Origin of the sequence: Pseudomonas sp. BP8 (genome assembly GCF_017875955.1) — a bacterium.
In the GTDB taxonomy this organism is placed as follows: domain Bacteria; phylum Pseudomonadota; class Gammaproteobacteria; order Pseudomonadales; family Pseudomonadaceae; genus Aquipseudomonas.
In genome coordinates this window covers 1,272,080-1,329,750 of sequence record NZ_JAGINK010000001.1, presented here as the reverse complement: position 1 = coordinate 1,329,750, position 57,671 = coordinate 1,272,080, and the positions used below count along the sequence as shown (strand labels likewise).

Below are 57,671 nucleotides of genomic sequence, written 5' to 3'. Positions count from 1 at the left end.
CGGTCAGCGCTTCGGAGCCGCCACCGAGAATGACGCCACCACCGGAGTAGACCACTGGACGCTTGGCGGCGAGGATCATCTCGGCTGCCTTGCGGATCTGCCCCGAATGGCCACGTACGGCCGGGCTGTAGGAGCGCAGCTTGACCTTCTTCGGATAGACGTACTCGAACTTCTCGGCCGGGTTGGTCATATCTTTTGGAATGTCGACCACGACCGGGCCAGGACGACCGGATTGCGCCAGGTAGAAGGCTTTTTTCAGGACTTCCGGGATTTCCGAGGCATGTTTGATCATGAAGCTGTGCTTCACGATCGGCCGCGAGATACCGATCATGTCGGTTTCCTGGAAGGCATCGGTGCCGACCATGGTGCTAGGCACCTGGCCCGACAGGATGACCATCGGAATCGAATCCATGTAGGCGGTGGCAATGCCGGTGATGGCATTGGTTGCACCCGGGCCGGACGTTACCAGCACTACGCCGGCCTTGCCGGTAGCGCGAGCATAGCCATCGGCCATGTGGGTCGCAGCCTGCTCGTGACGAACCAGGATGTGCTCGACTTCCGGCTCTTTGAACAGCGCGTCGTATACATGAAGGAGAGCACCGCCAGGGTACCCGTAGATGTGCTTAACGCCTTCGTCACGCAAGAAGCGGACGACCATCTCAGCGCCAGATAAAAGCTCCACGTTGTTCACCTCTAAAACGCCAGAATACCGTCCCTAGTGGACGGGTCTTAATAGGTTTACTGCCAAGCAGAGCACGAGCGAACGTCAGCACTGACTGAGCAAGTATTGGGAGTACCCCAGAGTGTTGCGGGGTTTTCCCACCCAGCGCGAGGTAACGCGTTGCGGGGTGTTACAAGTCGGCGCGGGTGTGCGCCTCATGATCTGCTTAGCGGGTCTGCTTCTGGCAGTCCCTCTAAAGCGGAAACTGGATTCTTGTGATTCGCCGCCATTAAGTCAAGAAAAATTATTGCCAATTTTTCCTCAGGATGAATTCGTTCCACCACGAATCAATCAGACAGCAGCAGAAAAACAAACAAAAGACAAAAAAAGAGCCGCAATCTGCGGCTCTTCAAAGAAAAACAGAAGAAATCAGGCGGAACGGCTTATCACTTGATCGAATTCAGCCAGTAGTCGGCGAAGCACGCGACTCTGCTCCGGACGATCGACGAAAACCGTTTCAGCCATTACAAGAATGCCGGAAGCGCTTGGCAATGGCTGACCATGCTCGAGAATGAGCTTCATTCGCGGCAGGAAAATCCACTGTAGCCACAGCTCGAAGCTCATCGAATCCACCGCAAACGGCACCACACTGGCGAGCGCTTCGGCACTCGGTGGCTGATCGCTCCACCAGCCTTGGCTGCGCAATTCGTGCTCGATCAGCAGCAGGTGATCGGCGATGTCGAGGATACGTTGCTCGGCCATCACAGATTGACCCGCGCTTTCTGTCGCGCAAGTGCGGCGCCGGCGCTGTCACCTTGCTTCTCGCGAGCCTGGGCAATGGTGTTCCACAGCTCTGCCTGCAGGTCAGGGCGACCATTGGCGTAGGTCAGGGCACGCCGTGCCAGTTGCTCGGCCTGGGCCGCATCGCCCTGCGACAGACGCACCTGGGCCAGGCGGAACAGCACCTGCGGCTCGCGTGGGGCAATGCGCTGGGCACGCTCCAGGCTCGACGAAGCGCCGTTGAAGTCGCCGCTGCCCTGCTGCGTCTGGGCGGTGGTCAGCAATGCCAGCACCGGGCCATCGAGCTGCTCGTCGGCCGACAGGCTGCCGCTGGTGGTGTTGCTGCGCGGGATCCCGGTAGGGGCGTTGCTGGTAGCCGGTGCGCTGTTCATCGAGGCGATGTCGAACGGCTCATCGGCAATCGGATTGGGATTGGTGGTCATCGGCCCGGTGCTGATCGGCGCCGTACTGATCGGCGCCGCGCCATTGGCGGCCGGGAAGGTCTGGATCGAGGATGCGCCCGCGCCCTGCGGGATCATCACGGTCACCCCGGAATCTTCAGGCAGCGATTGCGCCTGGCGGGTACCGCCGCTGCCGGCATTGACCGCCGTGCGGTTGGCGGAGATCCGCTCACTGTTGGACACCCGAGAGCTGGAGTCGACCACCGGGATATTGCCGCGTGGAACGCTGGCGCAGCCATGGAGCATGGCCAGCGCGGTCAAGGCAGGAAACCACCACTTGTTCACTTCACACCCTCTTCAAATGCGGCTGATGGCCTGTGGGGCTGATCCGCCCAGGCCACCAGTAGCTTAATTCATCCAGCCCTTGACCCAGTCCATGACCGAATCTGCCGGATTCTGCTCACCGCCACAGGCGACGCCAGCGGCCGGTTCGCTGCCGCGAATATACGGCATCTGCACCGCTCCCGGACAGGTGCTGTCGGAACCGTTGCCGCTGTACGGATCGATCCACGACTGCACGACGTTGTCCGGCTGCGGCATGTCCAGTGGCAGCGGGTCGGCCTTGCGCATGAAACTGGTCCAGACCTGCAGTGCACCGGTGGCACCGGTGAACGGCGTCTTGCCATTGTCATCGCGGCCGAGCCAGACCACCGCCAGCAGATCCTGGCTGAAGCCGGAGAACCAGCTGTCGCGTGAGTCGTTACTGGTGCCGGTCTTGCCGGCCAGGGTCAGCGAGTTCGGCAACACACTGTAGACCGAACGACCGGTACCCTCACGCATCACCCGCTGCATGGCGTTCTGCACCAGATAAATGGCACCTGGGTCAAAGGTCTGCTGGATCTGGAACGGATAACGCTTGAGCGGCTCGCCCTCGGCAGTGAGCACACTGCGGATACCGCGCATTGGCGTGTTGAAGCCACCGTTGGCGATGGTCTGGTACATGGTCGCGACCTGCATCGGCGACATCCCGCCCGCACCCAGCAGCATCGACGGGAAGGCCGGCCAGTCGACGTTGACGCCCAGTCGACCGATGGTCTTGATCACGTTCGGCACGCCGACTTCCAGGCCCAGCTTGGCTGTGGACAGGTTGTACGAGTTGGCCAGGCCCTGATACAGGTAGATGGTGCCGTGCGGGCGCCGGTCGTAGTTTTGCGGACGCCAGACCTGGCCGTCGGCGCCCTTGACCGAGAAGGGTTCGTCCTGCACCCAACTGGTGAGGGTGTACTTGCTCGGTTTTTCCAGCGCGGTCAGGTACACCGCCGGCTTGACCAGCGAGCCGATTGGCCGCACCGCGTCGATGGCCCGGTTGAAGCCAGCGAAGCCCGACTGGCGACCGCCGATCAGCGCCTGCACTTCACCGGTCTCCGGGTTGGTCACGACCATCGCCGACTCGACCGCATCTGAGCCCTTGCGTCCGGTCAGACGCTTGAAGGTTTCGCTCATCGCCGTTTCGGCCTTCATCTGCAGGATCGGGTCGAAACTGGTGAAGATGCGCAGGCCTTCTTCGGTCAAGTCTTCGTCACGGTAGTCCTGGCGCAGCTGGCGCTTGACCAGGTCGAGGAAAGCCGGGAATGAGCTGTCGGCGAGGCTGCCACGCTTGGTCACACCCAGTGGCATCTTTTTCGCCGCTTCAATCACTTCCTTGCTCGCCACGCCCTGCTCTGCGAGCAGGTCCAGCACCAGGTTGCGGCGCGTCAGAGCACGCTCCGGGTAACGCCGCGGGTTGTAATAGGACGGGCCTTTGACCATACCCACCAACAAGGCGATCTGGTGCAACTTGAGCTCCTGCAGCGGCTGACTGAAGAAGAACTGGCTAGCCAGGCCGAAGCCGTGCACGGCGCGCTGGCCGTCTTGGCCGACGAACACCTCGTTGAGGTACGCCTCAAGGATCTCGCGCTTGTCGTAGTGCAGCTCGAGCAGGACCGCCATCATCGCCTCGGTCAGCTTGCGGCTGAGGCTGCGTTCGTTGGTCAGGTAGAAGTTCTTCACCAACTGCTGGGTCAGGGTACTGCCGCCCTGGCGCATGGCGCCGGACGAAGTGTTGACCCACACCGCACGGGCAATCGACTTCGGCGAAACGCCGAAATGGCTGTAGAAATCGCGGTCTTCGGTCGCGATCAGAGTTTCCAGCAGGTAAGGCGGCACCTGGTCGATCTTGATCAGGATGCGGTCTTCGAGGTTCTTCGGGTAGATACCGCCGATCATCAGCGGTTCCAGACGCACCACGTCGAGCTTGCCGCCGTTGGCGCCGCTCATCCCTGCGACATAGTCGCCGGAGAAGCGTACACGCACGAACTGCGCGGGTTCCATGCCTTCATAGAACTGGAAGCCACGGGTATTGAGGTCGACGTTGTTACCGTTGACCGACGCTGCACCCGGGCCGTTGGCCGCGCTTTCGCGGCGATAGCCGAGGGCATCGAGCTCGGTAAGGAAGTCGTTCTTGCTCAGCTTCTGGCCGACGAACAGCTCCAACGGCCGGGCATACACCTTGGCCGGGATAGTCCAGCGCTTGCCGGAGAACTTCTCCTGGACGATGGCATCGAGGTAGATCGCAAAGCCGGCGACGATCACCAGGCCGACCAGGCTGAGCTTCAGGGCCCAACCCAGCCAGGCACGGGAGCGGCCGGGCGAGCGTTTCTGCGGAGTACGGGGATTTCGGGATCGAGTCATGGCGGCGGATTATACGCACTTTAGTCAAGGCAGGCCCGGCGGTATGCAGGGACGGCACCATTGACCATAATGGCGCATTCGAATTCCCTTACTCCGAAGGATTGCCCGTGAGCCAAGCCCTCATCAGTGCCCTGCAGAACCCTGCCCTCTACCCTCACCCCGTGGATGGCTTCCAGCTCATCGAGACGCACATCTCCTGGGTCCTGCTCACCGGTGAGTACGCCTACAAGATCAAGAAGCCGATGAACTTCGGCTTTCTCGACTTCACCGGCCTGGACCAGCGTGGGCATTTCTGTAACGAAGAGTTGCGCCTTAACCAACGCCTGACCGACGGTCTCTACCTGGACGTCCTGCCAATCACCGGCAGTGTCGAAGCACCTCAGCTGGGCGGCGAAGGTGAGCCGATCGAGTTTGCCCTGAAGATGCGTCAGTTCCCTCAGAGCCAGTTGCTCAGCACCCTGCAGGCCAATGGTGAACTGACCGCCAGCCATATCGACCAGATGGCCCGGCAGATCGCCGAGTTCCACCTGCAGACCCCCAAGGTCGCGGCCGAGGAGCCGTTCGGCTCGCCTGAGAGCGTAATGGCACCGGTCGAGCAGAACTTCGAGCAGATTCGCCCGTTCCTCAGCGACAAGGCCGACCTGCAGCAACTGGACAACCTGCAGGCCTGGGCGCGGAGCAGTTTCGACCGCCTGCAAGGCCTGTTCGAGGCGCGCAAGGCCAACGGTTTCATTCGCGAATGCCACGGTGATATCCACCTCGGCAACGCCACGGTGATCAATGGCCAGGTAGTCATCTTCGACTGCATCGAATTCAACGAGCCGTTCCGCAAGACCGATGTCTGGGCCGATACCGGCTTCCTCGCCATGGACCTCGAAGACCGCGGCCTGAAATGCCTGGCACGGCGTTTCATCAGTCAGTACCTCGAGCTGACCGGCGATTACCAAGGGCTTGAACTGCTCAACTTCTACAAAGCCTACCGCGCCCTGGTCCGCGCCAAGGTCGCACTGTTCAGCATGCCGGCCGATGCCGATGGCGTGCAGCGTGCCACTACCCTGCGCACCTACCGCAACTATGCCAACCTGGCCGAAAGCTACAGCGCGATCCCCTCGCGTATGCTGGCCATCACCCACGGTGTCTCGGCAGTGGGCAAGAGCCATGTGTCGATGCGCTTGGTCGAGGCGCTGGGGGCAATCCGCGTGCGCTCCGACGTCGAGCGCAAGCGCTTGTTCGGTGAGCAGGTCGAGCACAATGCCGGCCAGTTGCAGGCCGGTATCTATCAACAAGAGGCTAGCGCCGCCACCTACCAGCGTCTGCATCAATTGGCCGAGGTGATTCTGCGCGCGGGCTTCCCGGTGGTACTGGATGCGACCTATCTCAAGCGCGAGCAACGCCAGGCCGCGGCAGACGTCGCCAGCGGGACCGGCGTACCGCTGTTGATCCTCGACTGCCATGCTCCCGAGGCCGTCATCGAAAGCTGGCTGGCCCAGCGTCAGGCGGACAACGACGATCCCTCGGACGCGACCCTCGACGTGGTCAAGGCGCAACAGGCCAGCCGCGAACCGTTGACCGAGCAGGAGCTGCGCGACAGCAAGCGCGTCGACACTCAGGAAAGCGCCAGCATGGACCAGCTGATCGAGCAGATTCGCCAGCGCCTGCCAGGGCTGTAAGCCTTCCTTCAGCCGGATATTGATCGTATTTGTGCAGGCGACTTTGCGGGGCAAGCCCGCGAAGTCGCCTGCACTGCCCCACCCCTCCAGCAGCATCCCGTCGGCTCCGATGGCAAAACGCCGCGTATCTCCCAGCCCCCGCTACACTCCTGTCTGACCTGCTCGCGATTTTCCACATGACCCGTTCAGCCATCGCAAGGAGGCTCGATGAACGATGAACTGCAACACCTGAAGAACCTTGGCAAGACCTCCGCTCAGTGGTTGCATGCGGCCGGTATCCATAACGCATCGGACCTTCGTCGGCTGGGCGCGGTTGGCGCTTATCAGGCGGTGCGAACCCGAGGCTTCCGGGCGTCGAAAGTGTTGCTGTACGCAATCGAGGGCGCGCTGCTGGACATGCACTGGAACGATTTGCCTGCCGAACGCAAGCAAGCGCTCAATCAGCAGCTGGACGCCAAGAACCCTCCGCAAAAAAATCAGAAATAAATCAGGAAAGGGATTGACGTAGAAATGAGAATCGTTATGATTATCACAACTGGTCGCGAGACTGGTTGGGTAACCTGAAAGCCCCTGGTTCGGACTCTCAGATTATCTCCTCATCAGGCTAATCACGGTTATTGACCCGGCTTTTTGCCGGGTCTTTTTTTGCCTGCGATTTAGCGCGGTGGGCTGTCAGGCCTGTTCGCGGGGCAAGCCCGCTACAGGGACCGCGTCGCGCCAGATGCTCAATGGGTTTTGCGCAACTGAGCACAATAATCCTGCTCAGGCAGCGCGGCGGTGAACCACACGTAATCGGCCATCCCCGGTTCCACCGTCTCGCCAACCTCGGCCAGCAGCACCACCTTGGTCTCGCCCTTGGCGCCAAGGTCGGCCAGATGCAGCGGTACGCCCAGATCCTTGCGCACGTGATAACTGCCGGCAAACAGCAAGGCGGGCTGTGGTGCCGCCAGCAACCGCTCGGCAATGCGTCGATCTCGCTGCTGCTGGACAGCCAGCATCGCCGGCAGTTGGCTGTCCGGGAGCAATCCGCAGTGCCCCTCGCGCACCTGCTGCAACAGCGCCGCCTTGACTGCAGGCGCATTCGACTGCGGTCCCTCGATTGCGGTCGGCTGACGATAGGCCTGACGCAGCTCGTCGGTAGAAAGATTGGCCGCCAGCAACGCTACCTGCTGCTGCAGCGCCTCGCGCACGATCGGCCCGTAGAATGCCCAGTCCCAGCCCTCTTGCCAGGCCAAGGCCTGGGCCAGGTCATCCGGCAAGGGCGACTTGCCGACCAGTGCGTCAACCCGCGCCTGCTGCTCGGGCTGGAGCATTTCCAGCAGCAGGCTGCCCTGCGCACGCTGCCCCTGCAGGGCGCGCAGCAGCCACAGTTGCAGGGCATGATGGTCGGGGTTGTCATGCTTTTCTCCCACCAGCACCCGAGGCGTATCGGCCAACTGCGCGAGCAATTGCTGCGGGCTGAGCAGACGACCGCTGGCAAGCTCGCGAATCTGCCCCAACTCGGCGCTGTCACGACCTTCACTGCTTGGCCAGGCCGGCAATGCCGGCACGCGGGATGAGTGCGCCTGGCAACCACTCAAGGCCAGGGCAAGGCAAAGCGACAGCAACGGATAACGCATGGCGAGCCTCCTAACGAGTGATGATCAGCGGATGGCCACGCTCCGGATGATCCTGGACCAGCACATCGATACCGAACACGGCTTTCAACGCCTTTGGCGTGAGCACCTGGCGTGGCGTATCCAAGGCATGGCAGCGCCCCTGTTCGAGGAGCAGCACCTGGGCACAGTAACGCGCCGCCAGGTTCAGATCATGCAGGATGACCAGTACGGCGCCGCCGCGGTCGGCGAAGCTACGGACCGCCTGCAGGGTGGTGTGCTGATGCAACGGGTCAAGCATTGAAGTGGGTTCGTCAAGCAGCAGCGTGGCCCCAGCCTCGCCTGGCCACAGTTGCGCCAGCACCCGCGCCAGGTGCACGCGCTGGCGTTCACCGCCAGACAGCGCCAGGTAGCTGCGTTGCAGCAGGTGCCAGGCATCCGCTGCACGCAGCGCGGCCTCGATGATCTCTTGGTCACGTTGCTTGCCGCTACCATGGGGTAAGCGACCCATGCCAACCACTTCTTCGACTCGGAAGGCAAAACCGAGGCTGGACACCTGTGGTAACACTGCCAGATGGCGCGCCCGCGCCTGGCCGCCCCACTGCGCCAATTCACGGCCCAGCAGGCGCACCCGACCCTGGTCAGGCGTCAGCTCACCACACAGCGCGCCGAGCAGGCTGCTCTTGCCAGCACCATTGGGCCCGAGCACGCCAAGGATCTGGCCCGGCTGCAGGGTCAGGTGAAGATCGTGCAGGACCTCGACGCTACCCCGGCGCAGATGCAGCCCTTCGACTTCGAGCATCAGCTGCGCCCCCGGATCAGTAACAACAGAAAGAACGGCGCGCCGATAAACGCCGTGACGATGCCGATCGGCAGTTCTGCAGGCGCCAAGGCAAGGCGCGCAATCAGATCGGCAAACAGCAGCAGCGACCCGCCCGCCAGCAATGATGCCGGCAGCAGCACCCGATGATCAGGCCCTGCTACCAGCCGCACCAGGTGCGGCACCACCAGACCGATGAAGCCGATCAACCCCGCCGCCGCCACCGCTGCCCCTACCCCGAGTGCCGTACAGAACACCAGCTCACGCTTGAGCGCCTCCACGTCGACACCCAGATGACGCGCTTCCGATTCGCCCAACAACAAGGCATTGAGCGCCTGGGCCCGACGTGGCAGCCACAGGGCCACAGCCACAGTCACCACAATCAACGGCCACAGCCGCTGGTAACTGGCGCCGTTGAGGCTGCCCAGGTTCCAGAAGGTCAGGCTGCGCAAGGTGGCATCGTCGGCCAGGTAAGTGAACAGACCGACCGCCGAGCCCGCCAACGCGGTCAGGGCGATACCCGCCAGCAACATGGTGGCAACATTGGTCTGGCCGTCACGCTTGCCCAGGCGATAAACCAGTGCCGTCACCCCTAAACCACCGGCAAAGGCACACACCGACAACAGGTACGGCGCAAACCACTCCGGGATGCCTCCCAGCCAACTGCCCCCGACGATCGCGATCGCGGCGCCCAACGCTGCACCGCTCGCCACCCCGACCAGGCCGGGGTCAGCCAGCGGGTTGCGAAACAAGCCCTGCATGGCCACCCCGGACAATGCGAGGACAGCGCCAACGGCAAGCCCGAGCATGGTCCGCGGCAGGCGGATCTGACCGAGGATCATCTCGGCCTGCTCCAGGCCATCAGCGGCCACCGGCAGTCCGAGCAGGCGCACGCCCGCGCGCAAGGTATCGAGCAGCGGCAGGCTGACCGGGCCCAGCGCCAGCGACAACCACACCGCCAACAAGCACAGCAGGCTCAGGCCAATGAACAGCGTACGTGGCTTGATCCTTTGTCTCATTGGGCGAGGCTGGCCTTGGCCGCCGGATAGAAGGCAGCGGCCAATTGCTCAAGGGTGGCCGGCAGGCGGGGGCCAAGGCCACCGACCAGCAGCGTCGGGTCAAGTGAGACCAAGCGCTTGTCGCGGATCGCGCGCGAGGCGGCCAGCGCCGGATTCTCCTTGACCAGCGCCTGCAACGCCTGCTCGCCGCTGAGGCTGCGGTCGGAGAACACCAGGACATCCGGGTCCAGCGCGGCCAGGGTTTCGACCGAAAAGTTCTTGTAGCCTTGATGATCCGCCAGGTTACGTGCGCCCGCCTGGCGCAACAGCCAGTCACCCGCAGTGCCCTGCCCGGCGATCATCGGCTTGGCGCCGGCATGGCCGACCAGCAACAGCACGCCTGGCGCCTTCTGGCTGGCCTGGGCCTGCGTGACCTTGGCCTGCAACCGATCGAGTTGCTGGCGGTAGCCGCTCGCCAGTTCGCTGGCTTTCTGCTCAGCGCCGAGCAGGCTGCCCAGGTGCTTGAGGTTTTCGTCCACGGCGGCCAGCTCGGCCTTGCTCGAGAACAGTTCGACCCGCACCCCGGCGCTACGGATCTGCGCCAGCACGGGCGGCGGGCCCATCTCCTCGGTACCGACCAATACATCGGGGCGCAGGCTGAGGATCCCCTCGGCCGACAACTGGCGCTGATAACCAATGCTCGGCAGGGCCTTGAGCGACTGCGGGTGCTGGCTGGTGGTGTCGACCCCGACCAGGCGCTGCTCGCCGCCCAGTGCGCTGACCCACTCGCTCAAGGCGCCACCCGCACTCACCCAGCGCTGTGGCAGATCAGCGGCCAGCGTCTGGGTGGAAACAACAAGACCAGCGCACAAGGCGACCAGGGCAGCAGGAAGGCGCATCATCGGATTCCTTTGCAGAAGACAAGCCGCGCGCCTTGTGGCGGGCGGCGGAACTGCGCACCATAGACAGCGCAAGCAGCAGGCGGGCAATTTGATAATTATTCGCATTGAAGCGTCAAGCCTATCCCTATTCCATCTCTTTACAGCACGAGTCTTTCCATTCGATGCATTTTCTTTGCACTGGCGACCAACTCGCCGAAGGTCAAAGCCGCGCGTTCAGCGTAGCCGGCCAGGCACTGTTCGGCGTGCGCCGCCAAGGTCAGGTGTTCCTCTACCGCAACCGCTGCCCGCACAAGGGCATCCCGTTGAACTGGGCGCAGGATGACTTTCTCGACGACAGCGCCAGCCTTATCCACTGCGCCCAGCATGGTGCGCTGTTTCTGATCGAGAGTGGCGAATGCGTGGCGGGCCCCTGTGAGGGCGAACAACTGCAGGCCCTGGACGGTCATGAAGACAGCCAGGGCATCTGGCTCAAAGGCTGAGCAACACCGGTAACGGACGGTCGATGACGATCTGTTCGGCATCCAGCCGGGTACCATAGGCCAGCACCTCGACGCCATCGGCCACAGCCGCGCGCAGGGCTGCGGCATAGGCCGCATCGATCTCGTCAGCAGGACGCACGGCTTCGACCCCGGTGAGGTTGACGCAGTACAGCTGCACGGCGCGGATACCTTGCCGCGCCAGGGCCGCCAGCTCGCGCAGGTGTTTGGCGCCGCGCTGAGTCACCGCATCGGGAAAGGCCGCCACGGCGCTGTCCGGGAAGCCCAGCGTGACGCTCTTGACCTCGACGTAGGCCGGCCCGCTGGCGAACTCCAGGCGAAAGTCGATCCGACTGTTCTCCTCGCCATAGGCCACCTCACGCCTGAGCGCAGTAAAGCCAGCCAGCTCACTGATCAGCCCGGCGCGCAAGGCTTCCTCGACCAGGGCATTGGCCCGGCCAGTATTTACACAGGCCAGCCGCCCTTGCGGGGTCTCGCTGATCTCCCAGGTGCCTGGCAGCTTGCGCTTGGGATCATTGGAGCGGCTGAACCAGACCTGGCCACCTTCGCGCATGCAGTTGAGCATGGAGCCGGTGTTCGGGCAGTGGATGGTCAATTGCTCGCCATTGGCCAGTTCGATGTCGGCGAGAAAGCGCTTGTAACGGCGCAGCAGACGGCCTTGTTCGAGTAGTGGAAAGAACGCCATCAGCCTTGCCAGATCTTCAGGCCACGGGCGATACGCTGCACGGCCTGCTCCAGGCGCGGCAGGCTCTGGGTATAGGCAAAGCGCACATGGTGGCCGGCCTGATGGCGACCGAAGTCCAGCCCGGGGGTGAAGGCCACATGCTCGGTTTCCAGGAAGTGCCGGCAGAAAGCGAAGGCATCGCCACCGAATGCACTGATGTCGGCATATAGATAGAAAGCCCCCTGCGGCTCCACGGCGATGCCGAAGCCCAGTTCACGCAGCGCGGGCAGCAGGTAGTCGCGGCGCCGGGCAAACTCGGCCCGGCGCTCTTCGAGGATCGCCAGGGTCTCAGGCTGGAAGCAGGCCAATGCAGCATGTTGGGCCATGCTCGGCGCACTGATGTAGAGGTTCTGCGCCAGCTTCTCCAGATCAGCCACGGCGTTGGGCGGCGCCACCAGCCAACCGAGGCGCCATCCGGTCATGCCGAAATACTTGGAAAAACTATTCAGGACGAACGCCTCGTCGTCGACTTCGAGCACGCTGGGGGCGTCCATGCCGTAGGTCAGGCCATGGTAAATCTCGTCCACCACCAGGTGGCCGTGACGCGCGTGCACGGCCTGCGACAGGCTGGCCAGGGCCTCACGGTCGAGCACCGTGCCCGTCGGGTTGGCAGGCGACGCGACCAGGGCGCCGACGCTGTCCTGGTCCCAATGGCGTTCAACCAGATCAGCGGTGAGCTGGTAATTGACCTCCGGACCGACCGGCACCAACTGCGCAGCGCCTTCCACCAGGCGCAGGAAGTGACGGTTGCAGGGGTAGCCTGGATCGGCCAGCAGCCAGTGCTTGCCGGGGTCGACCAGCAAACTGCTGGCCAGCAGCAGCGCACCGGAGCCGCCCGGAGTGATGAGGATGCGCTCGGGGTCGATCGACAGCCCATAGCGCTGGCCATAGAAGCCGGCGATCGCCTCACGCAGTGCAGGCAGCCCGCGTGCCGCGGTGTAGCGGGTGTGTCCATCGGCCAATGCTGCCTGGCCGGCGGCGACGATCGGCGCGGCGGTGGTGAAGTCCGGCTCGCCGATTTCCAGATGGATGACATCATGGCCCGCCGCCTGCAGTTCGTTGGCCCGCGCCAGCAGGGCCATGACATGAAAGGGTTCGATGGCGCGACTGCGCGCGCTGTAGGGCTGAGCCATGGGGCCTTCTCTCAATTGGGTCTAAACTGTTGATTCGACCGTTGCACGCCACTGAACGTGCGGCTCACGCCGCTGTCAACACGTAGGATCGGCCGGGCTAGCGCACCCCCGATCTATCTGGTAAGTTCGGCGGCTCGCAGTCGCAGGGCCGGCGGTCGCCGGAGATGGAGCATCCTGCGCATTGGATCAGATGAGTGAGAGGCGGTCTATTCATGTCCACCCAAGAAAAGCAAAAAGCCAGTCATAATCTTTATGGGGTCGAACCCTACCAGGCGGCCAAGGGTGAGGAGTACATGGGTGAACCCATGCGCAAGCACTTCACCCAGATCCTCAATGGTTGGAAGCAAGAGTTGATGATCGGCGTCGACAAGACCGTTGACCATATGAAGGAAGAGGCGGCCAACTTCGCCGACCCGGCAGACCGTGCCACGCAAGAGGAAGAGTTTGCTCTTGAGCTGCGCGCACGTGACCGCGAGCGCAAGCTGATCAAGAAAATCGACAAGACCCTGCAGTTGATTCAGGACAAAGACTACGGCTGGTGCGAGAGCTGTGGCATCGAGATCGGCTTGCGTCGACTTGAAGCACGCCCTACCGCCGATCTTTGCTTCGATTGCAAAGAGGTAGCGGAGCAAAAGGAAAAGACCAACGGCAAAGGTTGATTCCGATTCCCACCAAACGGGGCGCTCAAGGCGCCCCGTTTCATTTATAGATACCGTAAGTCCATGACCCCATCACGCTACGTCGGGCGTTTCGCCCCCACTCCCAGTGGTTTCCTGCACTTTGGCTCGCTCGTCGCCGCCCTTGCCTCCTGGCTGGACGCCCGCGCCGTCGATGGCCGCTGGCTGTTGCGCATGGAAGACACCGATCCGCCGCGGGAGATGCCCGGTGCCCGCGATGCCATCCTGCAGACGCTCGAGGGTTACGGCCTGGAGTGGGATGGCGAGGTGGTCTACCAGAGCCAGCGTCACGACGCCTATGCCGAGGTGGTCGAGCGGCTGTTTCGCCAGGGCTTGGCCTATGCCTGCACCTGCTCGCGCAAGCAGCTGGAAGGAAGTAACGGCATCTACCCTGGCACCTGCCGCAACGCCGGCCATGCCCGCGAAGGCGCGGCGATCCGCCTGCGGGTGCCTGAGCTGACCTACCGTTTCAGCGACCGCGTGCAGGGCACGTTCGAGCAGCATCTGGGCCGTGACGTCGGTGATTTCATCATCCAGCGCCGTGATGGACTGTATGCCTACCAGCTGGCCGTGGTGCTGGATGATGCCTGGCAAGGTGTTACCGACATCGTGCGCGGGGCGGACCTGCTCGATAACACCCCGCGTCAGCTTTATCTGCAGGAACTGCTGGGGTTCTCGCAGCCGCGTTACCTGCATATCCCGCTGATCATCCAGCCGGACGGGCACAAGCTGGGCAAGTCGTACCGCTCGCCACCGCTGGCGCCGGACCAGGCCACGCCGCTGTTGCTGCGGGCGCTGCGCGCTCTGGGGCAAGTGACTGAGCCGGCGCTGGAACGCGCCAGCCCGCGCGAGGTGCTGGACGTGGCCCGCCGGCAGTGGCGACCTGAGGCGGTTGCGCGGCAGATGACCATTCCCGAGGCAGAGCTGCGCTGATCCTGCCGGTCTCTTCGCGGGGCAAGCCCGCGAAGAGGCCGCCACCGGCAAAAAACCAATAGATTCAATTTCTTGCCGTACGATGCGGAATCCCGCTAGCATCGCCTCCGCCATTTGCGCCAATAATAAGTCCAAGCCCGCAGCGCCCAACCATCGAGGCCAGCATGTACATCTATCGTTTGGTCCTGCTTCTGGTCGTGGGGATCTACCTGTTCTCACCGGCCATCATGGACTGGTGGATCGAGCCGACCGGAGCCTGGTACCGCCCCTACCTGCTCTGGCTGATCCTGATCGTCGTCACCTTTATCCTGCAGAGCCAACGAGATGCCGATGAGCTTTAGCCTGACCCAGATGATCCTGATCAGTGCCGGGTACCTGGGGGTGCTGTTTGGCGTGGCCTGGATCAGCGAACGTGGGCTGATCCCGCGCTCGGTCATCCGCCACCCACTGACCTACACCCTGTCGCTCGGGGTCTACGCCAGCGCCTGGGCCTTCTACGGCTCGGTGGGCCTGGCCTATCAGTACGGCTACGGCTTCCTCGCCTGTTACCTGGGAGTCTCCGGGGCCTTCCTGCTGGCGCCAGTGCTGCTCTACCCGATCCTCAAGATCACCCGCACTTACCAACTATCGTCGCTGGCCGACCTGCTCGCATTCCGCTTTCGCAGTACCTGGGCCGGTGCGCTGACCACCATCTTCATGCTGATTGGCGTGCTGCCGCTGCTGGCCCTGCAGATCCAGGCCGTCGCCGACTCGATCAGCATCCTCACCGGCGAGCCGGTCAAGGCCCGCGTGGCGTTCGCCTTCTGCGCGCTGATCATCCTGTTCACGATCTTCTTCGGCTCGCGCCACATCGCCACCCGTGAGAAGCACGAGGGCCTGGTGTTCGCCATCGCCTTCGAGTCGGTGATCAAGCTGCTGGCCTTGGGCGGTATCGGCCTGTACGCCCTGTATGGCGTGTTCGGCGGACCACACGAGCTGGAAGTCTGGCTGCTGCAGAACCAGACCGCTCTGGCCGCATTGCACACGCCGCTGCAAGAAGGCCCCTGGCGGACCCTGCTGCTGGTGTTCTTCGCCTCGGCGATCGTCATGCCGCACATGTACCACATGGCCTTTACCGAAAACCTCAGCCCGCGCTCGCTGGTCAGCGCCAGCTGGGGCCTGCCCTTGTTCCTGCTGCTGATGAGCCTGGCGGTGCCGCTGATCCTCTGGGCCGGCCTGCGCCTGGGGGCAAGCACCAACCCGGAATACTTCACCCTCGGCCTGGGCATTGCCGCCAACAACGAGGCGCTGGCGCTACTGGCCTACGTCGGCGGGCTGTCTGCGGCCAGTGGGCTGATCATCGTCACCACCCTGGCCCTTTCGGGCATGGCCCTCAACCACCTGGTGCTGCCGCTCTACCAGCCTCCGGCCGAAGGCAATATCTACCGCTGGCTGAAATGGACCCGCCGGGCGCTGATCGTGGCGATCATTACCGCAGGGTTCATTTTCTACCTGACCCAGAACAACCACCAGAGCCTGGCCAACCTGGGCATCGTCGCCTTCGTCGCGACCCTGCAGTTCCTCCCCGGGGTGCTCTCGGTGCTGTATTGGCCGACCGCCAACCGACGCGGCTTCATCGCCGGGCTGCTGGCCGGCATGCTGGTGTGGATGATGACCATGCTGCTGCCGCTGCTGGGCAATCTACAGGGCTTCTACATCCCCCTGCTGGACATGATCTACGTGCTCGACGACACCAGCTGGCACATGGCGGCAATCGCCTCGCTGGCCGCCAACGTCTTGCTGTTTACCCTGATTTCGCTGTTCACCAACGCCAGCAGCGAAGAGATCAGCGCCGCCGAAGCCTGCGCTGTCGATAACGTCCGGCGGCCGCAGCGGCGCGAGCTGCACGCCGCCTCGCCACAGGAGTTCGCCACCCAGCTGGCCAAGCCGCTCGGCGCCAAGGCCGCGCAAAAGGAAGTCGAACAGGCCCTGCGCGACCTCTACCTGCCGTTCGACGAGCGCCGACCCTATGCCTTGCGTCGGCTGCGCGACCGCATCGAGGCCAACCTGTCCGGCCTGATGGGGCCCAGCGTGGCCCAGGACATGGTCGAAACCTTCCTCCCGTACAAGTCCGGTAACGAGAACTACGTTACCGAAGATATCCATTTCATCGAGAGCCGCCTGGAAGACTATCACTCGCGCCTCACCGGCCTTGCCGCCGAGCTCGACGCCCTGCGCCGCTACCATCGCCAGACCCTGCAGGAGCTGCCCATGGGCGTCTGCTCGCTGGCCAAGGACCAGGAGATCCTGATGTGGAACAAGGCCATGGAAGAGCTGACCGGGATCGCCGCCAAGCATGTGGTCGGTTCGCGCCTGGTGACCATCGGCGAGCCGTGGCGCGAACTGCTGCTGGGTTTCATCAACCTTCCCGACGAACACCTGCACAAACAACGGCTGGCCCTCGACGGTCAGCCGCGCTGGCTCAACCTGCACAAGGCGGCCATCGACGAGCCACTCGCCCCCGGTAACAGTGGCCTGGTGCTGCTGGTTGAAGACCTCACTGAAACCCAGGCCCTGGAAGACAAGCTGGTGCACTCCGAGCGCCTCGCCAGTATCGGCCGCCTGGCCGCAGGCGTAGCCCACGAGATCGGCAACCCGATCACCGGCATCGCCTGCCTCGCGCAAAACCTGCGCGAAGAACGCGAAGGCGATGGCGAGATCACCGAGCTATCCAGCCAGATCCTCGAACAGACCAAGCGGGTCTCGCGCATCGTCCAGTCATTGATGAGCTTTGCCCATGCCGGCGGCAGCCATCAGAACAACGAAGAGCCGGTGTGCCTGGCCGAAGTCGCCCAGGATGCCATCGGTCTGCTGGCCCTGAACCGGCGCAATTTCGAAGTACAGTTCTTCAACCTGTGCGACCCGGACCACTGGGCCGAGGGCGATCCGCAACGCCTGGCCCAGGTACTGATCAACCTGCTGTCCAATGCCCGCGACGCTTCGCCAGCCGGCAGCGCGGTGCGCGTGCGCAGCGAAGTCAGCGAGCACACCGTAGACCTGGTGGTCGAGGACGAAGGCAGTGGCATTCCGAAAAACATCATGGACCGCCTGTTCGAACCGTTCTTCACCACCAAGGACCCAGGCGAGGGAACCGGACTGGGCCTCGCACTGGTCTATTCCATCGTGGAAGAGCATTATGGGCAAATCACCATCGACAGCCCCGCCGATATCGAACGGCAGCGTGGCACACGGATCCGCGTGACCCTGCCCCGGCATGTCGTAGCGACGTCCCCTGAAATTCGAGACCGTCGAGAGAATTGAATCAATGCCGCATATTCTGATCGTCGAAGACGAAACCATCATCCGCTCGGCCCTGCGTCGCCTGCTCGAACGGAACCAGTATCAGGTCAGCGAAGCCGGCTCGGTGCAGGAAGCCCAGGAACGCTTCAGCATTGCCACCTTCGACCTGATCGTCAGCGATCTGCGTCTGCCTGGTGCGCCGGGCACCGAGCTGATCAAGCTTGGCCAGGGTACGCCGGTGCTGATCATGACCAGCTACGCCAGCCTGCGCTCGGCGGTCGACTCGATGAAGATGGGCGCGGTGGACTACATCGCCAAGCCCTTTGATCACGATGAAATGCTCCAGGCCGTGGCGCGCATCCTGCGTGATCGGCAAAACGCCCCGGCGCCAGCGCCGGCCAGCGCCGAGCCACGCCCCAATGGCAAGCCTGCCGCGGCCGACAAGGGCAGCAGCAATGCGGCCAATGGCGAGATCGGCATCATCGGCTCCTGTCCGCCCATGCAAGACATGTACAGCAAGATCCGCAAGGTCGCACCGACCGACTCCAACGTGCTGATCCAGGGCGAGTCGGGCACCGGTAAAGAGCTGGTCGCACGCGCGCTGCACAACCTTTCGCGCCGGGCCAAGGCGCCGATGATTTCGGTCAACTGCGCGGCGATCCCGGAGACCCTGATCGAGTCCGAGCTGTTCGGCCACGAAAAAGGCGCGTTCACCGGCGCCAGCGCCGGGCGTGCCGGCCTGGTCGAAGCCGCCGATGGCGGCACGCTGTTCCTCGACGAGATCGGCGAACTGCCGCTTGAGGCGCAGGCTCGCCTGCTGCGCGTTCTGCAGGAGGGCGAGATCCGCCGGGTCGGCTCGGTGCAATCGCAAAAGGTCGATGTGCGCCTGATCGCGGCCACCCACCGCGACCTGAAGAACTTGTCCAAGGCAGGCCAGTTCCGTGAAGACCTCTATTACCGTCTGCACGTGATTGCCCTCAAGCTGCCGGCCCTGCGTGAACGCGGCGCCGACGTCAACGAGATTGCCACGGCGTTCCTGGCCCGCCAGAGCGCGCGTATCGGTCGAGACGACCTGCACTTCTCCAGCGAAGCCGAACAGGCTATCCGCCACTACAGCTGGCCGGGTAATGTGCGCGAACTGGAAAACGCCGTCGAGCGTGCGGTGATTCTCAGCGAGAGCCCGGAGATTTCCGCGGAGCTGCTGGGCATCGACATCGAGCTGAGCGATCTCGACGATGACGACCTGATGGACAGCCTGCCGCCACTGGGTGGCGGTAACACCAGTAACGCCAGCCACGAGCCCACCGAAGACCTGTCGCTGGAGGATTACTTCCAGCATTTCGTCCTCGAGCACCAGGACCACATGACCGAGACCGAACTGGCCCGCAAGCTGGGCGTGAGCCGCAAGTGCCTGTGGGAGCGTCGCCAGCGCCTGGGTATCCCCCGGCGCAAGAGCAACGCTACCAGTGAGTAACAGATTCTGCCGTTGAAAATCCCGGGGCCGCTTTGCGGCCCCAGTCGTTTGCGCCGGTAACCGATCAGATCCCGCAAAAATCTGTTACCCATTCCCTCCCGCCGTAACAGCCACCGAGGCGTACGGTAACGAAATTTCTACATTTGCCCCCTCGCCCAACCTGCCAAAAACCCGCAACCCCTTGAATTTACTAGGTTTGCAAAAGTTGGCACGGCACCTGCTATATGTTTGGTACAAGAACAATAACAAGCACTGCAACTCAGAATAAGAACAAGACGAAACGGCTCACGCACAATAAAAACAAGACGGCGGAGGCGCAGCTAACTGATTCTTTTGGAGAGGAGTTGTGTTTGGGGCTTGCCCCACAACCAGGCAGAGAACAACAAAAACTGCACTAAAGCAGCGCCTAAACTGGTTGGATCGACAGATCAGCATCACCTCAGCGGCCAAAGCAATCCGTTTGCTCTTTACCCCCGGTTTGGGGGTCGTCCACAAGTTTCGAGCTTTGTGGGCAGGGCACTCAACAAAAACAAGAAGCCCAGCAGAAAAACAATAAGAGCACGCAACGACACTTCTTGGGGAGCTTAGGCTCCCCTTGTCGTTTCTCTCCCCCGCCAGCAGCACCCCGTGGCACACCGCCTACACCATTCCCCAAGTAAATGCTAGAATCCCCGCCCATCATGCGGCCATTCTCTTATCATTGGCCGAACATTCCTTCAAACAGTGCATCCCATGCTGAAGAAGTTGTTCCAGTCGTTCCGTCCTCCCGTTAGTGGTCAACACCACAGGCGCACCACGCCTGAAGTGATCAACAAGAGCCAGCACTCGCTGCAGCGCAGCCAGTTCAGCCGCCACGCGGTGGGCATCGTCGATCGCCTGCAGGCTGCCGGATACCAGGCCTATCTGGTTGGCGGCTGTGTGCGCGACCTCCTCCTGGGTATCACCCCGAAGGATTTCGACGTCGCCACCAGTGCCACGCCCGAGCAGGTTCGTGCCGAGTTCCGCAATGCGCGGATCATTGGCCGCCGCTTCAAGCTGGTCCATGTGCATTTTGGCCGCGAAATCATCGAAGTCGCGACATTCCGCGCGCATCACTCCGATGAAGATGAAGGTGATAGCCACCGTTCGTCGCATAATGCCAGCGGGCGCATCTTGCGTGACAACGTATACGGCACCTTGGAAGAAGACGCGCAACGCCGCGACTTCACCATCAATGCCCTGTACTACGATCCGGTCAGCGAGCGCATTCTCGATTACGCCAATGGTATCCACGACATCCGCAACCGCTTGTTGCGCCTGATCGGCGATCCTACTCATCGTTACCAGGAAGACCCAGTGCGCATGCTGCGTGCCGTGCGTTTCGCTGCCAAGCTGGACTTCGGCATCGAGAAACACACCGTGCAGCCGATCCGCGAACTGGCGCCGATGCTGCGCGACATTCCGCCGGCCCGGCTGTTCGAGGAGTGCCTCAAGCTGTTCCTGTCCGGTCACGCGGCGATCACCTTCGAGATGCTGGTCGACCTGAAGCTGTTCGAACCGCTGTTCCCGGGCAGCAGCCACGCCCTGGAAGAGCGCCCGAGCTATACCCACACGCTGATCAGCCAGGCACTGGCCAACACCGACCTGCGGGTCAAGCAGGGCAAACCGGTCACGCCGGCGTTCCTCTTTGCGGCCCTGCTCTGGCCAGCCCTGCCCGGCCGCGCGCTGTACCTGCAGAGCCAAGGCGTGCCACCAATCCCGGCCATGAACCAGGCCGCGCACGACCTGATCGCCGAACAGTGCCAGCGCATCGCCATTCCCAAGCGCTTCACCCTGCCGATCCGCGAGATCTGGGACATGCAGGAGCGCCTGCCACGGCGTAGCGGCAAACGCGCCGACATGCTCCTGGACAATCCACGCTTCCGTGCCGGTTACGACTTCCTGCTGCTACGCGAAAGCGCCGGCGAGGAAACCGAAGAGCTTGGCCAATGGTGGACGGACTACCAGGACGCCAACGACAGCGAGCGTCGCGACATGATCCGCGACCTGGGTAACCGTGACGACGGCGCCGGTGCAGCCCCGCGCAAGCGCAAGCGCAGTGGTGCCAAGCGCAAGCGCAGCGGTGACGAGGCGTTCGAGTAAACATGGCGAGCCGCGCCTATATCGGCCTGGGTAGCAACCTGGCCGAGCCGGCTGAGCAGCTGCGCAGCGCCCTCGAAGCCTTGGACAAGGCCGAGGGCACGCGGCTAGCAGGTGTCTCGCGGTTCTATGCGAGCGACTCGTTGCTCCCCGGCCAACCGCGCTATACCAATGCGGTGGCGGCACTGGACACCTCGCTGACGCCACTGCAACTGCTCGATGCCCTGCAGGCCATCGAGAATGGCCAGGGCCGTGTCCGCCAGGAGCGCTGGGGCCCGCGCACGCTCGACCTCGATGTACTGCTGTTCGGTGACCAGGTCATCGATATCCCCCGCCTCAAGGTGCCGCACTACCACATGCAGGCCCGCGCCTTCGTGCTCTATCCGCTGGCCGAACTGGTACCGCCCGATTTCGCCCTGGCCGATGGCCGCAGCCTGGCGCAGCTGCTCGACGATTGCCCGTTTGTCGGCCTTGAGCGCCTGTAATTCGGGCGCTGCAGACGACGGTAACGCCAGTAACACCCTCATCGTAACAATGCGGTAACAGGGTGATTGACTTCCCCCCCCTCGCTCACGACTATAGGCGTCCCGTGGCCCCATTAAGCCACCTATCACCTATTTAGGCCCGGACGGACCTGTACCCCGAACATCACAGACGATGATGTGCCGCTCCGGAAGATGAATGCATGCGTTGTTCGCAGTCGTTTTTCACAGCGCCTGAACGAGGATTTCCTACATGCCTGATGTAACCCTGACCACCCTCAATGGCCTCAAGGCCAAGGGTGAAAAAATCTCCATGCTGACCTGCTACGACGCGACCTTTGCCAAGGTTGCCAGCCAGGCGGGCGTGGACGTGCTGCTGGTAGGTGACTCGCTGGGCATGGTCCTGCAGGGGCATGACAGCACCCTGCCGGTCACCACCGCGGAGATGGCCTACCACACCGCATGCGTCAAGCGTGGTAACCACGGCGCGCTGATTCTTGCCGACCTGCCGTTCATGGCCCATGCCACCCCCGAGCAAGCCTTCGCCAACTGCGCCACGCTGATGCAGGCCGGTGCGCACATGATCAAGCTCGAAGGCGCTGCCTGGCTGGGCGAGACCATTCGCCTGCTGGCCGAACGCGGCGTGCCGGTGTGCGCGCACATGGGCCTTACCCCGCAGACGGTCAACGTTCTTGGCGGTTACAAGGTCCAGGGCCGCCAGGAAGCCCAGGCACGCCAGATGCGTGCCGACGCCATTGCCCTGGAGCAGGCCGGTACGGCCATGCTCCTGCTCGAATGCGTGCCCAGTGAACTGGCCGCCGAGATTACCCAGGCAGTGAACATTCCAGTGATCGGCATCGGTGCCGGTAGCGCCACCGACGGCCAGGTGCTGGTGTTGCACGATATGCTCGGCTTGTCCCTGAGTGGCCACGTGCCGAAATTCGTCAAGAACTTCATGGCCGGCCAGCCGGACATCCACAGTGCTCTGGTCGCCTATGTTAAGGCGGTCAAGGACGTCAGCTTCCCTGCCAGCGAACACGGATTCAGCGCATGAATACAGTCAAGACCGTCCGCGAGCTGCGCGCTGCCGTCGCCCGCGCGCGCAGTGAAGGCAAGCGGATCGCCTTCGTACCGACCATGGGCAACCTGCACAGCGGTCATGCCGCACTGGTGACCAAGGCCGCGCAGCGGGCCGACTTTGTCGTTGCGAGCATCTTCGTCAACCCGCTGCAGTTCGGTGCGGGCGAAGACCTCGACACCTACCCGCGCACCCTCGCCGCCGACCAGGAGCGCCTGCTGCAGGCCGGCTGCCACCTGCTGTTTGCTCCCACCGTCGAAGAAATGTATCCCGACGGCACTACGGTGCAGACCCGGGTCAGCGTGCCGCAGTTGTCCGAAGGCCTGTGTGGCGCCAGCCGCCCAGGGCATTTCGAGGGCGTGGCCACCGTCGTCAGCAAGCTGTTCAACATGGTCCAGCCTGACCTGGCCGTGTTTGGCGAAAAGGACTACCAGCAGTTGGCCGTGATCCGGGCCATGGTGCGCGACCTGAACATGCCAATCCAGATCCTCGGCGAGCCGACCGTGCGCGCTGAAGACGGCCTCGCGCTGTCGTCGCGCAACGGTTACCTGAGCCCCGAGCAACGCACTGCTGCACCGGCCCTGTACCGCGAGCTGAGCCAGATCGCCGACAGCATCCGCCATGGCCAGCGCGACTATGCGGCATTGATCGTGGCCGCCCAGGCGCAGCTGCTGGCGGCCGGTTTCCGCCCGGACTACCTTGAGGTACGCCATGCGCTGACCCTGCGCCCGGCGATGATCGATGATCGTGACGTGGTGGTGATTGCCGCGGCATACCTGGGTAACACCCGGTTGATCGACAATCTGTATCTGCACCTGGACGAACCCAGCGCCTGAGCCCATTCCCCAGCCCCTGGAGAACCCTGTAGGAGCGGCGCTGCGGCGCTCCTACAGGGATTGCGCCAACCAGGCGCTGACGGTGGATTGCCCTGCTGCCCGGCCAAAATTCTCCGCACCCTCCCCCATTCCCCCCGCGCAACCAATGCCTATAATGGACCCGACCCTGCAACTGGCAACGACTGCCCGTTGTCCTAGGCACGAACATGCACCAAGGAAACCATCCGCAATGGCGTATTACCGTACCCCCCATGATGTGACGGCCCTGCCCGCCTGGCAGGCGCTCCAGCAACACCGCGACGCCATGCAGGACTTCAGCATGCGCGAAGCCTTTGCCGCCAACCCAGAGCGCTTCGATCAGTTCTCGTTGAGCAGCTGTGGCCTGTTTCTCGACTACTCGAAAAACCTGATCAGCGAACAGACCCGCGAGCTGCTGGTCAACCTGGCCAACGAAGTCGATCTGAGCCAGGCCATCAAGTCGATGTTCAGCGGCGAAATCGTCAACGCCTCCGAAGGACGACCGGTGCTGCACACCGCCCTGCGCCGTCCGGTCGGCGACAAGCTGAGCGTCAACGGTGTCAACGTGATGCCTGAAGTGCACAAGGTGCTCAACCAGATCACTGAGCTGGTCGGCCGCATCCATGACGGCCTGTGGCGTGGGTACAGCGAAAAACCCATCACCGACGTGGTCAACATCGGTATCGGCGGCTCGTTCCTCGGCCCCGAGCTGGTCTCCGAGGCACTGCTGCCTTACGCCCAACGCGGTGTGCGCTGTCACTACCTGGCGAACATCGACGGCAGTGAGTTCCATGAGCTGTCGGCCAAGCTGGCGGCCGAGACCACCCTGTTCATCGTTTCGTCGAAGTCGTTCAACACGCTCGAAACCTTGAAGAACGCAATGGCTGCGCGTACCTGGTACCTGGCCCAGGGCGGTTCCGAGGCCGAGTTGTACCGGCACTTCATTGCTGTCTCGAGCAACAAGGCCGCCGCCGTCGCCTTCGGTATCCGTGAAGAGAACATCTTCCCCATGTGGGACTGGGTCGGTGGGCGCTACTCGCTGTGGTCGGCCATCGGCCTGCCAATCGCCCTCGCCATCGGTACCGCCAACTTCAAGGAGTTGCTGTCCGGTGCCTACACCATGGACCAGCACTTCCAGACCGCCCCCTTCGAGAAGAACATGCCGGTGCTGCTGGCCCTGCTCGGCGTGTGGTACGGCAACTTCTGGGGTGCGCGCAGCCACGCGATCCTGCCGTACGACCACTACCTGCGTAACATCACCAAGCACTTGCAACAGCTGGACATGGAGTCCAACGGCAAGAGCGTATTGCAGGACGGCAGCCCGGTGAAAACCGACACCGGCCCGGTGATCTGGGGTGGCGTCGGCTGTAACGGCCAGCACGCTTACCACCAGCTGCTGCACCAAGGCACCCAGCTGATCCCGGCCGACTTCATCGTGCCTGTGGTCAGCTTCAACCCGGTGGCCGACCACCACCAGTGGCTGTACGCCAACTGCCTGTCGCAAAGCCAGGCGCTGATGCTCGGCAAGACCCGCGAAGAGGCAGAGAGCGAACTGCGCGGCAAAGGCCTGAACGAAGCGGATATCGCCAAGCTGGCGCCGCACAAGGTGATCCCGGGCAACCGTCCGAGCAACACCCTGGTGGTCGAGCGTATCAGCCCACGTCGACTCGGCGCGCTGGTGGCGATGTATGAGCACAAAGTGTTCGTGCAGAGCGTGGTCTGGGGCATCAACGCCTTCGACCAGTGGGGCGTCGAGCTCGGCAAGGAGCTCGGCAAGGGCGTCTACCAGCGCCTGGTCGGTGCCCAGGAAGCGTCGGCTGAAGATGGCTCTACCCAAGGCCTGATCAACTACTTCCGCGGTCGTCACCGCGGCTGATCCGATTACAAAAGCTGGGCGCTGCTTTGCGGCACCCAGCTTTCAATTCACCAGCGCTTTGCACCACCATCGCATCAAACCTGTTTGATTCGAGGAACACGTTCGCTGACTACACTGTCCATCGAATGATTGCCCCGACAAGAGCAGGACAACCCGCCATGTTCGATCTCAGCAAGTACCCCACCGCCCTGGCCGTCAGCCAGGCCGCGCAACTGACCCCAACCGACTATCAGCGTCTGTACCGCCAGTCGGTGGACGATCCGGATACCTTCTGGGCCGAGCAGGCCAAGCGTCTGGACTGGATCAAGCCCTGGCGCCAGGTTCAACAGGCCGACCTGACCACCGGCGAAGCACGCTGGTTCGACGGCGGCAAGCTCAACGTCAGCTACAACTGCATCGACCGTCACCTGGCCAAGCGTGGCGAGCAGACCGCCCTGCTCTGGGAAGGCGACGACCCACAAGACAGCAAAGCCATCAGCTACCGCGAACTGCACCGCCAGGTATGCCGCCTGGCCAACGCACTCAAGGCCCGCGGCGTGAAAAAAGGCGATCGGGTGTGCATCTACATGCCGATGATCCCCGAAGCCGCCTATGCCATGCTCGCCTGCGCGCGTCTCGGCGCGATTCATTCGGTGGTGTTCGGCGGCTTCTCGCCCGACGCCCTGCGTGATCGCATCAACGATGCCGACTGCCGCACCGTGATCACCGCTGACGAAGGTATCCGCGGGGGCAAGCGTATCCCGCTCAAGCTCAACGTCGACAAGGCCTTGGCCAGTTGCCCCAACGTCAGCAGCGTGTTCGTCGTGCGCCGCACTGGCGGCGAAGTGGCCTGGGACAACCAGCGTGACCTCTGGTACCACACCGCCACCGAGCTCGCAGGCGACGACTGCGCGCCCGAACCGATGGACGCCGAAGACCCGCTGTTCATCCTGTATACCTCCGGCAGCACCGGCAAACCCAAGGGCGTGCTGCATACCAGCGGCGGTTACCTGCTGCAGGCAGCGATGACCTTCAAGGTGGTGTTCGACTACCGTGATGGCGAGGTGTTCTGGTGCACCGCCGATGTCGGCTGGGTCACCGGTCACAGCTATATCGTCTACGGCCCGCTGGCCAATGGCGCGATCTCGCTGATGTTCGAGGGTGTGCCCAACTACCCGGACAGCTCGCGCTTCTGGCAAGTGGTCGACAAGCACCAGGTCAACATCTTCTACACCGCCCCCACCGCCCTGCGAGCACTGATGCGCGAAGGTTCGGCGCCGCTGCAAGGCACCTCGCGGCAGAGCCTGCGCCTGCTTGGCAGCGTCGGTGAGCCGATCAACCCGGAAGCCTGGGAATGGTATTTCGAGGAGGTCGGGCAGAAGCGCTGCCCCATCGTCGACACCTGGTGGCAGACCGAAACCGGCGGCATCATGCTCAGCCCGCTGCCCGGCAACCAACAGCTCAAGCCCGGTTGCGCCACGCAACCAATGTTTGGCGTGCAACCGGTGCTGCTCGATGAGCAGGGCAAGGTCATCGAAGGCCAAGGAGCTGGCCTGCTTGCCATAAAAGCCAGCTGGCCCGGGCAGATCCGCAGTGTCTACGGCGATCACCAGCGCATGGTCGATACCTACTTCAAACCGTTTGCCGGCTACTACTTCACCGGTGACGGCGCCCGTCGCGATGCCGATGGCGACTACTGGATCACCGGCCGGGTCGACGACGTGATCAACGTTTCCGGCCATCGCATCGGCACTGCCGAGGTGGAAAGCGCACTGGTGCTGCATGACAGCATCGCCGAGGCCGCCGTGGTCGGTTACCCTCACGACCTCAAGGGTCAGGGCATCTACGCCTTTGTCACACCCATGAATGGGGTAACCCCGGACGACGCGCTCAAGGCCGAGCTGCTGGCCCTGGTCAGCAAGGAGATCGGCAGTTTTGCCAAGCCGGAGATGATCCAGTGGGCACCCGCGCTGCCCAAGACCCGTTCAGGCAAGATCATGCGGCGTATACTGCGCAAGATCGCCTGCAACGAGCTGGACAGCCTGGGCGATACCTCGACCCTGGCCGACCCAAGCGTGGTCCAGGGGCTGATCGACACACGCCTCAACTCATAAAGGGCGGCCCATGGCGGGCTGTCGCGCACTGCAGGTCGCCATGGAAGCCTTACGCCGTCGTATCGAAACCCAGGTCATGAGCCTTACCGGCCTGGCCCTCGGCCAACTCGACCTGGAATCGCCCAAGGGTGATCCCGGCTTGTTTGGCCCGCGCAGCATCAGTTGGCAAGTGCATGGCGATTTTCCCAGCATGCTGGTGGGCGGTATCAGCGCGCTGATGCTGCAATTGCTCCACCCACTGGCATTGGCCGGGGTGTGGGATCACTCGAACTTCCGCCAGGACCTGCTCGGCCGCCTGCGCCGGACCAGCCAGTTCATCTCCGGCACCACCTTTGGCTCGACCCGTGATGCCGAGTGGCTGATCGACAAGGTACGCACCATCCACCTGCAAGTGGTCGGCACCGCCGCCGATGGCCGAGCCTATGCCGCCAGCGACCCCGACCTATTGACCTGGGTGCATGTCGCGGAAGTCAGCAGTTTTCTTGCGGCCCACCTGCGCTACCGCAACCCGCAGCTGTCGCGGGCCGACCAGGACGCCTACTACAACGAGATTGCACTGATTGCCGAACGGCTTGGCGCGCGCGACGTGCCACGCTCCTGCCAGGAGGTCGACGACTACCTGCAGCGCATGCGCCCTCAGTTGCAGTGCGACGCACGCAGCCTCGAAGTGATCAGCATCCTGCGCCAGGCACCGGCGCCCAGCCGCCTGGCCGCGCCGGTCGGCAAGCTCATGCTGCAGGCGGGCATCGAGTTGCTGCCAGACTGGGGCCGGGACATGCTCGGCCTGCACCAGGGCGACCTGCGCCGGCGGGTCATTCGCCTCGGCATCGAGCGCACCGCACCGGTGTTGCGCTGGGCCATGCGCGACTCCTCGGCGCACCGCGCCAGGCGCCGCATGGGCATTGAATAGGTCAATTCGGTCAGCGCTGCGGAACCGATTTAACGTGCCATACTCCAAGCACTCCCGCTCGGACAGACGACGCTGCACATGCCCAAAGGATTGACTCGCGCCCTCGGCGCCTTGCTGGCCCTCGTGGCCCTGTACAGCCTGCTTGGCTTCCTGATTGTTCCCGGTGTCGGTTTGCGCATCGCAAACCAGCAACTGGCCAACTATGCCACCGTGCCAGCCCAGCTGCAGCGTATCGAATTCAACCCGTTCAGCCTTGAGCTGACCCTCTGGGGCCTGCAGATCGGCGAGCCCGGCAAGGAGCAGGTCGGCTTCGAACGCCTTTACGCCAACCTTTCGCTCGACAGCCTGTGGAGCGGTGCATTGCACCTGGACGCTGTCGAACTCGACAAGGCCCGCAGCGAGGTGTTGTTCCGCAAGGACGGCAGCCTCAACCTCAGCCAGCTGTTCAAACTGCCGCCTGGCGAGGCCAAACCCGAACAGGCCGACAGCGACCCGTTCCCCCTGCGCATCGGCAGCATCAAGCTCAGCGAAGGCTACCTGCACTTCCAGGACCTGCGCCCCAGCGAGCCGATCGAGTTCCTCTACGACTCGATGAACCTCGAGCTGAAGAACCTCAGCACCCTGCCCGACGACAACGCCGACATGACCCTGGTGGCCAACGGCCCCGCAGGCGGTCGAATCGACTGGAAAGGCACGCTCGGCCTGTCGCCGATCAGCTCCGAAGGCACCCTGAAGATCACCGACGGCAAGATGAAAGCCTGGTGGCCCTACGTGCGGGACGCCGTGCCGCTGGTACTGGAAGACGGCGTGATCAGCCTCGATACCCACTACAAGCTCAACCTGTCGAAAGAAACCGAGCTGCTGCTGGACAACACCTCGGTACGCATCGCCCCCTTCGCGATCAAGTCACCGGATGGCCGCCCACTGACGCGCCTGGCCAGCCTGGAAGTGAGCGAGACCTCCATCGACCTGGCCAAGCAATTGGTCACTGTTGGCAAGATCCGCAGCGACAAGCTCGAGACCTGGGCTGCCCTTGAAAGCGACGGCCAGCTCGACTGGCAAAAGCTGTTCGCCAGCCAACCCGCCAAACCGACGCCGAAAGAAAAGGCCGAACCTGCTGCAGCCGAACCGAGCAGCCAGGAAAAAGCTGCAGCAGCGCCGAGCAAGCCCTGGCAGGTACTGCTCAAAGACGTACAGGCGCGCAACTACATGATCCATTTGGCTGACCGCAGCCAGAAAGAGCCGGTGGCATTGGACGTCGGTCCTCTCAACCTTGACCTGAAAGGCTTCGACAGCCTCAACAAGTCACCCTTCACCCTCAAGCTCGATAGCGGTATCGGCAAGCAAGGCAAGCTGCAGGCCGCCGGTGAGGTCAATCTGGCGCCGGTCACCGCCAAGCTGGACGTCAGCACTCAGGATATCGACCTGCGCATCGCCCAAGCCTACATCAGCCCGTTCATCCGCCTCGAGCTGCGTAGCGGGATGCTCTCCAGCGACCTCAAGGTCGACCTGAAAAGCACCGCGCCGCTGGCCTTCAACGTCGGTGGCACGGCCAAGGTCAGCCAGTTGCATACCCTCGACACGATCAAAAACCGCGACTTCGTCAAATGGCAGCAGCTTGACCTTAGCGGGCTGTCATACGTGCATGGCGATGCGTTGACAATCGACAAGGTCAACCTGCTGCAACCCTATGCCCGCTTCATCATCAACGAAGACCGTACCACCAACGTCGATGACCTGCTGATTCCGCAGCCGCCCGGTGCCGCCAGTCCTGAGCAGGGTAAACCGGCAACGGCCAGCACTGACAAGCCACTAGCCATTCGTATCGGCCAGATCGACATCAACGATGGCTCGGCCAACTTTGCCGACCTGACCCTGACGCCCAATTTTGCCACCGCCGTACAGCAGCTCAATGGCCAGGTCGGGACCATCGACAATCGCAAGCCTGCACCTGCCAAAGTCGACATCAAGGGCAAGGTCGACCGTTATGCGCCGGTGACCATCAAAGGTGCGCTCAACCCGTTCAACCCGATGGCCAGCCTCGACATCGCCACCAGCTTCAAGCGGGTCGAGCTGACCACCTTGACGCCCTATTCCGGCAAGTTCGCCGGTTTCCGGATTCGCAAGGGGCGGCTCAATCTCGACCTGCATTACCTGATTACCAACGGCCAGCTCAAGGCCGAGAACAAGCTGGTAGTCGAGCAGTTGCAACTGGGTGAGAAGGTCGACAGCCCGGATGCCGTGGACCTGCCGATCCGCCTGGCGGTAGCCTTGCTCAAAGACACTCAAGGCAAGATCTCGATCGAGCTGCCGGTAACCGGCGACCTCAACAATCCGCAGTTCAGCGTCATGCCGATCGTGTGGCAGACCTTGCGCAACCTGGTGCTGCGCGCAGCTCAGGCGCCGTTCAAGTTCATTGGTGGGCTGGTCACCGGCGGTGGCTCGGAGGACCTCGGCACCGTGGCCTTCGCCGCCGGCTCCAGCGACCTTAGCGGCGACGCGCAGTCGGCTTTGGACAAGCTCGCCGCCGCGCTCAAGGAGCGCCCTGAGCTGCGCCTGGAGATCGAAGGCACCAGCGCCCAGACCAGCGACGGCCCGCTCATCGCCGAGCAGCGCCTGGAGCGCGAGTATCAAGCGACCTGGTACAAGATCCTGCAGCGCCGTGGTGACAAGGTACCGGCCAACGCATCCATGCTGGTGGTCGATGACGATGACAAGCCAGCGATGCTCGAAGGGATCTACCGCACGCGCCTCAAGCAGCAGCCTCCGGGCGAGTGGGAACAGCTGGGGCGGGACGAGCGCACGGCCAAGCTGCGTGAAGCGGTGATCAAGTCCTGGGCTGAAAGCGCGGCCCTCTTGCGTCAGCTGGGCCAGGAGCGCGCCGGTACCATCAAGGATTACCTGGTGGACAAGGGCAAGCTTGAGGATGAGCGGGTGTACTTCATTGATACCACCCTGGGCCAGGCTGAGCGGGATGGGCGAGTGATTACCCCGATGCACCTGGATGCGGAGTGAGCCCGCCCTGGCGTCTTTGCGCAAGCCCGCGCCTACAGTGCTAGGCGCTACCCCTGTAGGACCGGGCCCCGCGAATACGCCGGTATTGATACAGCGCTCATTTGGCTGGCTGGCTTAGGAGTTGTGGGCTTATCCATTTGATGCGCTGGCGCTTCTGAAACCGCCTGCTCCTGCATCCGGCCCTTCGCTGCGCTACGGGTCCCCTCGCTCCGGTCTCCTGAAGACGCGAAGTTACAGGCGGCGCCTGGGCTGGCGTTGTTTTTGATAGTGGCAATTGGGGTGGATATTCGGGCCTCTTCGCGGGACAAGTCGGATCGCCGCACCGCCGCCCCTACAGGTATCGCGCAAATTTGAATTCGGCGCAGTACCTGTAGGAGCGGGCTTGTCCCGCGAAGAGGCCGGTACTGCCAATACAAATCGCAGGGCGCAGCCCTGCCAGCCACCCACAAATCCGCTGGTAAATAAACAAAGCGAGAGCGCAGCGATTCGCCAGCCGTTGCCCTGGCTGTTGATCTTGATCTGGCTCTTGATCTACCAGCGACTTCAGGAGGCCGAGCGCAGGTCTTGCGCAGGGAGGTGGAGGCCATGGATGGCCGGAAAGCGCTGAGGCCCAGGATGGGCCGTACAGCGCGGTCCTCCCGGAGCAAGACCGGAGCGAGGGAACCCGTAGCGCAGCGAAGGGCCGTATGATGGAGCAAGCGGTTTTTGGTTACTTTTTTCCAAGAAACAAGTGACCCGCCGTAAGGGCGGAAGGGGCCAGTGGCATCACCACATCAACCGGATAAGCCCCCAACCTACAAGCCCCAGCCCCCCCCCCGGACAATCCATGGAATAACCATAAAAAAGCCCCGACATATGCCGGGGCTTTTTCATTTAAGGTGGCCAGGTCCATCTAGCCGTCAGGACAATCCTGATTATTCGGCCTTCAGGCCACCAGCAGATACGTCACGAACACCTTTGATTTTCTTGGTGATCTCAACAGCGGTGGTTTTCTGAGCGTCGGTGACAGCAACGTCAGACGACAGCGACACAACACCTTTGTTGGTTTCTACTTTGATGTCCGAGCCTGGAATGCCTTTTTCTGTCAGCAAGTCAGCTTTGACCTTGGTAGTGATCCAGGTATCGCTGGTCTCTTCCTTAGCCTTGGTGACTTCACCAGCGGCCAGCATCATTGGCGCCTGGGTGGGCTGCTGGGCGAATGCCGCGTTAGCCATGGTCAGGGTCAGAGCGGTAGCAGTGGCGGCAGCAATGGCGAACTTCTTCATACGAGACACTCCTGTTGTTCGAAAGGTCTGCACCAAGTCTGTTGGCGTCAGATACTTAGAGTGTTGCACGGCCTGTGCCAGCTTTATCAAAACTAGAAAACCGTTATAAATCAGTAATTTACATATCCATCAAATTAGTCAGGGTCGTGCATTTTGCAAGCCGGGGCAAATTCCTGCATGCAAGATGCAAGTACTCCAAGGGTTTTACTCGGCCGACGAGATACAGTGCCAATACCGGCCCCTTCGCGGGGCAAGCCCGCTCCTACAGGAGTGGCAACCACATCCATGAGGAGCGGGCTTGCCCCGCGAAAAGGCCGTCACTGGCGTAATCCGCAAAGCAAAAAAAAGGACCCCGAAGGGTCCTTTTCAAAGCCACTAGAGTGACTTAAACGCCGGAAGCCTTGGCTGCCGCAACGTCTTTGATCGACAGCTTGATACGGCCGCGGTTGTCCACGTCCAGTACCAGAACCTCAACCTCTTCACCTTCCTTCAGCACGTCGGTGACTTTCTCTACGCGCTCATTGCTGAGCATCGAGATGTGCACCAGACCATCCTTGCCAGGCAGGATGTTGACGAAGGCGCCGAAGTCGACGATGCGCTCAACCTTACCAACATAGATCTTGCCGATCTCGGCTTCTGCGGTAATACCCAGAACGCGCTGGCGAGCTGCCTCGGCCGCTTCCTTGGTTTCGCCGAAGATCTTGATCGAGCCGTCGTCTTCGATGTCGATCGAAGCCTTGGTCTCTTCGCAGATACCACGGATGGTCGCGCCGCCTTTACCGATGACGTCACGGATCTTGTCGGTGTCGATCTTCATCGCGATCATGGTCGGGGCGTTGGCCGACAGCTCGGTACGCGACTGACCAATGATCTGGTTCATCTGGCCGAGGATGTTCAGGCGCGCTTCCAGGGCTTGGCCCAGGGCGATTTCCATGATCTCTTCGGTGATGCCGTTGATCTTGATGTCCATCTGCAGCGCAGTAACGCCTTTGGCGGTACCGGCTACCTTGAAGTCCATGTCGCCCAGGTGGTCTTCGTCACCGAGGATGTCGGTGAGGATGGCGAACTTCTCGCCTTCCTTGACCAGGCCCATGGCGATACCGGCAACCGGCGCCTTCATCGGCACACCAGCGTCCATCAGAGCCAGCGAAGCGCCGCAGACCGAAGCCATCGAGCTCGAACCGTTCGATTCGGTGATTTCCGAAACCACGCGGATGGTGTACGGGAATACGTCAGCGGCAGGCAGCATGGCTTGAACCGAACGACGGGCCAGACGGCCGTGACCGATTTCGCGACGGCCAGCACCACCCATGCGACCACACTCGCCTACCGAGAACGGCGGGAAGTTGTAGTGCAGCATGAACGGGTCTTTCTTCTCGCCTTCCAGGGTGTCCAGCAGCTGTGCATCACGCGCAGTACCCAGGGTCGCAACGACCAGAGCCTGGGTTTCGCCACGGGTGAACAGCGCCGAACCGTGAGTCTTCGGCAGGACGCCGACTTCGATGTTCAGCGGACGTACAGTCTTGGTGTCGCGACCGTCGATACGTGGCTTGCCGTTGACGATGTTTTCGCGAACGGTGCGGTATTCGATTTCACCGAAGATCTCTTTGACTTCGGAAGCCGACGGCTGGCCTTCAGCACCGGAGAACTTGGCGATCGCTTGATCACGCAGCTCACCCAGACGCGCGTAGCGGTCGGCCTTGACGGTGATGGTGTAGCCCTGCGAAACGCCTTCGCCGAACTCGGCGCGGATGGCGTTGAACAGTTCGGTGTTGGCAACGGCAGGTTTCCAGTCCCAGGTCGGCTTGGCAGCTTCGGCAGCCAGCTCTTTTACAGCCTGGATCACAGCCTGGAATTCGTCATGAGCGAACAGCACGGCGCCCAGCATCTGGTCTTCGGTCAGCTCTTTGGCTTCCGACTCAACCATCAGTACGGCGTCGGAGGTACCGGCAACGACCATGTCCAGGCTCGAAGCTGCCAGTTGCTCGTAGGTCGGGTTCAGCAGGTAGCCGGTGCTTTCATGGAAAGCAACACGGGCGGCGCCGATCGGGCCTTCGAACGGAATACCGGAGATGGCCAGGGCAGCCGAGGTACCGATCATCGCAGCGATGTCCGGATCGGTCTTCTTGCTGGTCGAAACGACGGTGCAGACGACCTGCACTTCGTTCATGAAGCCTTCTGGGAACAGCGGACGGATCGGACGGTCGATCAGACGCGAAGTCAGGGTCTCTTTCTCGGAAGGACGGCCTTCGCGCTTGAAGAAACCACCAGGGATCTTGCCAGCGGCGTAGGTCTTTTCCTGGTAGTGCACAGACAGCGGGAAGAAGCCCTTGCTTGGGTCTGCGTGCTTGGCACCGACCACGGTCACCAGTACGGTGACATCGTTGTCTACGGTGACCAGAACTGCGCCGGACGCCTGACGGGCGATGCGGCCTGTTTCGAGGGTTACGGTCGATTGACCGAACTGGAATTTCTTGATTACCGGGTTCACGGTTTCCTACCTTTTCAATGGCTCTGGGGGAACTGGTTTCTTGCGAATTCTTGGGCAGAACGGGGAATCGGCCCCATTGACCGTCCAGATACAAATCGAGGCTGGGAGCCTGGCCGCTGGGCGGAAAATCCGCTCAGCGAAACCAGGCTGCCAACCTCGAAGATACGCATGACGTGTCCGACGGTAGCGCTGCCAGGCAGCGCTCCCGACGCATGCAACACGCCATGCACACCACTTGCCAGGCCGCTATTAGCGACGCAGGCCCAGACGACCGATCAGGGTGCTGTAACGAGTGGTGTCTTTGCCTTTCAGGTAGTCCAGCAGCTTACGACGCTGGTTAACCATACGGATCAGGCCACGACGCGAGTGGTGGTCTTTACCGTTGGCCTTGAAGTGGCCTTGCAGCTTGTTGATGTTCGCGGTCAGCAGAGCAACCTGAACTTCCGGGCTACCAGTGTCGCCAGCAGCTTGCTGGTAGTCGGTAACGATTTGAGCTTTTTCTTCAACGCTGAGGGCCATGAGGCATCTCCACTTAAACGGATCCCGCGAGCGGGGTCCAATAGGCCAGGGACGAAACCCTGTATTAATAAAAGAGGTGTGACCGTGCCTACTGACAGCCATCCTCGTATCCCCCGGTGTCGGCACTTGCCATCACCGGAGGTATCGGTCATTCCGACCGAATCAAGCGACGTGGCGCAATGCGCCCGTCTTCGCTCACTTCACCGATACCGATGAAGCGACCGTTGTGATCCTGTACCCGGACCATGCCGAACTGCGGCCCTTCCGGAGCACGTACTGCCTGGCCATGCAGCCAGTAGAACGCGCTGTGCTCGGACAGCTGCACCAGCGGCCAGTCTAGCAGCCCGCTGTCGGATGGCATCAGGAAGCGGTCGAGCGCTTCGTTACCACCCTCGGCGTGAGCTTGCTCAAGCTCTTCGAGGGTCACGGTCTGTGCCAACTCGAAAGGCCCGGCCTGGGTCCGGCGCAGCTCGGCGACATACGCACCACAGCCCAGCGCTTCACCGATGTCTTCCACCAGGGTGCGGATATACGTCCCCTTGGTGCAAGCAACCGTGAGGCGGGCTCGGGTGCCTTCGCACTCGAGCAGCTCCAAGCGGTTAATAGTAACAGAACGCGCCTCGCGCTCCACTACCTCTCCTGCACGCGCCAGCTTGTACAGCGGCTGGCCGTCCCGCTTGAGGGCCGAGTACATCGGCGGTATCTGGCTGATCGGGCCGCGAAACCGCGGCAGCAAGGCCTCGATATCGGCGCGACCAACGGTTACCTCACGCGTCTGCAGGACTTCGCCTTCAGCGTCCGCAGTGCTGGTAGTCTGCCCCAGCTGCATGACGGTTTCATAACCCTTGTCGGAGTCCAGCAGGTACTGCGAGAACTTCGTGGCTTCACCGAAGCACAACGGCAAGACGCCGCTGGCCAGCGGGTCGAGGCTGCCGGTGTGGCCAGCCTTTTCAGCATTGAGCAGCCAGCGGACCTTCTGCAAGGCAGCATTGGAGGTGAACCCCAACGGTTTGTCGAGCAGGATGATGCCGCTGACGTTGCGGCGAATTCGTTTGACCTGGGCCACCCGTTACTCCTTGGTGTCCGGCTCGTCGGAATCCTGATGCTGACGGTCTTCAGCAACCGCACGCTCGATCAGGGCCGACAGGTGCACACCACGGCTGACACTTTCATCGTAATGGAAGTGCAGTTGCGGCACGCTGCGCAGCTGCATCGAGCGGCCCAGGTGCAGACGCAGGAAGCTCGCGGCGTTGTTCAGCGCCTTGACCGACTGCTTGACTGCATCAGGCTCGTCTTCCTGGCCCATGACGGTGATGAACACCTTGGCATGGCCCACGTCGCGGCTGACGTCGACGGCGGTGATGGTCACCAGGCCGACACGGGGATCTTTGACTTCACGGCGGATCAGCTCGGCAAGCTCGCGCTGCATCTGATCGCCAATGCGTTGGGTACGGCTATATTCTTTTGCCATTCTTTTGCTACCTGTAACTTAAAGCGGCAAACGCCCGGCCAAGCGTGAAGCCTGACCGGGCGCTACCTGCAGAGGCGTTGCCAACCGCCCTGGGGCGGGGCATCTGCCAGCCCGACCCTTACAGGGTACGAGCCACCTGGACTTTCTCGAAGACTTCGATCTTGTCGCCGACCTTGACGTCGTTGTAGCTCTTGACGCCAATACCGCACTCCATGCCCGAGCGGACTTCGGCCGCATCGTCCTTGAAGCGACGCAGCGATTCCAGCTCGCCTTCGAAGATCACAACGTCCTCGCGCAGTACGCGGATCGGACGGTTGCGGTACACGGTACCTTCGATGACCATACAGCCAGCGATGGCGCCGAACTTCGGCGAACGGAACACGTCACGTACTTCCGCGACACCCAGGATGTTCTCGCGAACATCGCTGCCGAGCATGCCGGTCAGGGCTTTCTTGACGTCTTCGATGATGTCGTAGATCACGTTGTAATAACGCATATCCAGACCTTCCTGCTCGACGATCTTGCGGGCGCCGGCATCGGCACGCACGTTGAAGCCGAACAGCACCGCGTTGGACGCCAGGGCCAGGTTGGCATCGCTCTCGGTGATACCACCGACACCGCCACCAATCACACGGACCTGCACTTCGTCGTTGCCCAGACCGCCGAGCGAACCGTTCAGCGCTTCGAGAGAACCACGTACATCTGTCTTGAGGACGATGTTGAGGGTTTTCTTCTCGGCCTGACCCATGTTCTCGAAGATGTTTTCCAGCTTGCCAGCGTGAGCACGGGCCAGCTTGACCTCGCGGTACTTGCCTTGACGGAACATGGCAACTTCGCGGGCTTTCTTCTCGTCGGCAACTACCGACAGCTCGTCACCGGCTTCCGGCGTGCCATCCAGGCCGAGAATCTCGACCGGGATCGACGGGCCAGCTTCCTTCACAGGCTTGCCGTTCTCGTCGAGCATGGCGCGAACGCGGCCATAGTTGGAACCGCACAGGACCATGTCGCCCTGACGCAGCGTACCGTCCTGAACCAGGATGGTGGCTACTGGGCCACGGCCTTTGTCCAGGCGCGATTCGACCACGACGCCACGGCCAGGGGCAGTCGGCGTAGCAGTCAGTTCGAGAACCTCGGCCTGCAGCAGGACGGCTTCGAGCAGTTCATCAACACCGGTACCCATCTTCGCCGAAACCTTGACGAATGGAGTGTCACCACCCCACTCCTCGGAGGTCACGCCTTCGACGGACAGCTCGTTGCGGATACGATCGAGGTCAGCACCAGGCTTGTCGATCTTGTTCACTGCAACTACCAGCGGAACGCCAGCTGCCTTGGCATGCTGAACAGCTTCACGGGTCTGCGGCATCACGCCGTCGTCCGCTGCCACCACCAGGATGACAATGTCGGTCGCCTTGGCACCACGGGCACGCATCTGAGTAAACGCAGCGTGACCAGGGGTGTCGAGGAAGGTGACCATGCCACGGTCGGTTTCGACGTGGTAGGCACCGATGTGCTGGGTAATACCACCGGCTTCGCCAGCGGCAACCTTGGCACGACGGATGTAGTCGAGCAGCGAGGTCTTACCGTGGTCGACGTGGCCCATGACGGTCACGACCGGAGCACGCGAGGTGGCTTCACCTTCGAACTTCAGCGATTCGGCCAGGGAATCTTCCAGGGCGCTGTCGCTGACCAGGGTGACCTTGTGGCCGAGTTCTTCGGCGACCAGCTGAGCAGTTTCCTGATCGAGCACCTGGTTGATGGTGACCGGAGTACCCATCTTGAACATGAACTTGACCACTTCAGCGCCCTTGACGGACATCTGGTTGGCCAGCTCGGAGACAGTGATGGTCTCGCCGATGCTTACCGCACGGATAACCGGACCGGTAGGGTTCTGGAAGCCATGCTGGTTGCGCTTCTTCAGCTTGCCCTTGCCACGGCCACCGCGACGGAAGCCATCGCTTTCTTCTTCGGTGGTACGCGGAGCGGCACGCGGAGTAGGCGCCTTCTCTTTCTCTTTGACCTTGACCTTGATCGAGACGCGCGGAGCTTCGCCACGACCGCCACGACGATCTTCATCGCGGGTGCGGTTTTCAGTGCGACGGGCTTCTTCTTTCTTGCGCTCGGCTGCACGAACTGCAGCTTCTTCGCTCAACGGCTCCTGCGCCGCAGCTGCCGGGGCGGCTGCAACAGGGGCGGCGGCAGGCGCAGCCTCAGCCTTACCAGCCACTGCACCTTGCGGAGCATCGCGACGGGACTGCTCCTCGATGCGCTGGCGGGCGTCGGCGTTGGATTTTTCGCGGGCGGCATTTTCTGCCACGCGGCGCTCTTCCTGCTCGCGGTTCTGCTCAGCCTGGATTTCTTCAGGGCTGCGCTGAACGAAAACTTTCTTCTTGCGTACTTCTACGCTGATGCTCTTGCTACCGGCGACACGCAGGGTGCTGGTGGTTTTGCGCTGCAAGGTAATCTTGCGCGGCTCTTCCACTTTTGCCTTGTGGCTGCTCTTCAAATGAGCCAGCAATGCCTGCTTCTCATTATCGGTCACTACCTGACCGGCGTCGGTGTGTGGCAGACCTGCCTCACGCATCTGCTGCAGCAGGCGCTCAACCGGTGCAGCGACCTCTTGGGCCAATTCTTTCACCGTGACTTGCGTCATGCACTTCTCTCCTCAGGCCGCGCCTAATTACTCGAACCAGTGGGCTCGGGCGGCCATGATCAACTTGCCGGCACGCTCTTGGTCGATGCCGTCGATGTCGAGCAGGTCGTCAATCGACTGCTCGGCCAGGTCTTCGCGGGTAACCACGCCGCGCACCGCCAGTTCGGCCGCCAGGTCCTTGTCCATACCCTCAAGAGAGAGCAGGTCTTCGGCCGGATGGGCGTCTGCCAGTTTTTCCTCGGTAGCGATGGCTTTGGTCAACAGGCGGTCCTTGGCACGAGCACGGAGCTCGTTGACGATATCCTCGTCGAAGCCATCGATGTTGAGCATTTCTTCCAACGGTACGTAGGCAATTTCTTCCAGGCTGGTGAAGCCTTCGTCGACCAGCACCTGAGCGAGTTCCTCATCGACTTCCAGCTCGTCGACGAAGTTGCGCAGGATGTCGCCAGTCTCGGCTTGCTGCTTGGCCTGGATGTCCTTCTCGGTCATCACGTTCAGGGTCCAGCCGGTAAGCTGGCTTGCCAGGCGAACGTTCTGACCACCACGACCGATGGCCTGAGCCAGGTTGTCCTCGGCCACGGCGATATCCATGGCGTGGGCATCCTCATCAACGATGATCGCCGCGACCTCAGCCGGCGACATGGCGTTGATAACGAATTGCGCGGGGTTCTCGTCCCAGAGGACGATATCCACACGCTCACCGCCCAACTCGCCGGACACCGCCTGGACACGCGAACCGCGCATGCCGATGCAGGCGCCTTGCGGGTCGATGCGTTTGTCCTTGGAGCGAACGGCGATCTTGGCGCGCGAACCCGGATCACGGGAAGCGGCCATGACCTCGATGAGGCCCTCGGCGATTTCCGGCACTTCGATGCGGAACAGTTCGATCAGCATCTGTGGCGCAGTACGCGACAGGATCAGCTGCGGACCGCGGTTCTCGGTGCGGATTTCTTTCAACAGCGCGCGCAAGCGCACGCCGACGCGGAAAGTCTCGCGTGGAATGATGTCTTCGCGAGCCAACAAGGCCTCGGCATTGTTGCCCAGGTCGACGATGACATTGTCGCGGGTAACCTTTTTAACGGTACCGGAGATGATCTCGCCAACGCGTTCGCGGTAGGCGTCGACCACTTGGGCACGTTCGGCTTCGCGGACTTTCTGGACGATGACCTGCTTGGCGGTCTGAGCGGCGATACGACCGAATTCGATAGACTCGATCTTCTCTTCGATCACGTCACCCACCTTGGCTTCAGGGTGGGTCTCGTGAATCTTGTCCAGCCAGGTCTCGATCGCCGGATCATCAAGATCGGCTTCATCGACCACGGTCCAGCGACGGAAGGTCTCGTAGCTACCGGTGTGGCGGTTGATTTCCACACGCAGGTCGACTTCGTCCTCAAAACGTTTTTTGGTTGCAGTGGCCAGAGCCACTTCCAGCGCCTCGAAAATGACGCCGGGTGGTACACCCTTTTCGTTGGATACCGATTCAACAACCAGCAGTACTTCTTTGCTCATCGTACGCCTCGCCTTGCGCAAGCCATTGGGCCCGGATAGTCCGCCGGGCCCGGCACGTCTCAGTCAAAACTGGGAATAATATTGGCCTTGTCGATCGAGTCGATCGGCAGCAGGAATTCTTGATCGTCTACCTGGACGATCACATCCTGATCCTCCACGCCGCGGAGAAGGCCCTGGAAGTTACGACGACCCTCGAAGGGTGAACGCAGCTTGATCTTCACTTGTTCGCCGGCATACGAGGCAAACTGTTCAAGCGTGAACAGTGGGCGTTCCATGCCAGGAGAGGACACCTCTAGGGTGTATTCAGAGCTGATCGGGTCTTCGACATCGAGAACGCCGCTCACCTGATGACTGACCTTTGCACAGTCATCCACCATGATGCCGCCGTCTTTTTCGATGTAGATACGCAATACCGAATGCTTGCCCTGGGAGACGAACTCGATTCCCCAGCACTGAAAGCCCAGAGCCTCGACAACCGGGGCCAACAAGTCCTGCAACTGTTCTAGCTTGCTCGACACCTGAACCCCCTCGTGCATGCTGTGCAAATAAAAAATGGGCAAAGCGCCCATCCCTGAAAGCGCCGTTGGACAACGACGCCTAAAACTGTTCGGCTAGCAAAAAGCCCCTGAAAAGGGGCTCCGCTGAAGCTGGTTGCGGGGGCTGGATTTGAACCAACGACCTTCGGGTTATGAGCCCGACGAGCTACCAAGCTGCTCCACCCCGCGACAAAGCTGGGGCGAAAGTATAAGACTGAACCCTATGCTGGGTCAATCCGACCTCCACCTACAAGAAAGCCCGCTAAAGCGGGCTCTCATGCTTCAATTGGTACCGAGAAGGGGACTCGAACCCCTACACCCTATGGGCACAACCACCTCAAGGTTGCGTGTCTACCAATTCCACCACCTCGGCAATACTACATTTGAAACCCGTTACTTCTGCTCTTCGGTCGAAGGAGGCACATCACCTGTTGGGGCGGTGTTACTCTTCTGCTCCTGGAGCACCGGTACATCATCATTAACTGCCGGCTTCTGCTCTTTCACTTCAAGTACTGCTGGATCTGGCAAACCGGCTTGAGTTAGCTGGTGTGCCTGCTCCTTTGCGAAGTATCCTAACCCAAGTGCAGTTAGAAAGAAAGTAGCAGCGAGTATAGCAGTGAATTTACTTAGGAAGGTAGCGGAACCTTGGCTCCCGAACACAGTATTTGAAGCCCCTGCGCCGAAAGATGCACCTGCTTCCGCACCCTTACCCTGTTGCAGCAATACCAGCACTACCAGCGCCAGTGCAGCCAACAGATGAAAAACAACTACGACGGTTTCCATCATTTGTTCAGTTTCCTGCGGCGCGACAAATTGCACCGAATTCGTCTGCGTTCAGGGACGCTCCACCAATGAGCCCCCCATCGATATCCGGCATGCCGAACAGTTCGGCCGCATTGGCCGCCTTCACGCTGCCGCCGTAGAGAAGCTGCACATTTTCGGCAACTTCAGCGTCCTCTGCCGCCAACTGCTGGCGGATGGCAGCATGCACATCCTGAGCTTGTTGTGGCGAGGCCGTAAGACCTGTGCCAATGGCCCATACAGGCTCATAAGCAATTACTGCATTGGCAAAAGCACTAACACCAAACGCGTCGATGATACTGCTTAGTTGACGCCCGACAACTTCGAGCGTCTTGCCCGCCTCGCGCTCTTCGAGAGTTTCCCCTACGCAGAGCACTGGCTTCAAACCTTTGGCCTGGGCAGCTGCAAACTTGCGGTTAAGCACTTCGTCACTTTCGCCAACGATCTGGCGACGCTCCGAGTGCCCGACCAGCACCAACTTGCAACCGACTTCAGCCAGCTGACTCGGTGCAACTTCGCCGGTCAGCGCGCCCTGCTCGGACTGTACAGCAGAATTCTGTGCTCCAACGATAATTTCCGTTTCGGCCAGTTCATCAATCACTTGATTGACGAACAAGGCTGGCGGAAATACCGCAACTTCGACACCGCTCGGCAGGCTCAGCTTGCTCAAGCCCAGGGTCAGCTCAGCGACGCTGGCGCGGGTACCGTGCATCTTCCAGTTACCAGCTACCATAGGGCGACGCATGCTTTACCTCGTCGGTCAAAGTGGGCGCAGATCTTACCCAACCCGAACTGCGCTGGCAAGGGTCTTCAAGCACAAACTTCAGAGACCAGTTTGGCCAGGGCTTCGGCATGGCCGCGGACTTGGTTTTCGTCGTCACCTTCGACCATCACCCGCACCAGTGGCTCGGTGCCAGACTTGCGCAGCAATACCCGACCACGGCCTGCCATGGCTTCTGTCACCTTGGCACTGGCTTCTTTCACCAGAGGGTTTTCCAGCGGGTCAGCGGTGCCTGCGGCGTAGCGCACGTTGATCAGCACCTGAGGGCACTTGCGCAACGCCTGGCGCGATTGCGCAAGGTTTTCGCCACGACGCTTGAGCGACAGCAGCACCTGCAGCGCAGCAATGATCGCATCGCCGGTGCTGGTGTGGTTGCAGCACACCACATGGCCGGAGTTTTCACCGCCGATCTGCCACTCACGCTCGATCAGCTCGGCCATGACATAGCGATCACCGACCTTGGCCCGCGTGAACGGTATCTCAAGCTCCTTGAGGGCCAGTTCCAGGCCGAGGTTGCTCATCAGGGTACCCACCACCCCACCTTGCAGCTTGCCGCGCTCCTGGAGGTCCCTGGCGATGATGAACAGCAGCTCGTCGCCATCGACGATGGCGCCGGTGTGGTCGACCATCAGCACACGGTCGCCGTCGCCGTCGAAGGCGATACCCAGGTCGGCGTGACCGACCAGCACGGCAGCCTGCAGCGACTCGATGTGGGTCGAGCCGCAGTTGAGGTTGATGTTCAGACCGTTAGGCTCGGCATGCAGCACGGTGACATCGGCGCCCAGCTCACGGAACACGCTAGGCGCTACTTTGTAGGTGGCACCGTGAGCGCAATCGATGACCAGCTTGAGACCTTCGAAGCTGGTGCTGCTTGGCACGCTGCTTTTACAGAATTCGATATAGCGACCCGCAGCGTCGTTGATGCGCGAGACCTTGCCGAGCTTGCTCGACTCGACCACGGTCATGGGCTGGTCGAGCAGCTCTTCGATCATCAGCTCGACTTCATCCGGCAGCTTGGTGCCCTGGCCGGAGAAGAACTTGATGCCGTTGTCGTCGTGCGGGTTGTGCGAAGCACTGATGACGATCCCCGCCTCGGCGTGGAAGGTGCGAGTCAGGTAGGCGATGGCCGGCGTAGGCATCGGCCCGAGCAGCATCACATCGGCGCCGGCCGCAGACAAACCGGCCTCCAGCGCGGATTCGAACATGTAGCCAGAGATGCGCGTGTCCTTGCCTACCAGCACGCGACAGGCGCCTTGCTTGCGGAAGGCCATGCCTGCCGCCCAGCCGAGTTTCAGCATGAAGTCAGGGGTGATCGGAGCGACGCCAACGCGGCCGCGGATACCATCGGTACCAAAGTATTTCTTGCTCATAGGAACTCCAGTGTTCTTATTCGGCGTCCTGCACGGCGGCAATCATGCGCACCACATCGACGGTTTCGGCCACATCATGCACACGCAGGATGCTTGCGCCCTTGGTCATGGCCAGGGCGGCCAGGGCCAAGCTGCCAAACAACCGCTCACCAACCGGCCGACCCAGGGTCAGGCCGATCATGCTCTTGCGCGAGACGCCGACCAGGAGCGGGCGCCCCAGGCGATAGAGCGCCTCCATGTGCTTGAACAGGCTGAGGTTGTGTTCGAGCGTCTTGGCGAATCCGAAACCCGGGTCGAGAATGATCCGCTCGGCGCTGATTCCGGCCGCGGCACAGATGGCCATACGCCCTTCGAGATAACGCGTTACGTCGACGGTTACGTCGTCGTAATGCGGATTGTCCTGCATGTTGTCCGGGTCACCGCGCATGTGCATCAGGCACACCGGCAAGCCGGTGGCCGCTGCGGCATCCAGCGCACCATCACGCTCCAGGCCGCGCACGTCATTGATCAGCCCAGCGCCCAGGCGCGCTGACTCGCGCATCACTGCTGGCGTCGAGGTGTCGACCGAGATAACCACGTCCAGGCGACTGTTGATCGCCTCGACCATGGGCGCTACCCGCTCAAGTTCTTCGGTGACAGAAACCGCCCGCGCACCAGGCCGGGTCGACTCGCCACCAATGTCGATCAACGTAGCACCTGCAGCGACCATGGCTTCGGCGTGGCGCAGGGCCTCGTCGCGCTGGTTGAAGCGACCACCGTCGGAGAACGAATCAGGGGTGATATTGAGAATACCCATGACATGGGTACGCGACAAATCAAGAACCCGGTTGCCGCAAGGCAACCGGGTCGGGTACAGCTGTGAGGTCATGATAACCCTTAGTGTTGAGCCGCTGGACCGCCGATCGGCGACTCCGGACGATCACCTTGGGAAGCCGACGTACCTGAAGTACCAGTATCGTTGCTATCCCAATCGCGAGGCTCGCGCGGCGTACGACCGGCCATGATGTCGTCGATCTGATCGGCATCGATGGTCTCGTACTTCATCAGGGCATCGGCCATGGCGTCAAGCTTGTCGCGGTTCTCGGTGAGAATCTGCTTGGCCGTCGCATAGCACTGGTCGATGATGCTGCGCACTTCGGAGTCGATCAGCTTGGCGGTCTCGCCCGACACGCTGGTGTGCTGCGAACCGGCGCTGCGGCCGAGGAACACTTCACCTTCTTCTTCGGCGTACATCAGCGGACCGAGCTTCTCGGACAGGCCCCACTTGGTGACCATGTTACGAGCGATCTGGCTGGCACGCATGATGTCGTTGGAGGCACCGGTGGTGACGCCATCGAAGCCCAGGGTCATTTCTTCAGCGATACGGCCACCGTACAGCGAGCAGATCTGACTGATCAGCGCACGCTTGGACAGGCTGTAACGGTCTTCCTCAGGGAGGAACATGGTCACACCCAAGGCACGGCCACGGGGAATGATCGAGACCTTGTAGACCGGGTCGTGCTCAGGCACCACGCGACCGACGATAGCGTGACCCGCTTCATGGAAGGCCGTGTTGCGCTTCTCTTTCTCGGACATGACCATCGATTTGCGCTCAGCGCCCATCATGATCTTGTCCTTGGCCAGCTCGAATTCCTTCATTTCGACCACAGGCTTGCTTGAGCGCGCGGCGAACAGGGCAGCTTCGTTGACCAGGTTGGCCAGGTCAGCACCGGAGAAGCCAGGGGTACCACGCGCGATGACCGCCGGATTGACGTTGTCGCCAATCGGGGCTTTGCGCATGTGCACCTTGAGGATCTGCTCACGGCCGCGGATATCCGGCAGCCCTACCACCACCTGGCGGTCGAAGCGGCCTGGACGCAGCAGCGCCGGGTCGAGTACGTCCGGACGGTTGGTCGCGGCGATGACGATGATGCCGTCGTTGACTTCGAAGCCGTCCATCTCCACCAGCAACTGGTTGAGGGTCTGCTCACGCTCGTCGTGACCGCCGCCCATGCCGGCGCCACGGTGGCGACCAACAGCGTCGATCTCGTCGATGAAGATGATGCACGGCGCGTGCTTCTTGGCCTGCTCGAACATGTCACGCACGCGGCTGGCACCCACACCGACGAACATCTCGACGAAGTCCGAACCGGAAATGGTGAAGAACGGCACTTTGGCTTCGCCAGCGATGGCCTTGGCCAGCAAGGTCTTACCGGTACCCGGCGGGCCAACCATCAGCACGCCACGCGGGATACGGCCACCCAGGCGCTGGAACTTGCCCGGATCCCGCAGGAACTCGACCAGCTCGCCAACTTCTTCCTTGGCCTCGTCGCAACCCGCGACGTCAGCCAGGGTGGTCTTGACCTGATCTTCGGAGAGCAGGCGCGCCTTGCTCTTGCCGAAGCTCATCGGCCCACCTTTGCCACCCGCCCCGCCCTGCATCTGGCGCATGAAGAACATGAACACCGCGATGATCACCAGGATCGGGAAGCTGGCTACCAGTAGCTGGGTCCAGATGCTTTGCTGTTCAGGCTGTTTGCCCTCGACCACAACATTGTTGTTGACCAGGTCGCCGATCAGGCCGTTGTCGGCAATTGCCGGACGCACGGTCTTGAAGTTATCGCCATCGGTGCGCTTGCCGGTAATGACGGCACCGTCGACCGTGACGCGCTCGACCTTACCGTCCTTGACCTGCTGAATGAAGTCAGAGTAGTTGAGGGTTTGCGGCTCGTTCGGGCTGGAGAAGTTGTTCATCACCGTCACAAGGACGGCAGCGATGATCAACCACAGGATCAGATTCTTTGCCATGTCGTTCAATTAGCTACCCTCTGAGGTCGGCGCACGACGCAGCCGTGCCTCGCATGATATTCACCGCCCTAACTTACTACATTACCTACGCATCCGCAGGCGCCGTCTGTAACCCTTTGTGAAACCAAGACTACACGAAGTTCGGACGATCCTGACGCAGCGGCTGATTGGAATTAACTATCAACCACTGCTCAAGCCGCCATTTCACGCCCCTTTGAAGCCCTTCGCCAGCATGTACTGCTCGCGGGAGCGATCCCGGGAGGAGGACGGCTTGCGCATCTGTACCTTGTCGAACTTGCTGCGCACGTCCTTCAGGTACACATCAAAACCTTCACCCTGGAAGATCTTGATCAGGAAATCTCCGCCTGGACGCAAAACCCGGGTTGCCAGGTCCAGCGCCAATTCACAGAGGAACATGGCTCGCGGCATGTCCACTTCAGGCGTACCACTCATATTGGGGGCCATATCGGAAATCACAAGGTCCACGTGCGAATTGCCCACCGCCGCGAGAATGCTCTGCAGCACGGCGTCTTCGGTAAAATCGCCCTGGATGAAGGTGACATCGGGAATCGAGTCCATTTCGAGGATGTCGGAGGCGATCAGCCGACCTTGACCACCGATCAGACGACTGGTCACCTGCGACCAGCCACCCGGGGCGGCGCCGAGGTCGATGACACTCATGCCAGGGCGGATCAGTTTGTCCTTTTCCTGGATCTCAAGCAGCTTGTAGCTGGCTCGCGAGCGATAGCCATCCTTCTGCGCCTGTTTGACGAAAGGGTCGTTGAAATGCTCTCTCAGCCAGTTATGGCTGCTCTTGGAACGCTGTACCACGGTACACCTCGATGAATAGCGTCGTGATTGACTGGGCGCAGCCACGGGCCCTCGGGTAAAATGGCTACCAATTTTACAGAATCAGACGAAAAGGGTCAGATTATGCCGCTCAATAACGAGCAGAAGAAGCAGTACAAGTCTATTGGTCATGACCTCAAGCCGGTCCTGATCGTTGCCGGCAACGGCGTCAACGAGGGCGTCATCGGTGAACTGGAACGCGCCTTGGCCGACCATGAGCTGATCAAGGTCGAAATTCGTTCCGAGGATCGCGAAGAACGCAAAGCCGCTATCGCCGAGCTGTGCAAGCAAGGCCGCGCTGAACTGGTGCAGACCATCGGCAAGAAAGCCCTGATCTACCGCAAGAACCCGCAGCCCAACAAGCAGCTGTCGAACATCCACCGTTTCAAGTAACGGTGGCTCCAGTCAGCGGCGCGCCTGGCGCGCCCTGACCGGGACCGGCTGGGCAACCAGCACGATGCCGGAAAAACCCAGCACCAAAAAGCAGAACATCTGCCAGCGTTCGCCCACGGATATTCCGTAGCGTAGCGTGTAGTAGCTGATGCAGGCGGCAAAGCCGAGCAACAGCATCTGACCGCGAAACTGCTGCCACCAGGCAGCCAGACCATCTACCCTCGCCAATACCGCCAGCTGGGTCAGCAGACCAAGCAAGGCCACGCCAATCAACCAGCGATCGATCTGCGCAGCCACGTCCTGTACCAGCAACGGTGCCAGGCCGGTGACTTTGAGCGCCGGCACCAACCCGACGTGGAACACCCACAAGCCGCCAACCCAGAATACCTGGGCCAGCTGCCAGAGGATCCCCTCGAGGGATGGCGCCCGCAGGCGCCGGTCAGATGTGTTTGACTTCGACAATCTCGTACTCGACCGTGCCGCTAGGCGTCTTGATCACCACGGTATCGCCCTCTTCCTTGCCAATGATGGCACGGGCGATCGGGGCACCGACCGAGAGCTTACCCTGTTTGACGTCGGCTTCGTCCTCACCCACGATCTGGTAAGTGACCTGGTCACCGGTCTCGGTGTTTTCCAGGTCGACGGTAGTGCCGAAGATGACCTTGCCGGTGTGGGCAATGGTGGTCACGTCGATCACTACCGAGTTCTGCAGACGGCCTTCGATGTCGCGGATGCGCGCTTCGACCATGCCCTGCTCTTCACGAGCAGCATGGTATTCGGCGTTTTCCTTGAGGTCGCCCAGCTCGCGGGCTTCACCGATGGCCTGACTCAAGCGCGGGCGCTCGGTCTTGGCCAGGAACAGGTGCTCTTCTTCCAGGGCGCGAGCGCCCTGGACGGTCATCGGATACTTGGTAATGCTCATGCTTTGAGTCCTGCATGCAGATCCTGCAAGCGACGAACGGTCTTTTCAGGGCCGAATTTCAGCGCTTCGCAGATGGCTTCACCGGCCGCAATGGTAGTCGTGCAGTAAATCTTGTGCTGCAGCGCATTGCGACGAATCGAGTAGGAGTCAGCGATCGACTGGCGGCCTTCGGTGGTGTTGATGATCAGCGACACTTCGTCGTTCTTGATCATGTCGACCACGTGCGGACGACCTTCGGTCACCTTGTTCACGCGACGCACTTTCAGGCCAGCCGCCTCGATCACCTTGGCGGTACCGACAGTAGCAACCACTTCGAAGCCCAGGGCGATCAGGTCGCGGGCAACGCCAGCCACTTGTGGCTTGTCGTCGTCACGTACGCTGATGAACGCGGTACCGCCAGTTGGCAGTACTTCGCTGGCACCCATCTGGGCCTTGGCGAAAGCTTCACCGAAGCTGTCGCCAACGCCCATGACTTCGCCGGTCGATTTCATCTCAGGGCCGAGGATCGGGTCAACCCCTGGGAACTTCGCGAACGGGAAGACGGCTTCCTTGACGCTGTAGAAGTTCGGGATGATTTCTTTGGTGAAACCGATCTCTTTCAGCGTCTTGCCGGCCATCACACGGGCGGCAATCATCGCCAGCGAGGTGCCGATGCACTTGGAGACGAACGGTACGGTACGCGAGGCGCGCGGGTTGACTTCGATCACGTAGATCTTGTCGCCCTGCAGGGCCAGCTGCACGTTCATCAGGCCAACCACGCCCAGCTCCAGGGCCATTTTCTTGACCTGGTCGCGAACTTCGTCCTGCACGTGGGCAGGCAGCGAGTACGGTGGCAGCGAGCATGCGGAGTCACCGGAGTGAACGCCGGCCTGCTCGATGTGCTGCATGATCGCGCCGATCACCACGTCGGTGCCGTCGCAGACCGCATCCACGTCCATTTCGATGGCGCAGTTGAGGAAGTGGTCGAGCAGCACCGGGCTGTCGTTGGACACTTGCACCGCTTCACGCAGGTAGCGCTTGAGCTCGTCCAGCTCGTAGACGATTTCCATGGCGCGACCACCCAGTACGTACGAAGGACGCACGACCAGCGGGTAACCGATGACGCCAGCGGCACGAATCGCCTCCTCTTCGCTACGCACGGTAGCGTTTGGCGGCTGCAGCAGGTTCAGGCGCTGGACCATTTGCTGGAAGCGCTCACGGTCTTCGGCACGGTCGATCGAATCCGGGCTGGTACCGATGATCGGTACGCCGGCTTCTTCCAGGGCGCGAGCCAGCTTCAGCGGAGTCTGGCCGCCGTAGTGGACGATGACGCCTTTGGGCTTCTCGACACGGACCACTTCCAGCACGTCTTCCAGGGTCAGCGGCTCGAAGTACAAACGGTCGGAGGTGTCGTAGTCGGTGGAGACGGTTTCCGGGTTGCAGTTGACCATGATGGTCTCGTAACCGTCTTCACGCAGGGCCAGTGCAGCGTGTACGCAGCAGTAGTCGAACTCGATGCCTTGGCCGATACGGTTAGGACCGCCACCCAGGATCATGATCTTGTCGCGGTTCGACGGCGCGGCCTCGCACTCTTCCTCGTAGGTCGAGTACAGGTAGGCGGTGTCGGTGGCGAACTCGGCGGCGCAGGTGTCGACGCGCTTGTACACCGGGAACACTTCCAGCTTGTGGCGGTGACGACGCAGGTTCTTGTCGGTGATACCGAGCAGCTTGGCCAGACGCTGGTCAGAGAAGCCTTTGCGCTTCAGGCGCAGCATCAGGTCTTTGTCGATGGCCGACAGGGCCAGGGTCTTGACCTTCTCTTCTTCCTTGATCAGGTCTTCCATCTGCACCAGGAACCAGTGATCGATACCGGTCAGGGCGAAGATTTCGTCGCAGGTCATGCCCGCGCGCATGGCGTCGGCGACGTACCAGATACGCTCGGCGCCCGGCACGGTCAGTTCACGCTTGAGGATACCGCTGGCTTCGGCGCTGGCCAGGTCGACTTTCTCGTCGAGGCCGCACACGCCAACTTCCAGGCCACGCAGGGCTTTCTGCAGGGATTCCTGGAAGGTCCGGCCGATGGCCATGACTTCACCCACCGACTTCATCTGGGTGGTCAGGCGGGCGTCGGCTTTCGGGAATTTCTCGAAGGCGAAGCGCGGCAGCTTGGTCACGACGTAGTCGATCGACGGCTCGAAGGAGGCTGGGGTGCGGCCGCCGGTGATGTCGTTCTGCAGTTCGTCGAGGGTGTAACCGACGGCCAGCTTGGCGGCGATCTTGGCGATCGGGAAGCCGGTAGCCTTCGAAGCCAGGGCCGAGGAACGCGATACACGCGGGTTCATCTCGATCACGACCATGCGGCCGGTGTCTGGGCAAATACCGAACTGGACGTTGGAACCGCCGGTTTCCACACCGATTTCACGCAGCACCGCCAGCGAGGCGTTGCGCATGATCTGGTATTCCTTGTCGGTCAGGGTCTGCGCTGGAGCAACGGTGATCGAGTCACCGGTGTGCACGCCCATCGGGTCGAAGTTCTCGATCGAGCAGACGATGATGCAGTTGTCCTTCTTGTCGCGGACCACCTCCATCTCGTATTCCTTCCAGCCGATCAGCGATTCGTCGATCAGCAGCTCTTTGGTCGGCGACAGGTCCAGACCACGGGCGCAGATTTCTTCGAACTCTTCACGGTTGTAGGCGATGCCGCCACCGGTGCCGCCCATGGTGAAGGACGGACGGATGATGCACGGGAAGCCGAGCTTCTCGAGTACCGCGTTGGCCTCGTCCATGCTGTGGGCGATGCCGGAACGCGGGCATTCCAGGCCGATGTCTTTCATCGCCTTGTCGAAGCGCGAGCGGTCTTCGGCCTTGTCGATGGTGTCGGCGTTGGCGCCGATCATTTCCACGCCGAACTTCTCCAGCACGCCATGGCGCTCGAGGTCCAGGGCGCAGTTCAGTGCGGTCTGGCCACCCATGGTCGGCAGGACGGCGTCAGGGCGCTCCTGCTCGATGATCTTGGCCACCGACTGCCATTTGATCGGCTCGATGTAGGTGGCGTCGGCCATGGCCGGGTCGGTCATGATGGTGGCCGGGTTCGAGTTGACCAGGATGACGCGGTAGCCTTCCTCGCGCAGGGCTTTACAGGCCTGGGCGCCGGAGTAGTCGAATTCGCAGGCCTGGCCGATCACGATCGGGCCAGCGCCGAGAATCAGGATGCTTTTAATGTCTGTACGTTTTGGCATTGGGTGCTCACTCAAATCCGCGGGTCAGTCGGCAAGCCGTCTTGAACATGCTCAGGTCAGGCGCTGCCGGACGCAGCCGAGGCTGGTCCGGGGCCTTGATGCAGGATGCTCAGCGGCGCTTGGCCATGGCATCGATGAAACGATCGAACAGTGGCGCGACGTCGGTCGGGCCTGGGCTCGCTTCAGGGTGACCCTGGAAGCTGAACGCGCTCTTGTCGGTGCGCTCGATGCCCTGCAGGGTACCGTCGAACAGCGACTTGTGGATGGCGCGGACATTGCCCGGCAGGGTGGCTTCGTCGACGGCGAAACCGTGGTTCTGGCTGGTGATCATGACCACGCCGGTGTCCAGGTCCTGGACCGGGTGGTTGGCACCGTGGTGACCGTGACCCATTTTCACTGTCTTGGCGCCGGAGGCCAGGGCCAGCAGCTGGTGGCCGAGGCAGATGCCGAAGACCGGAATTTCGGTTTCGAGGACGGCCTTGATCGCCTGGATCGCGTAGTCGCATGGCTCAGGATCGCCAGGACCGTTGGACAGGAACACGCCATCCGGATTGAGCGCAAGCACTTCGCTGGCCGGGGTCTGGGCAGGCACCACGGTCACGCGGCAGCCACGGGCGACCAGCATGCGCAGGATGTTCAGCTTGACGCCGTAGTCGAAGGCGACCACGTGGTACGGCAGCTCGGAGGCCTCCAGAGTCGGGTGGCTGTCGGTTTTCAGCTCCCATACGCTCTCGCGCCACTCGTAGCGCTCTTTGGTCGAGACTTCCTTGGCCAGGTCCATGCCTTTCAGGCCTGGGAAGGCGCGAGCAGCGGCGATGGCGGCTTCTTCGGTAATGTCGTCACCGGCCAGAATGCAGCCGTTCTGAGCGCCTTTTTCACGCAGGATGCGGGTCAGGCGACGGGTGTCGATGCCAGCGATGGCGACGACATTGTGTTCTTTCAGGTAGTCAGACAGCGACTGGGTCTTGCGCCAGTTGCTGGCAACCAGCGGCAGGTCACGGATGACCAGGCCGGCAGACCAGACACGGTTGGACTCGGCGTCGCCCGGGTTGATCCCGGTGTTGCCGATGTGCGGGTAAGTCAGGGTAACGATTTGCTGGGCGTAGGAAGGGTCTGTAAGGATTTCCTGGTAGCCGGTCATAGCGGTGTTGAACACCACCTCACCAACGGTCTGCCCGTCGGCTCCGATGGCTTCACCGCGAAAAATGCTGCCATCGGCAAGGGCGAGTATGGCTGGCTTAGTCAAGAAGACCTCCCGTAAATCAAGCCTGAAAGGGCGATCGCAGGTTGCAAAAAAGCGGAGTGACGTATGGACACGTCACCCCGCTTCATGTGCTGAATATCTCTGCGCGCTTTTAGTGGACACACTAAAGCTGTAGCTTACAGGAATGAGGGTTTTCGGTCTACCGCATATGTGTCTCTAAAACACAGGATTGCGACAGTTTCCCTCAATTCCAGTCGAGCCGTGAAGCAGGCGCTGCTGATCTGGCAAATCAACGCAGGTCGAGCACGTCCTGCATGTCATAAAGACCAGGCGCACGCCCGTCCAGCCACAGCGCGGCACGCACCGCGCCCTTGGCGAAGGTCATGCGGCTGGAGGCCTTGTGAGTGATCTCGACGCGCTCGCCTTCTGCAGCGAACAGCACGGTGTGGTCGCCCACCACGTCACCGGCGCGCACAGTGGCAAAGCCGATGGTCTGGCGATCACGCGCACCGGTCTGGCCTTCGCGGCCATACACGGCCACTTCAGCCAGATCGCGCCCCAACGCCTGAGCCACAACCTCACCCATGCGCAGCGCGGTACCCGACGGCGCATCAACCTTGTGTCGATGGTGGGCCTCGATGATCTCGATATCCACTTCGTCGCCAAGCACCCGCGCAGCGGTATCGAGCAACTTCAGGCAGAGGTTCACACCAACACTGAAGTTGGCCGCAAAGACGATCGGGATTTCTTTGCCCGCCTCGGCCAGCAGCGCTTTCTCTTCTGCCGAAAAGCCGGTGGTGCCGATCACCATGGCCTTGCCTGCCTTACGGCAGAACGCCAGGTTCTTCAGGGTCACCGACGGGTGCGTGAAGTCGATCAGCACGTCGAACTCTTCTGCAACCTTGGCCAGGTCACCAGAGATGGTCACACCGATGCGACCCAGTGCCGCCAACTCGCCCGCATCAGCACCCACCAGGGAGCTGTCGGGCTTGTCGATCGCCGCCGTAAGGCCTGCACTCGGCGCCTGTTGCTGCACAGCTTCGACGAGGGTCTTGCCCATCCGCCCCGCCGCGCCCATTACCGCAATACGTCGCATAGCCTGTTCCTTGTCAGAGATCGCCGAAGAAGCGCTTCACACCCTCGAACCAACCGCTGGCCTTGGGCGAATGGGAGCTGTCACCCTCAAGCGAGTCACGCAGCTCTTCGAGCAGCTCACGCTGACGACGACTGAGGTTGACCGGGGTTTCCACCGCCACGCGGCACAACAGGTCACCAGCGGCACCGCCACGCACAGGGGCGACGCCCTTGCCACGCAGGCGGAACTGCTTGCCGGTCTGGGTGCCATCCGGGATCTTCAGCTTGACCCGACCATCGAGGGTCGGCACTTCCAGCTCACCACCCAGGGCAGCATCGGTGTAGCTGATCGGCACTTCGCAGTACAGGTGCTTGCCGTCGCGCTGGAAGATCGCGTGCTCACGCACGCTGATCACTACGTACAGGTCGCCGGTCGGGCCGCCGTGGGCACCCGCCTCGCCTTCGCCGGACAGGCGAATGCGGTCACCGGTGTCGACGCCAGGCGGCACCTTGACCGACAGAGTCTTGTATTCCTCGATACGGCCTTCGCCGTGGCACGAGCCGCATGGGTCGGTGATGATCTTGCCCTGGCCATGGCAGCGCGGGCAGGTCTGCTGCACCGAGAAGAAGCCTTGCTGCATGCGCACCTGGCCGATACCGCCGCAGGTCGGGCAGGTCGACGGGGTCGAACCCTTCTTCGCACCGCTGCCGTCGCACGGCTGGCAGTTGACCAGGGTCGGCACACGGATATTGACCGTGGTGCCGCGCACGGCTTCTTCCAGGTTCAGCTCAAGGGTGTAGCGCAGGTCGCTGCCGCGCGCCGCGCCGCCACGACCGCCGCCGCGAGCGCCACCGAAGAAGTCACTGAACACATCGCCAAAGATGTCGGAGAAGTTGGCACCACCGAAGCCAGCCCCGCCGCCACCCATGCTTGGGTCGACGCCGGCGTGACCATACTGGTCGAACGCCGCGCGCTTGCTTGCGTCAGACAGCACTTCGTAGGCCTCGTTGGCCTCCTTGAACATGTCTTCCGATTCTTTGTCGCCCGGGTTGCGGTCCGGGTGGTACTTCATCGCCAGACGGCGATAAGCCTTTTTGAGGTCAGCTTCGCTGGCGCCGCGCTCGACACCCAGGACCTCATAATAATCACGCTTGGACATAGGTCATTTGCACCTTGTTGGGCGTCCGGCATCCGCGCCGCGCCGTCAGTACCCGCCTGCAGCACACCGGAGTGGGCAGACAACTACTGTAAAAATTCTCGAATTCCAGATACACCAACGCGGGAGCAAGCCCCCGCGCGGCGACATCCTACCAGTTCAGCGGCATTTGCCGCTGAGCTGGCCGACAACATGCAGGGATCACTGCTTGTTGTTGTCTTTCACTTCCTCGAACTCGGCGTCAACCACGTCATCGTGCTTGGCTTCCGGCTCGGCCTGCTGCTGGGCGCCGCCCTGAGGCTGCTCAGCCGACTGCTCGGCATACATCTTCTGGGCAACTGGCGCGGAGACCTTGGACAGCTCTTCGACCTTGGCGTCGATGGCAGCCTTGTCGTCGCCTTTGACAGCGGCTTCCAGGGCAACGACAGCGGCTTCGATCGCGGTCTTCTCTTCCGCGGTCACCTTGTCACCGGCGTCTGCGACCATCTTGCGGGTCGAGTGAACCAGTGCATCACCCTGGTTACGGGCAGCGGCCAGTTCTTCGAACTTGCGGTCTTCCTCGGCGTTGGCCTCGGCATCACGCACCATGCGCTCGATCTCTTCGTCGGACAGACCGGAGTTGGCCTTGATCACGATCGACTGAGTCTTGCCAGTCGCCTTGTCTTTGGCGCCGACATGCAGGATGCCGTTGGCATCGATGTCGAAGGTCACTTCGATCTGCGGCACGCCACGTGGAGCCGGTGGAATGTCCGCCAGGTCGAACTTGCCCAGCGACTTGTTCTGACCCGCCTGCTTACGCTCACCTTGCAGCACGTGAATGGTCACGGCGTTCTGGTTGTCGTCGGCAGTCGAGAACACCTGCGACTTCTTGGTCGGGATGGTGGTGTTCTTCTCGATCAGCGCAGTCATCACGCCGCCCATGGTTTCGATACCCAGGGTCAGCGGGCTGACGTCCAGCAGCAGTACGTCTTTGA

At 61.9% G+C, this 57,671-nt stretch carries 49 protein-coding genes and 2 tRNA genes (2 of these 51 running past the window's edge); 18 read left to right on the top strand and 33 right to left on the bottom strand.

The window, feature by feature from the left end; translation table 11 throughout:
* Window positions 1-682 carry the 5' end (the start) of an acetolactate synthase 3 large subunit gene (locus J3B00_RS05795; protein ID WP_209865327.1) on the bottom strand. 1,043 nt of this gene lie to the left of the window's left edge, so the window shows 682 of its 1,725 coding nt (coding positions 1-682); the start codon lies at window positions 680-682; the stop codon falls past the left edge of the window.
* A 196-nt stretch (window positions 683-878) separates the two neighbouring features.
* Here J3B00_RS05795 and J3B00_RS05790 point away from each other — a divergent pair, with 196 nt between their 5' ends.
* Window positions 879-1,115, top strand: a complete 237-nt coding sequence (locus tag J3B00_RS05790) for a hypothetical protein (protein WP_209865324.1) — start codon at window positions 879-881, stop codon at window positions 1,113-1,115.
* Here the strand turns inward: J3B00_RS05790 and J3B00_RS05785 are convergent.
* The 3 genes from J3B00_RS05785 to mrcB form a co-directional block, all read right to left on the bottom strand.
* A complete protein-coding gene (locus J3B00_RS05785) occupies window positions 1,091-1,423 on the bottom strand; it encodes a YqcC family protein (RefSeq protein WP_209865322.1) in 333 nt (110 codons plus the stop codon). The genes J3B00_RS05790 and J3B00_RS05785 overlap by 25 nt on opposite strands.
* The gene (locus tag J3B00_RS05780; RefSeq protein WP_209865318.1) at window positions 1,423-2,187 is read right to left on the bottom strand and encodes a tetratricopeptide repeat protein; all 765 of its coding nucleotides are present in this window, start codon (window positions 2,185-2,187) and stop codon (window positions 1,423-1,425) included. Before J3B00_RS05780 ends, J3B00_RS05785 begins: the two co-directional genes overlap by 1 nt.
* A 63-nt stretch (window positions 2,188-2,250) precedes the next feature.
* On the bottom strand, window positions 2,251-4,572 hold the full coding sequence (gene mrcB / locus J3B00_RS05775; protein ID WP_209865316.1) for a penicillin-binding protein 1B: 2,322 nt from the start codon (window positions 4,570-4,572) through the stop codon (window positions 2,251-2,253).
* 107 nt (window positions 4,573-4,679) lie between these two features.
* Between mrcB and J3B00_RS05770 the strand changes: the two genes are divergently transcribed.
* Together J3B00_RS05770 and J3B00_RS05765 are read left to right on the top strand one after the other, a co-directional pair.
* Complete coding sequence (locus tag J3B00_RS05770; protein WP_209865313.1) at window positions 4,680-6,242, top strand: bifunctional aminoglycoside phosphotransferase/ATP-binding protein; 1,563 nt, start codon at window positions 4,680-4,682, stop codon at window positions 6,240-6,242.
* A 207-nt stretch (window positions 6,243-6,449) separates the two neighbouring features.
* Entirely contained in the window at window positions 6,450-6,728 is a 279-nt protein-coding gene (locus J3B00_RS05765; protein WP_209865310.1) for a TfoX/Sxy family protein, read from the top strand.
* A gap of 239 nt (window positions 6,729-6,967) precedes the next feature.
* Here J3B00_RS05765 and J3B00_RS05760 read toward each other — a convergent pair whose 3' ends face one another.
* Genes J3B00_RS05760 through J3B00_RS05745 form a run of 4 tightly spaced genes read right to left on the bottom strand, consistent with a single transcriptional unit; the run spans window position 6,968 to window position 10,557 of the window.
* Entirely contained in the window at window positions 6,968-7,861 is an 894-nt protein-coding gene (locus J3B00_RS05760; protein ID WP_209865307.1) for a ChaN family lipoprotein, read from the bottom strand.
* 10 nt (window positions 7,862-7,871) lie between these two features.
* On the bottom strand, window positions 7,872-8,639 hold the full coding sequence (locus J3B00_RS05755) for a heme ABC transporter ATP-binding protein (protein ID WP_209865304.1): 768 nt from the start codon (window positions 8,637-8,639) through the stop codon (window positions 7,872-7,874).
* On the bottom strand, window positions 8,639-9,622 hold the full coding sequence (locus J3B00_RS05750) for an iron ABC transporter permease (RefSeq protein ID WP_209874622.1): 984 nt from the start codon (window positions 9,620-9,622) through the stop codon (window positions 8,639-8,641). Before J3B00_RS05750 ends, J3B00_RS05755 begins: the two co-directional genes overlap by 1 nt.
* 50 nt (window positions 9,623-9,672) lie before the next feature.
* The gene (locus J3B00_RS05745; RefSeq protein WP_209865301.1) at window positions 9,673-10,557 is read right to left on the bottom strand and encodes an ABC transporter substrate-binding protein; all 885 of its coding nucleotides are present in this window, start codon (window positions 10,555-10,557) and stop codon (window positions 9,673-9,675) included.
* Window positions 10,558-10,718: 161 nt separating this feature from the next.
* Between J3B00_RS05745 and J3B00_RS05740 the strand changes: the two genes are divergently transcribed.
* A complete protein-coding gene (locus J3B00_RS05740) occupies window positions 10,719-11,036 on the top strand; it encodes a Rieske 2Fe-2S domain-containing protein (protein WP_209865297.1) in 318 nt (105 codons plus the stop codon).
* Here the strand turns inward: J3B00_RS05740 and sfsA are convergent.
* Together sfsA and J3B00_RS05730 are read right to left on the bottom strand one after the other, a co-directional pair.
* Complete coding sequence (sfsA, locus tag J3B00_RS05735; protein ID WP_209865294.1) at window positions 11,026-11,739, bottom strand: DNA/RNA nuclease SfsA; 714 nt, start codon at window positions 11,737-11,739, stop codon at window positions 11,026-11,028. The two genes, J3B00_RS05740 and sfsA, sit on opposite strands and share 11 nt — an antisense overlap.
* On the bottom strand, window positions 11,739-12,911 hold the full coding sequence (locus tag J3B00_RS05730; RefSeq protein WP_209865290.1) for a pyridoxal phosphate-dependent aminotransferase: 1,173 nt from the start codon (window positions 12,909-12,911) through the stop codon (window positions 11,739-11,741). Before J3B00_RS05730 ends, sfsA begins: the two co-directional genes overlap by 1 nt.
* Before the next feature lie 212 nt (window positions 12,912-13,123).
* Here J3B00_RS05730 and dksA point away from each other — a divergent pair, with 212 nt between their 5' ends.
* The 13 genes from dksA to J3B00_RS05665 all read left to right on the top strand — a co-directional run bounded on the left by dksA (window position 13,124) and on the right by J3B00_RS05665 (window position 31,700).
* Complete coding sequence (gene dksA, locus J3B00_RS05725; protein WP_209865287.1) at window positions 13,124-13,570, top strand: RNA polymerase-binding protein DksA; 447 nt, start codon at window positions 13,124-13,126, stop codon at window positions 13,568-13,570.
* Between the two features lie 63 nt (window positions 13,571-13,633).
* Entirely contained in the window at window positions 13,634-14,521 is an 888-nt protein-coding gene (gluQRS, locus tag J3B00_RS05720) for a tRNA glutamyl-Q(34) synthetase GluQRS (RefSeq protein WP_209865284.1), read from the top strand.
* 164 nt (window positions 14,522-14,685) lie between these two features.
* Window positions 14,686-14,862: a hypothetical protein gene (locus J3B00_RS05715; RefSeq protein WP_003250005.1), complete on the top strand. Its 177-nt coding sequence runs from the start codon at window positions 14,686-14,688 to the stop codon at window positions 14,860-14,862.
* Complete coding sequence (locus J3B00_RS05710; RefSeq protein ID WP_209865281.1) at window positions 14,846-17,821, top strand: sensor histidine kinase; 2,976 nt, start codon at window positions 14,846-14,848, stop codon at window positions 17,819-17,821. The genes J3B00_RS05715 and J3B00_RS05710 overlap by 17 nt, the downstream gene beginning before the upstream one ends.
* A gap of 4 nt (window positions 17,822-17,825) precedes the next feature.
* Window positions 17,826-19,274 (top strand): sigma-54 dependent transcriptional regulator, encoded by a 1,449-nt coding sequence (locus J3B00_RS05705; protein WP_209865278.1) that lies wholly within the window; start codon window positions 17,826-17,828, stop codon window positions 19,272-19,274.
* 732 nt (window positions 19,275-20,006) lie between these two features.
* Complete coding sequence (locus tag J3B00_RS05700) at window positions 20,007-21,395, top strand: polynucleotide adenylyltransferase PcnB (protein ID WP_209865275.1); 1,389 nt, start codon at window positions 20,007-20,009, stop codon at window positions 21,393-21,395.
* 2 nt (window positions 21,396-21,397) lie between these two features.
* Entirely contained in the window at window positions 21,398-21,877 is a 480-nt protein-coding gene (gene folK, locus J3B00_RS05695) for a 2-amino-4-hydroxy-6-hydroxymethyldihydropteridine diphosphokinase (RefSeq protein ID WP_209865271.1), read from the top strand.
* A gap of 250 nt (window positions 21,878-22,127) precedes the next feature.
* On the top strand, window positions 22,128-22,928 hold the full coding sequence (panB, locus tag J3B00_RS05690) for a 3-methyl-2-oxobutanoate hydroxymethyltransferase (protein ID WP_209865268.1): 801 nt from the start codon (window positions 22,128-22,130) through the stop codon (window positions 22,926-22,928).
* Window positions 22,925-23,788 carry a pantoate--beta-alanine ligase gene (gene panC, locus J3B00_RS05685; protein ID WP_209865265.1) on the top strand — a complete coding sequence of 288 codons (864 nt, stop codon included), beginning with the start codon at window positions 22,925-22,927 and terminating at the stop codon, window positions 23,786-23,788. The genes panB and panC overlap by 4 nt, the downstream gene beginning before the upstream one ends.
* A 229-nt stretch (window positions 23,789-24,017) precedes the next feature.
* Complete coding sequence (gene pgi / locus J3B00_RS05680) at window positions 24,018-25,682, top strand: glucose-6-phosphate isomerase (protein ID WP_209865262.1); 1,665 nt, start codon at window positions 24,018-24,020, stop codon at window positions 25,680-25,682.
* 158 nt (window positions 25,683-25,840) lie between these two features.
* Window positions 25,841-27,775 (top strand): acetate--CoA ligase, encoded by a 1,935-nt coding sequence (gene acs, locus J3B00_RS05675; RefSeq protein ID WP_209865259.1) that lies wholly within the window; start codon window positions 25,841-25,843, stop codon window positions 27,773-27,775.
* Between the two features lie 40 nt (window positions 27,776-27,815).
* On the top strand, window positions 27,816-28,685 hold the full coding sequence (locus J3B00_RS05670; protein WP_209865254.1) for an oxygenase MpaB family protein: 870 nt from the start codon (window positions 27,816-27,818) through the stop codon (window positions 28,683-28,685).
* A 78-nt stretch (window positions 28,686-28,763) separates the two neighbouring features.
* Entirely contained in the window at window positions 28,764-31,700 is a 2,937-nt protein-coding gene (locus J3B00_RS05665) for a DUF748 domain-containing protein (protein ID WP_209865251.1), read from the top strand.
* 914 nt (window positions 31,701-32,614) lie between these two features.
* Here the strand turns inward: J3B00_RS05665 and J3B00_RS05660 are convergent.
* From J3B00_RS05660 to rlmE, 16 genes are all read right to left on the bottom strand, one after another.
* Window positions 32,615-32,965, bottom strand: coding sequence for a BON domain-containing protein (locus J3B00_RS05660; protein WP_209865248.1), 351 nt, complete (start codon window positions 32,963-32,965; stop codon window positions 32,615-32,617).
* Between the two features lie 385 nt (window positions 32,966-33,350).
* Entirely contained in the window at window positions 33,351-35,456 is a 2,106-nt protein-coding gene (pnp, locus tag J3B00_RS05655) for a polyribonucleotide nucleotidyltransferase (RefSeq protein WP_209865245.1), read from the bottom strand.
* A gap of 249 nt (window positions 35,457-35,705) precedes the next feature.
* Complete coding sequence (gene rpsO / locus J3B00_RS05650) at window positions 35,706-35,975, bottom strand: 30S ribosomal protein S15 (RefSeq protein ID WP_209865241.1); 270 nt, start codon at window positions 35,973-35,975, stop codon at window positions 35,706-35,708.
* Between the two features lie 148 nt (window positions 35,976-36,123).
* Window positions 36,124-37,041, bottom strand: coding sequence for a tRNA pseudouridine(55) synthase TruB (gene truB, locus J3B00_RS05645; RefSeq protein ID WP_209865237.1), 918 nt, complete (start codon window positions 37,039-37,041; stop codon window positions 36,124-36,126).
* A gap of 3 nt (window positions 37,042-37,044) precedes the next feature.
* Window positions 37,045-37,446 carry a 30S ribosome-binding factor RbfA gene (gene rbfA / locus J3B00_RS05640; protein WP_209865234.1) on the bottom strand — a complete coding sequence of 134 codons (402 nt, stop codon included), beginning with the start codon at window positions 37,444-37,446 and terminating at the stop codon, window positions 37,045-37,047.
* A 118-nt stretch (window positions 37,447-37,564) separates the two neighbouring features.
* Window positions 37,565-40,096, bottom strand: a complete 2,532-nt coding sequence (gene infB, locus J3B00_RS05635) for a translation initiation factor IF-2 (protein ID WP_209865230.1) — start codon at window positions 40,094-40,096, stop codon at window positions 37,565-37,567.
* Window positions 40,097-40,123: 27 nt separating this feature from the next.
* Complete coding sequence (gene nusA, locus J3B00_RS05630; protein ID WP_209865226.1) at window positions 40,124-41,605, bottom strand: transcription termination factor NusA; 1,482 nt, start codon at window positions 41,603-41,605, stop codon at window positions 40,124-40,126.
* A gap of 59 nt (window positions 41,606-41,664) precedes the next feature.
* Window positions 41,665-42,123, bottom strand: coding sequence for a ribosome maturation factor RimP (rimP, locus tag J3B00_RS05625; RefSeq protein WP_209874620.1), 459 nt, complete (start codon window positions 42,121-42,123; stop codon window positions 41,665-41,667).
* Window positions 42,124-42,253: 130 nt separating this feature from the next.
* Window positions 42,254-42,330: transfer RNA gene (locus J3B00_RS05620), tRNA-Met, on the bottom strand.
* 98 nt (window positions 42,331-42,428) lie between these two features.
* Window positions 42,429-42,514 (bottom strand) — tRNA-Leu (locus J3B00_RS05615).
* 20 nt (window positions 42,515-42,534) lie between these two features.
* Window positions 42,535-42,927: a preprotein translocase subunit SecG gene (gene secG / locus J3B00_RS05610; RefSeq protein ID WP_209865223.1), complete on the bottom strand. Its 393-nt coding sequence runs from the start codon at window positions 42,925-42,927 to the stop codon at window positions 42,535-42,537.
* A gap of 4 nt (window positions 42,928-42,931) precedes the next feature.
* Window positions 42,932-43,687 (bottom strand): triose-phosphate isomerase, encoded by a 756-nt coding sequence (gene tpiA / locus J3B00_RS05605; RefSeq protein WP_209865220.1) that lies wholly within the window; start codon window positions 43,685-43,687, stop codon window positions 42,932-42,934.
* 65 nt (window positions 43,688-43,752) lie between these two features.
* Window positions 43,753-45,093, bottom strand: coding sequence for a phosphoglucosamine mutase (glmM, locus tag J3B00_RS05600; RefSeq protein ID WP_209865218.1), 1,341 nt, complete (start codon window positions 45,091-45,093; stop codon window positions 43,753-43,755).
* A 16-nt stretch (window positions 45,094-45,109) separates the two neighbouring features.
* Window positions 45,110-45,961 carry a dihydropteroate synthase gene (gene folP / locus J3B00_RS05595; RefSeq protein WP_209865215.1) on the bottom strand — a complete coding sequence of 284 codons (852 nt, stop codon included), beginning with the start codon at window positions 45,959-45,961 and terminating at the stop codon, window positions 45,110-45,112.
* An 8-nt stretch (window positions 45,962-45,969) separates the two neighbouring features.
* A complete protein-coding gene (gene ftsH, locus J3B00_RS05590; RefSeq protein WP_209865213.1) occupies window positions 45,970-47,880 on the bottom strand; it encodes an ATP-dependent zinc metalloprotease FtsH in 1,911 nt (636 codons plus the stop codon).
* A 204-nt stretch (window positions 47,881-48,084) separates the two neighbouring features.
* Window positions 48,085-48,711 carry a 23S rRNA (uridine(2552)-2'-O)-methyltransferase RlmE gene (gene rlmE, locus J3B00_RS05585; RefSeq protein WP_209865210.1) on the bottom strand — a complete coding sequence of 209 codons (627 nt, stop codon included), beginning with the start codon at window positions 48,709-48,711 and terminating at the stop codon, window positions 48,085-48,087.
* Window positions 48,712-48,813: 102 nt separating this feature from the next.
* Between rlmE and yhbY the strand changes: the two genes are divergently transcribed.
* Window positions 48,814-49,122: a ribosome assembly RNA-binding protein YhbY gene (gene yhbY, locus J3B00_RS05580; protein ID WP_209865206.1), complete on the top strand. Its 309-nt coding sequence runs from the start codon at window positions 48,814-48,816 to the stop codon at window positions 49,120-49,122.
* Between the two features lie 12 nt (window positions 49,123-49,134).
* Here the strand turns inward: yhbY and J3B00_RS05575 are convergent, their stop codons facing one another.
* From J3B00_RS05575 to dnaK, 7 genes are all read right to left on the bottom strand, one after another.
* Window positions 49,135-49,584: an MFS transporter gene (locus J3B00_RS05575; RefSeq protein ID WP_209865203.1), complete on the bottom strand. Its 450-nt coding sequence runs from the start codon at window positions 49,582-49,584 to the stop codon at window positions 49,135-49,137.
* Window positions 49,562-50,044 carry a transcription elongation factor GreA gene (gene greA, locus J3B00_RS05570; protein WP_209865200.1) on the bottom strand — a complete coding sequence of 161 codons (483 nt, stop codon included), beginning with the start codon at window positions 50,042-50,044 and terminating at the stop codon, window positions 49,562-49,564. The genes J3B00_RS05575 and greA overlap by 23 nt, the downstream gene beginning before the upstream one ends.
* Window positions 50,041-53,262: a carbamoyl-phosphate synthase large subunit gene (carB, locus tag J3B00_RS05565; protein WP_209865197.1), complete on the bottom strand. Its 3,222-nt coding sequence runs from the start codon at window positions 53,260-53,262 to the stop codon at window positions 50,041-50,043. The genes greA and carB overlap by 4 nt, the downstream gene beginning before the upstream one ends.
* Before the next feature lie 109 nt (window positions 53,263-53,371).
* Window positions 53,372-54,508, bottom strand: a complete 1,137-nt coding sequence (gene carA, locus J3B00_RS05560) for a glutamine-hydrolyzing carbamoyl-phosphate synthase small subunit (protein WP_209865194.1) — start codon at window positions 54,506-54,508, stop codon at window positions 53,372-53,374.
* 247 nt (window positions 54,509-54,755) lie between these two features.
* A complete protein-coding gene (gene dapB, locus J3B00_RS05555) occupies window positions 54,756-55,562 on the bottom strand; it encodes a 4-hydroxy-tetrahydrodipicolinate reductase (protein ID WP_209865191.1) in 807 nt (268 codons plus the stop codon).
* 13 nt (window positions 55,563-55,575) lie between these two features.
* Complete coding sequence (dnaJ, locus tag J3B00_RS05550; protein WP_209865188.1) at window positions 55,576-56,700, bottom strand: molecular chaperone DnaJ; 1,125 nt, start codon at window positions 56,698-56,700, stop codon at window positions 55,576-55,578.
* Window positions 56,701-56,898: 198 nt separating this feature from the next.
* Window positions 56,899-57,671 carry the 3' portion of a molecular chaperone DnaK gene (dnaK, locus tag J3B00_RS05545; RefSeq protein ID WP_101322169.1) on the bottom strand. It continues 1,156 nt past the right edge of the window, so only the last 773 of its 1,929 coding nucleotides appear in the window; its start codon lies beyond the right edge, outside the window — the gene reads right to left on this strand; it ends in the stop codon at window positions 56,899-56,901.

Bases quoted from the DNA above. Each gene is read 5' to 3' on its own strand.
- gluQRS (WP_209865284.1), top strand. From the start codon at position 13,634: ATGACCCCATCACGCTACGTCGGGCGTTTCGCCCCCACTCCCAGTGGT.
- infB (WP_209865230.1), bottom strand. From the start codon at position 40,096: ATGACGCAAGTCACGGTGAAAGAATTGGCCCAAGAGGTCGCTGCACCG.
- panB (WP_209865268.1), top strand. From the start codon at position 22,128: ATGCCTGATGTAACCCTGACCACCCTCAATGGCCTCAAGGCCAAGGGT.
- J3B00_RS05670 (WP_209865254.1), top strand. From the start codon at position 27,816: ATGGAAGCCTTACGCCGTCGTATCGAAACCCAGGTCATGAGCCTTACC.
- dapB (WP_209865191.1), bottom strand. From the start codon at position 55,562: ATGCGACGTATTGCGGTAATGGGCGCGGCGGGGCGGATGGGCAAGACC.
- dnaJ (WP_209865188.1), bottom strand. From the start codon at position 56,700: ATGTCCAAGCGTGATTATTATGAGGTCCTGGGTGTCGAGCGCGGCGCC.
- J3B00_RS05760 (WP_209865307.1), bottom strand. From the start codon at position 7,861: ATGCGTTATCCGTTGCTGTCGCTTTGCCTTGCCCTGGCCTTGAGTGGT.
- sfsA (WP_209865294.1), bottom strand. From the start codon at position 11,739: ATGGCGTTCTTTCCACTACTCGAACAAGGCCGTCTGCTGCGCCGTTAC.
- J3B00_RS05755 (WP_209865304.1), bottom strand. From the start codon at position 8,639: ATGCTCGAAGTCGAAGGGCTGCATCTGCGCCGGGGTAGCGTCGAGGTC.
- folP (WP_209865215.1), bottom strand. From the start codon at position 45,961: ATGACCTCACAGCTGTACCCGACCCGGTTGCCTTGCGGCAACCGGGTT.
- dksA (WP_209865287.1), top strand. From the start codon at position 13,124: ATGTCCACCCAAGAAAAGCAAAAAGCCAGTCATAATCTTTATGGGGTC.
- mrcB (WP_209865316.1), bottom strand. From the start codon at position 4,572: ATGACTCGATCCCGAAATCCCCGTACTCCGCAGAAACGCTCGCCCGGC.
- acs (WP_209865259.1), top strand. From the start codon at position 25,841: ATGTTCGATCTCAGCAAGTACCCCACCGCCCTGGCCGTCAGCCAGGCC.
- J3B00_RS05790 (WP_209865324.1), top strand. From the start codon at position 879: ATGATCTGCTTAGCGGGTCTGCTTCTGGCAGTCCCTCTAAAGCGGAAA.
- rpsO (WP_209865241.1), bottom strand. From the start codon at position 35,975: ATGGCCCTCAGCGTTGAAGAAAAAGCTCAAATCGTTACCGACTACCAG.
- J3B00_RS05785 (WP_209865322.1), bottom strand. From the start codon at position 1,423: ATGGCCGAGCAACGTATCCTCGACATCGCCGATCACCTGCTGCTGATC.
- J3B00_RS05705 (WP_209865278.1), top strand. From the start codon at position 17,826: ATGCCGCATATTCTGATCGTCGAAGACGAAACCATCATCCGCTCGGCC.
- rbfA (WP_209865234.1), bottom strand. From the start codon at position 37,446: ATGGCAAAAGAATATAGCCGTACCCAACGCATTGGCGATCAGATGCAG.
- J3B00_RS05745 (WP_209865301.1), bottom strand. From the start codon at position 10,557: ATGATGCGCCTTCCTGCTGCCCTGGTCGCCTTGTGCGCTGGTCTTGTT.
- carB (WP_209865197.1), bottom strand. From the start codon at position 53,262: ATGCCAAAACGTACAGACATTAAAAGCATCCTGATTCTCGGCGCTGGC.
- panC (WP_209865265.1), top strand. From the start codon at position 22,925: ATGAATACAGTCAAGACCGTCCGCGAGCTGCGCGCTGCCGTCGCCCGC.
- J3B00_RS05730 (WP_209865290.1), bottom strand. From the start codon at position 12,911: ATGGCTCAGCCCTACAGCGCGCGCAGTCGCGCCATCGAACCCTTTCAT.
- J3B00_RS05765 (WP_209865310.1), top strand. From the start codon at position 6,450: ATGAACGATGAACTGCAACACCTGAAGAACCTTGGCAAGACCTCCGCT.
- J3B00_RS05710 (WP_209865281.1), top strand. From the start codon at position 14,846: ATGCCGATGAGCTTTAGCCTGACCCAGATGATCCTGATCAGTGCCGGG.
- J3B00_RS05665 (WP_209865251.1), top strand. From the start codon at position 28,764: ATGCCCAAAGGATTGACTCGCGCCCTCGGCGCCTTGCTGGCCCTCGTG.
- pgi (WP_209865262.1), top strand. From the start codon at position 24,018: ATGGCGTATTACCGTACCCCCCATGATGTGACGGCCCTGCCCGCCTGG.
- yhbY (WP_209865206.1), top strand. From the start codon at position 48,814: ATGCCGCTCAATAACGAGCAGAAGAAGCAGTACAAGTCTATTGGTCAT.
- tpiA (WP_209865220.1), bottom strand. From the start codon at position 43,687: ATGCGTCGCCCTATGGTAGCTGGTAACTGGAAGATGCACGGTACCCGC.
- J3B00_RS05660 (WP_209865248.1), bottom strand. From the start codon at position 32,965: ATGAAGAAGTTCGCCATTGCTGCCGCCACTGCTACCGCTCTGACCCTG.
- secG (WP_209865223.1), bottom strand. From the start codon at position 42,927: ATGATGGAAACCGTCGTAGTTGTTTTTCATCTGTTGGCTGCACTGGCG.
- ftsH (WP_209865213.1), bottom strand. From the start codon at position 47,880: ATGGCAAAGAATCTGATCCTGTGGTTGATCATCGCTGCCGTCCTTGTG.
- greA (WP_209865200.1), bottom strand. From the start codon at position 50,044: ATGAGCATTACCAAGTATCCGATGACCGTCCAGGGCGCTCGCGCCCTG.
- glmM (WP_209865218.1), bottom strand. From the start codon at position 45,093: ATGAGCAAGAAATACTTTGGTACCGATGGTATCCGCGGCCGCGTTGGC.
- folK (WP_209865271.1), top strand. From the start codon at position 21,398: ATGGCGAGCCGCGCCTATATCGGCCTGGGTAGCAACCTGGCCGAGCCG.
- J3B00_RS05700 (WP_209865275.1), top strand. From the start codon at position 20,007: ATGCTGAAGAAGTTGTTCCAGTCGTTCCGTCCTCCCGTTAGTGGTCAA.
- J3B00_RS05715 (WP_003250005.1), top strand. From the start codon at position 14,686: ATGTACATCTATCGTTTGGTCCTGCTTCTGGTCGTGGGGATCTACCTG.
- nusA (WP_209865226.1), bottom strand. From the start codon at position 41,605: ATGAGCAAAGAAGTACTGCTGGTTGTTGAATCGGTATCCAACGAAAAG.
- J3B00_RS05740 (WP_209865297.1), top strand. From the start codon at position 10,719: ATGCATTTTCTTTGCACTGGCGACCAACTCGCCGAAGGTCAAAGCCGC.